Origin of the sequence: Defluviitalea raffinosedens (assembly GCF_016908775.1) — a bacterium.
In the GTDB taxonomy this organism is placed as follows: Bacteria; Bacillota; Clostridia; order Lachnospirales; family Defluviitaleaceae; genus Defluviitalea; species Defluviitalea raffinosedens.
Map to the genome: position 1 here is coordinate 1 of NZ_JAFBEP010000009.1, position 57,671 is coordinate 57,671.

General features: G+C 33.4%; 51 protein-coding genes, 1 pseudogene and 2 CRISPR repeat arrays (1 of these 54 running past the window's edge). Of the genes and pseudogenes, 9 read left to right on the top strand and 43 right to left on the bottom strand.

Features of this window, described 5'->3' with window-relative positions; translation table 11 throughout:
* The 22 genes and pseudogenes from JOD07_RS08150 to JOD07_RS08255 form a co-directional block, all read right to left on the bottom strand.
* Window positions 1-193 (bottom strand): annotated as a pseudogene (locus tag JOD07_RS08150) (hypothetical protein); the annotation flags it as partial.
* An 18-nt stretch (window positions 194-211) separates the two neighbouring features.
* Window positions 212-1,714 carry a TIGR02710 family CRISPR-associated CARF protein gene (locus tag JOD07_RS08155; RefSeq protein ID WP_204613357.1) on the bottom strand — a complete coding sequence of 501 codons (1,503 nt, stop codon included), beginning with the start codon at window positions 1,712-1,714 and terminating at the stop codon, window positions 212-214.
* 22 nt (window positions 1,715-1,736) lie between these two features.
* Entirely contained in the window at window positions 1,737-2,885 is a 1,149-nt protein-coding gene (csx2, locus tag JOD07_RS08160) for a TIGR02221 family CRISPR-associated protein (RefSeq protein WP_204613359.1), read from the bottom strand.
* A 21-nt stretch (window positions 2,886-2,906) separates the two neighbouring features.
* The gene (locus JOD07_RS08165; protein WP_204613361.1) at window positions 2,907-3,404 is read right to left on the bottom strand and encodes a hypothetical protein; all 498 of its coding nucleotides are present in this window, start codon (window positions 3,402-3,404) and stop codon (window positions 2,907-2,909) included.
* Window positions 3,405-3,416: 12 nt separating this feature from the next.
* A complete protein-coding gene (locus JOD07_RS08170; protein ID WP_204613363.1) occupies window positions 3,417-4,274 on the bottom strand; it encodes an RAMP superfamily CRISPR-associated protein in 858 nt (285 codons plus the stop codon).
* A complete protein-coding gene (gene csx7 / locus JOD07_RS08175) occupies window positions 4,258-5,055 on the bottom strand; it encodes a type III CRISPR-associated RAMP protein Csx7 (RefSeq protein ID WP_204613365.1) in 798 nt (265 codons plus the stop codon). Before csx7 (JOD07_RS08175) ends, JOD07_RS08170 begins: the two co-directional genes overlap by 17 nt.
* Window position 5,056: 1 nt before the next feature.
* Window positions 5,057-5,806, bottom strand: coding sequence for a type III CRISPR-associated RAMP protein Csx7 (csx7, locus tag JOD07_RS08180; protein WP_204613367.1), 750 nt, complete (start codon window positions 5,804-5,806; stop codon window positions 5,057-5,059).
* Window positions 5,806-6,168, bottom strand: a complete 363-nt coding sequence (locus JOD07_RS08185) for a hypothetical protein (RefSeq protein ID WP_207756880.1) — start codon at window positions 6,166-6,168, stop codon at window positions 5,806-5,808. The genes csx7 (JOD07_RS08180) and JOD07_RS08185 overlap by 1 nt, the downstream gene beginning before the upstream one ends.
* Entirely contained in the window at window positions 6,168-7,316 is a 1,149-nt protein-coding gene (locus tag JOD07_RS08190; protein WP_204613369.1) for a hypothetical protein, read from the bottom strand. Before JOD07_RS08190 ends, JOD07_RS08185 begins: the two co-directional genes overlap by 1 nt.
* Window positions 7,313-7,849 carry an RAMP superfamily CRISPR-associated protein gene (locus tag JOD07_RS08195; protein ID WP_204613371.1) on the bottom strand — a complete coding sequence of 179 codons (537 nt, stop codon included), beginning with the start codon at window positions 7,847-7,849 and terminating at the stop codon, window positions 7,313-7,315. The genes JOD07_RS08190 and JOD07_RS08195 overlap by 4 nt, the downstream gene beginning before the upstream one ends.
* On the bottom strand, window positions 7,846-9,642 hold the full coding sequence (locus JOD07_RS08200) for a Cas10/Cmr2 second palm domain-containing protein (protein ID WP_204613373.1): 1,797 nt from the start codon (window positions 9,640-9,642) through the stop codon (window positions 7,846-7,848). The genes JOD07_RS08195 and JOD07_RS08200 overlap by 4 nt, the downstream gene beginning before the upstream one ends.
* A 711-nt stretch (window positions 9,643-10,353) precedes the next feature.
* Complete coding sequence (cas2, locus tag JOD07_RS08205; protein ID WP_204613381.1) at window positions 10,354-10,617, bottom strand: CRISPR-associated endonuclease Cas2; 264 nt, start codon at window positions 10,615-10,617, stop codon at window positions 10,354-10,356.
* Window positions 10,618-10,626: 9 nt separating this feature from the next.
* A complete protein-coding gene (gene cas1b, locus JOD07_RS08210) occupies window positions 10,627-11,619 on the bottom strand; it encodes a type I-B CRISPR-associated endonuclease Cas1b (RefSeq protein ID WP_204613390.1) in 993 nt (330 codons plus the stop codon).
* Window positions 11,620-11,630: 11 nt separating this feature from the next.
* The gene (cas4, locus tag JOD07_RS08215) at window positions 11,631-12,134 is read right to left on the bottom strand and encodes a CRISPR-associated protein Cas4 (protein ID WP_204613400.1); all 504 of its coding nucleotides are present in this window, start codon (window positions 12,132-12,134) and stop codon (window positions 11,631-11,633) included.
* A 15-nt stretch (window positions 12,135-12,149) separates the two neighbouring features.
* Window positions 12,150-14,534 (bottom strand): CRISPR-associated helicase Cas3', encoded by a 2,385-nt coding sequence (cas3, locus tag JOD07_RS08220; RefSeq protein ID WP_204613407.1) that lies wholly within the window; start codon window positions 14,532-14,534, stop codon window positions 12,150-12,152.
* Window positions 14,509-15,225 (bottom strand): type I-B CRISPR-associated protein Cas5b, encoded by a 717-nt coding sequence (gene cas5b / locus JOD07_RS08225; RefSeq protein WP_204613409.1) that lies wholly within the window; start codon window positions 15,223-15,225, stop codon window positions 14,509-14,511. Before cas5b ends, cas3 begins: the two co-directional genes overlap by 26 nt.
* A gap of 12 nt (window positions 15,226-15,237) precedes the next feature.
* Window positions 15,238-16,146 carry a type I-B CRISPR-associated protein Cas7/Csh2 gene (cas7b, locus tag JOD07_RS08230; protein WP_204613411.1) on the bottom strand — a complete coding sequence of 303 codons (909 nt, stop codon included), beginning with the start codon at window positions 16,144-16,146 and terminating at the stop codon, window positions 15,238-15,240.
* A gap of 2 nt (window positions 16,147-16,148) precedes the next feature.
* Window positions 16,149-17,930, bottom strand: coding sequence for a TIGR02556 family CRISPR-associated protein (locus tag JOD07_RS08235; protein ID WP_204613413.1), 1,782 nt, complete (start codon window positions 17,928-17,930; stop codon window positions 16,149-16,151).
* Window positions 17,931-18,170: 240 nt separating this feature from the next.
* A CRISPR array of direct repeats spans window positions 18,171-19,137; the repeat unit is 30 nt; unit sequence GTTTCAATTCCTTATAGGTACTATAAAAAC.
* Between the two features lie 140 nt (window positions 19,138-19,277).
* Entirely contained in the window at window positions 19,278-20,042 is a 765-nt protein-coding gene (gene cas6, locus JOD07_RS08240) for a CRISPR-associated endoribonuclease Cas6 (protein WP_204613415.1), read from the bottom strand.
* 635 nt (window positions 20,043-20,677) lie between these two features.
* Window positions 20,678-21,313: a CRISPR direct-repeat array (repeat unit 30 nt; unit sequence GTTTCAATTCCTTATAGGTACTATAAAAAC).
* A 178-nt stretch (window positions 21,314-21,491) separates the two neighbouring features.
* A complete protein-coding gene (locus JOD07_RS15980; protein ID WP_204613535.1) occupies window positions 21,492-21,614 on the bottom strand; it encodes a CRISPR-associated endoribonuclease Cas6 in 123 nt (40 codons plus the stop codon).
* Window positions 21,615-21,856: 242 nt separating this feature from the next.
* The gene (locus JOD07_RS08250) at window positions 21,857-23,290 is read right to left on the bottom strand and encodes a phosphodiester glycosidase family protein (protein WP_204613423.1); all 1,434 of its coding nucleotides are present in this window, start codon (window positions 23,288-23,290) and stop codon (window positions 21,857-21,859) included.
* A gap of 329 nt (window positions 23,291-23,619) precedes the next feature.
* Entirely contained in the window at window positions 23,620-24,516 is an 897-nt protein-coding gene (locus tag JOD07_RS08255; protein ID WP_204613425.1) for a LysR family transcriptional regulator, read from the bottom strand.
* Between the two features lie 110 nt (window positions 24,517-24,626).
* Here JOD07_RS08255 and JOD07_RS08260 point away from each other — a divergent pair, with 110 nt between their 5' ends.
* From JOD07_RS08260 to JOD07_RS15820, 3 genes are all read left to right on the top strand, one after another.
* The gene (locus tag JOD07_RS08260; protein WP_204613427.1) at window positions 24,627-25,670 is read left to right on the top strand and encodes a YeiH family protein; all 1,044 of its coding nucleotides are present in this window, start codon (window positions 24,627-24,629) and stop codon (window positions 25,668-25,670) included.
* A 188-nt stretch (window positions 25,671-25,858) separates the two neighbouring features.
* Window positions 25,859-26,437, top strand: a complete 579-nt coding sequence (locus JOD07_RS08265) for an RNA polymerase sigma factor (RefSeq protein ID WP_158740729.1) — start codon at window positions 25,859-25,861, stop codon at window positions 26,435-26,437.
* Window positions 26,415-27,164, top strand: coding sequence for a DUF4367 domain-containing protein (locus tag JOD07_RS15820; protein WP_158740730.1), 750 nt, complete (start codon window positions 26,415-26,417; stop codon window positions 27,162-27,164). Before JOD07_RS08265 ends, JOD07_RS15820 begins: the two co-directional genes overlap by 23 nt.
* Here the strand turns inward: JOD07_RS15820 and JOD07_RS15665 are convergent.
* From JOD07_RS15665 to JOD07_RS08325, 12 genes are all read right to left on the bottom strand, one after another.
* Window positions 27,158-27,289 (bottom strand): hypothetical protein, encoded by a 132-nt coding sequence (locus tag JOD07_RS15665; protein ID WP_279380850.1) that lies wholly within the window; start codon window positions 27,287-27,289, stop codon window positions 27,158-27,160. The genes JOD07_RS15820 and JOD07_RS15665 overlap by 7 nt on opposite strands.
* A gap of 244 nt (window positions 27,290-27,533) precedes the next feature.
* Window positions 27,534-28,184, bottom strand: a complete 651-nt coding sequence (locus JOD07_RS08275; protein ID WP_204613429.1) for a hypothetical protein — start codon at window positions 28,182-28,184, stop codon at window positions 27,534-27,536.
* 32 nt (window positions 28,185-28,216) lie between these two features.
* Window positions 28,217-28,783, bottom strand: coding sequence for a hypothetical protein (locus tag JOD07_RS08280; protein WP_158740732.1), 567 nt, complete (start codon window positions 28,781-28,783; stop codon window positions 28,217-28,219).
* Between the two features lie 140 nt (window positions 28,784-28,923).
* Entirely contained in the window at window positions 28,924-29,412 is a 489-nt protein-coding gene (locus JOD07_RS08285; RefSeq protein WP_204613431.1) for a DUF6147 family protein, read from the bottom strand.
* A gap of 181 nt (window positions 29,413-29,593) precedes the next feature.
* Window positions 29,594-30,028: a peptide-methionine (R)-S-oxide reductase MsrB gene (msrB, locus tag JOD07_RS08290; protein WP_330576572.1), complete on the bottom strand. Its 435-nt coding sequence runs from the start codon at window positions 30,026-30,028 to the stop codon at window positions 29,594-29,596.
* Window positions 30,029-30,119: 91 nt separating this feature from the next.
* Entirely contained in the window at window positions 30,120-31,223 is a 1,104-nt protein-coding gene (locus tag JOD07_RS08295) for a tetratricopeptide repeat protein (protein WP_158740736.1), read from the bottom strand.
* Between the two features lie 74 nt (window positions 31,224-31,297).
* Window positions 31,298-33,376 carry an Hsp70 family protein gene (locus JOD07_RS08300; protein ID WP_204613433.1) on the bottom strand — a complete coding sequence of 693 codons (2,079 nt, stop codon included), beginning with the start codon at window positions 33,374-33,376 and terminating at the stop codon, window positions 31,298-31,300.
* Between the two features lie 3 nt (window positions 33,377-33,379).
* Complete coding sequence (locus JOD07_RS08305; protein ID WP_158740740.1) at window positions 33,380-35,014, bottom strand: DUF5716 family protein; 1,635 nt, start codon at window positions 35,012-35,014, stop codon at window positions 33,380-33,382.
* 70 nt (window positions 35,015-35,084) lie between these two features.
* A complete protein-coding gene (locus tag JOD07_RS08310; protein ID WP_158740742.1) occupies window positions 35,085-36,656 on the bottom strand; it encodes a DUF5716 family protein in 1,572 nt (523 codons plus the stop codon).
* A gap of 16 nt (window positions 36,657-36,672) precedes the next feature.
* On the bottom strand, window positions 36,673-38,607 hold the full coding sequence (gene grpE / locus JOD07_RS08315; protein WP_204613440.1) for a nucleotide exchange factor GrpE: 1,935 nt from the start codon (window positions 38,605-38,607) through the stop codon (window positions 36,673-36,675).
* A 43-nt stretch (window positions 38,608-38,650) separates the two neighbouring features.
* On the bottom strand, window positions 38,651-40,330 hold the full coding sequence (locus tag JOD07_RS08320) for an Hsp70 family protein (RefSeq protein WP_158740746.1): 1,680 nt from the start codon (window positions 40,328-40,330) through the stop codon (window positions 38,651-38,653).
* Window positions 40,331-40,358: 28 nt separating this feature from the next.
* Window positions 40,359-44,267 carry a DUF5717 family protein gene (locus JOD07_RS08325; RefSeq protein ID WP_204613442.1) on the bottom strand — a complete coding sequence of 1,303 codons (3,909 nt, stop codon included), beginning with the start codon at window positions 44,265-44,267 and terminating at the stop codon, window positions 40,359-40,361.
* Between the two features lie 293 nt (window positions 44,268-44,560).
* Here JOD07_RS08325 and JOD07_RS08330 point away from each other — a divergent pair, with 293 nt between their 5' ends.
* Window positions 44,561-45,661, top strand: coding sequence for a pyridoxal phosphate-dependent aminotransferase (locus JOD07_RS08330; protein WP_204613450.1), 1,101 nt, complete (start codon window positions 44,561-44,563; stop codon window positions 45,659-45,661).
* 35 nt (window positions 45,662-45,696) lie between these two features.
* Here JOD07_RS08330 and thrC read toward each other — a convergent pair whose 3' ends face one another.
* Entirely contained in the window at window positions 45,697-47,184 is a 1,488-nt protein-coding gene (gene thrC / locus JOD07_RS08335) for a threonine synthase (protein WP_204613452.1), read from the bottom strand.
* Between the two features lie 163 nt (window positions 47,185-47,347).
* Complete coding sequence (locus JOD07_RS08340; protein WP_158740753.1) at window positions 47,348-47,548, bottom strand: cold-shock protein; 201 nt, start codon at window positions 47,546-47,548, stop codon at window positions 47,348-47,350.
* 291 nt (window positions 47,549-47,839) lie between these two features.
* Between JOD07_RS08340 and JOD07_RS08345 the strand changes: the two genes are divergently transcribed.
* On the top strand, window positions 47,840-48,589 hold the full coding sequence (locus tag JOD07_RS08345) for a zinc dependent phospholipase C family protein (protein WP_158740755.1): 750 nt from the start codon (window positions 47,840-47,842) through the stop codon (window positions 48,587-48,589).
* A gap of 15 nt (window positions 48,590-48,604) precedes the next feature.
* Here the strand turns inward: JOD07_RS08345 and JOD07_RS08350 are convergent, their stop codons facing one another.
* Window positions 48,605-49,096, bottom strand: coding sequence for a GNAT family N-acetyltransferase (locus tag JOD07_RS08350; protein WP_158740756.1), 492 nt, complete (start codon window positions 49,094-49,096; stop codon window positions 48,605-48,607).
* Between the two features lie 92 nt (window positions 49,097-49,188).
* Between JOD07_RS08350 and JOD07_RS08355 the strand changes: the two genes are divergently transcribed.
* Window positions 49,189-49,392, top strand: coding sequence for a hypothetical protein (locus tag JOD07_RS08355; protein ID WP_158740757.1), 204 nt, complete (start codon window positions 49,189-49,191; stop codon window positions 49,390-49,392).
* Here the strand turns inward: JOD07_RS08355 and JOD07_RS08360 are convergent.
* Window positions 49,389-49,772 (bottom strand): helix-turn-helix domain-containing protein, encoded by a 384-nt coding sequence (locus tag JOD07_RS08360; RefSeq protein WP_158740758.1) that lies wholly within the window; start codon window positions 49,770-49,772, stop codon window positions 49,389-49,391. The genes JOD07_RS08355 and JOD07_RS08360 overlap by 4 nt on opposite strands.
* Window positions 49,773-49,922: 150 nt before the next feature.
* Here JOD07_RS08360 and JOD07_RS08365 point away from each other — a divergent pair, with 150 nt between their 5' ends.
* The gene (locus tag JOD07_RS08365) at window positions 49,923-50,585 is read left to right on the top strand and encodes a phosphatase PAP2 family protein (protein WP_158740759.1); all 663 of its coding nucleotides are present in this window, start codon (window positions 49,923-49,925) and stop codon (window positions 50,583-50,585) included.
* 35 nt (window positions 50,586-50,620) lie between these two features.
* On the opposite strand, the gene JOD07_RS08370 is transcribed toward JOD07_RS08365, so the two are convergent.
* Window positions 50,621-51,148, bottom strand: coding sequence for a peptidylprolyl isomerase (locus JOD07_RS08370; protein WP_158740760.1), 528 nt, complete (start codon window positions 51,146-51,148; stop codon window positions 50,621-50,623).
* A 61-nt stretch (window positions 51,149-51,209) separates the two neighbouring features.
* The gene (locus tag JOD07_RS08375; protein WP_158740762.1) at window positions 51,210-51,470 is read right to left on the bottom strand and encodes a (2Fe-2S) ferredoxin domain-containing protein; all 261 of its coding nucleotides are present in this window, start codon (window positions 51,468-51,470) and stop codon (window positions 51,210-51,212) included.
* Window positions 51,471-51,698: 228 nt separating this feature from the next.
* On the opposite strand from JOD07_RS08375, the gene speD reads away from it, so the two are divergent.
* Window positions 51,699-52,517, top strand: a complete 819-nt coding sequence (gene speD, locus JOD07_RS08380) for an adenosylmethionine decarboxylase (protein ID WP_158740764.1) — start codon at window positions 51,699-51,701, stop codon at window positions 52,515-52,517.
* Window positions 52,518-52,554: 37 nt separating this feature from the next.
* Here speD and hpt read toward each other — a convergent pair whose 3' ends face one another.
* The 3 genes from hpt to JOD07_RS08395 form a co-directional block, all read right to left on the bottom strand.
* Complete coding sequence (gene hpt / locus JOD07_RS08385) at window positions 52,555-53,091, bottom strand: hypoxanthine phosphoribosyltransferase (RefSeq protein WP_158740765.1); 537 nt, start codon at window positions 53,089-53,091, stop codon at window positions 52,555-52,557.
* A 16-nt stretch (window positions 53,092-53,107) separates the two neighbouring features.
* Window positions 53,108-55,273, bottom strand: coding sequence for a DNA gyrase subunit A (locus JOD07_RS08390; RefSeq protein ID WP_158740767.1), 2,166 nt, complete (start codon window positions 55,271-55,273; stop codon window positions 53,108-53,110).
* A 65-nt stretch (window positions 55,274-55,338) separates the two neighbouring features.
* Window positions 55,339-57,318 carry a DNA gyrase/topoisomerase IV subunit B gene (locus tag JOD07_RS08395; RefSeq protein ID WP_204613454.1) on the bottom strand — a complete coding sequence of 660 codons (1,980 nt, stop codon included), beginning with the start codon at window positions 57,316-57,318 and terminating at the stop codon, window positions 55,339-55,341.
* Window positions 57,319-57,453: 135 nt separating this feature from the next.
* Between JOD07_RS08395 and JOD07_RS08400 the strand changes: the two genes are divergently transcribed.
* Window positions 57,454-57,671, top strand: partial view of a hypothetical protein gene (locus JOD07_RS08400; RefSeq protein WP_158740770.1) — the start only. 589 nt of this gene lie beyond the right edge of the window; only the first 218 of its 807 coding nucleotides appear in the window; its start codon is at window positions 57,454-57,456; its stop codon lies beyond the right edge, outside the window.

Below are 57,671 nucleotides of genomic sequence, written 5' to 3' on the forward strand. Positions count from 1 at the left end.
CAGGAAATAATGCACTAAAGGTAAAGAGTTTGAACTTTTTGCTGCCAAATTCATAACCCTTTTGGTGTAATTCCTTAGCATATTCCTGATCTGCTTTTTGCAGCAAATAATAAATGGCTGAAGATAAATGATACTGGTAATTTATTGGTATGGAAATGGGTACATCTATCTCTAAAATTACTTTAATTCTCACAATTTTTCTCCCTATTTATTACTGATAATATTTTGATTCCTCTGGATGAATAAATTTGATACATTCCTTATATTCTTTGATATTAACCGATTCAATTTCACAGAAACGCTCGAAAACACCTATTACAAACTTTTCGAACTCAATATAATCTTCTTTTCTCAAAGAGCAAAATCCATGAGCAAAAATATTATAATTGCGTATTTTTACTTTTTCAAAAACCTCTTTTAAAAACTGAAGTACATCTTTTTCATCGATCAATGCATCTTTTAAAACTGCAAGTTCAATATATCCTTCCATCAAAGTTACATAAGTAGGAAGAAATTTGTTAACATTTTTTCCGAATAACTTTCTTCTATAATTAATAACTTTATTAGTAAAATCATTAAGTTTTTCTTGGTTTAAGAAAACTTTGCTAAATTGAGGTTTGGATGTATCTATCCCATACAGCGCTAATCTTCTTTGCATAATCATTTCCAAAAGACGATACAATAATAATGATGCCATATCGTATTTCGCTTGTTCACTTCTGCGCTTTGCATTATGATATATAGTAAACATCAACGAAAGGATCTCTTCCAGCTTCACTAAAAGTTCCATAGGAGTATTTTTCTGTATTTGTGTTGCATTTTTGGCCATAATATTTAATATATCTCTTTGCTTCCTTAATAGAGCGATTTTGTCTGCTAAGATCCAATTGGAATTAAGTTGTGAGTATTTTTCTATTTCATTAACAAGTTTGTTCATGCTTTCTGAAGCTTTGTCAAACTCTAAAGCATCCCAATGTTCATATGCTAAAGCCAGAAAATATAAAGTATGGAAATATTCTTTCTTGTTAGGATCAGGAACTTTATTAATTAAGGCTTCAAATATTTTTCTTGCACCTGCATAATCATGCTGATGCAATAAGTCGTTAGCTCGGTCTTCTTCAATATCACCAAATACCGAATAAGGATTAGGTATTTTCTCTAAAAATTCAGTTCCGGGATAGGGCTTTCTAAAAAGTCCAAGATACTCTTTATTTCCTATATATATTAATTGTGCCCCCAATATTGCACCAGCCATGGCAGTGGCTGCTGACATGGCCTTCGTTCCTCCCGTAAAATCAATAAAAACATTTTGAGGTTTTCCCCAATCATAATAAGCTTGCTTAATTTTTTGATAGATTAATAAAGTATTGGACTTTTCAACCTTCTCTTTTCTATACTCACTGGATTTTAGCGGTACAAACTGAAGGATTTTATCGATTTTTTCTTCTGTATCTTCGGTATATAGAAATAATACTTTTTTAGGCTTTACTAATTTAAGTGAAAGTACCAATGGTTCATAAGAAGTTCCAACGGATAAAATCATATATTCAGGAGAAACAATATTATTTTCTTCTCTACCTATAAATGACTCAATAATTAAAGGCATTAATTCTTTTTCATAATATTCTTCTGCTTTTATCCTTTGTTCTTCTGTGGCTCTGCCCATACTCATCCAAAAGTCTGTTTTTTCTTTTAAAGATTCAATACCCATCATTTATAGTCCTCCGATAGTTGAGCTAATATGATCCTTTTAAAAAAAATTCTATGGTCTTAACTTTATTTTGAATTGTTTCTTCTGCATCTGTAAGTTTCAATAGACCATCTTCTCTCATTCCACAGTGGCCAGAGGCGTTTCTTAAATCAATAATATTTCCATAGTTTTCTTTTATGCCTTTCTTATAATCTTCATATGCAGCTTCATAAATTTTTCTTGAAATCTGCTCTCTATATTCTCGATCATACACATACTCTGGTTTTCGTTCTACTATTTCTATTAAATATGTAATGATTAATTCTCTAAGCGTAGTAAGACAATTTGTATAACGTTTATAACGATAATATAACTTTGCTAAAAACAATTGAATTTCCCAAACATATTGATGATGTACTATGTTTTTTAAATCCTCTACAAGCATTGGTACAATCATAGAGAAAGGTTTGGCAAAACCCTCTATTTCTTCTTGGATATCCTTTTTATTAAAGTCTTCTAATAATGAAGTTGCAATTTCTATGATTTCCTTTGTATAATTCAGTCCTATAGCATTAGAAAGATGATTTAAGGCACTAGCCAAGTTCTTTAATTTTGTTGGTTTTTTTCTGTCATTATCTCCATTTCTATAAATTTCGTTTTGCTTTTCTGCTAAAAGCTTTGCAATTTCTGTAGCGTTTCCACTGGAACTAAAAACATGATATGCTCCAATCCAACTTTGTAATTCCATCAACGACTGCATATCAACAATAGGTGCGTCTTGTTGCCCTGGTTGTAACATTCCATAGTAACAACCCTTTATTTTTGCATTTTGTGTAAGGCTAAAATAATTAAGGGCTGTAAATATGTAAAAAGGAATACTACGAAATCCATGCGTTACATCTATGTATAATTCTTTATCTTTTACATCCATTGCGTTAGCTATTGTTTTAAATATTTGGATGTAGTCTTCATTTTGTACTCCATAAGGTATAATAATTCTTTCATAGGAAATATTTAGCTGATCAATATACTCCCAACTAGAAGTTTCTGTTCCCAAGATATAGACTTTCTTCGGTTGAATTTCATCATACAAAATAGACATAGCAACATTAGTTACTTTACTCTTGCCATTATAAATATATTTTACTTCACGGTATTCATTTCTTCCAATAACTGATATTAACACCCGTTCCACTCTAATTCTCCTTATCCTATTCTAAAAATCCAGATTCAATCCCTTAAAAGCATTCTTTATGGGAGAACCTATAGCTTCTTCCTTATTTTTTAGTTTTCCTTTTTGAGGATATGATTTAATATTTTTTGAATAAGTGTTTTGGGGACTAACTCTGTCGTCTTTAATAAGTCTTCTGGTCCATCCAAGAATATATTCTATTTCTTCCATGCTACAATCCTTAAAATCTTCATTTTCTACTATGTATTCTTTTTCCTTCTTTAGTTTTAAGTATTGATCTAAAAACTGTCTGAAACCATTCTTGATCTCTTTTCCTCCGGACATTATTTCCATCTGAAATGAGTTCTTTAGAGAATAAAGTAATTTATAAAATTTTTGCTTCTGTTCATATTCATTTTTACATGAATGCTTTGCAACAGATAATATAGCCTGAATAGTTGAGATAAAATTAGAATATCCATTTTTATTAATAAATTCAGCTGCCCGTTCTGCAGCTTCTAACAGCATCTCTTTATTATTCATAACTTCTCTCCCTCAATAAGTTCCTTCGTTCCATTCACTTACTGTCTTTTTCCCTTTTTCATAATTTAAAATTTCTATAAGCTGATTTATATTTCTTTTAATTTTCGCGTCTTTGTGATTTTGATACTTTTTGGCTGCTTCTATCCATCTGGTTTCATCTGTAGTTATTTTTATACTTCCGTAATAAGCAGGTTTTGCATAGCCAAGCTTAGGCTGAATACTTCCATCTAGTCCTAAGGAAAAGCATAATAAGTTAACTTGATTTTCAGTTAAATTCTCAAACCATACAGAACCCTCAAACACTGCTCCTTTATCAATAAATTCATAAGCTACTTCTCCCTTTTGTAATATTTTGCTGTCTCCATGATGATAAAACTTATACCCTTTATATTTTCCGTTTTGATAGTATAACGATTCGTCCGGATGCGGTTTATAGAATTTAGGAATTTTTAAAATGGTAATTTTACTTTTTGCATCTACTTCTTTACAATATAAATCTCCAAATCGGATTTTACTTCTTTTCCCCATAGCCCCAAACATATTGCATATAATACAGTTCTGATTTTTGTCTGATTTAAATTGCGAAAATTTATTAAAATCTACTTCTTTAGAGTTCAAATAGCAGCTATAAGAAATGGTTTCCGCTATAGTACGTATACAGCCTTTCAGACTGGTACCTGGTATAATAGGTATACCGTTGAATCTAATAAATTGCTTATAGATCAAGTCATTTTCTTCTTCTAGATAACCTGATGAAATATGTAAAGGTGTTAGTGTTTCTATTTTTATATTAATCTTGCCTGTTATTTTCCCTTCGTCCGTATATTCTTGAACTGGCAAAAAAGGAATAAAGCTATAAGGCTTGCTCATTGTATTCGCACCTGCCAATCTCATCTGCTGTAAGTGATATATTCTTTATGGTATTTTGAAGTTCTTCAAAAGAATTGATTGTTTTTTCCATATAAAAACCTTTGTCCACGTAATCCTTGCCGCATTTAGACTTATCATAATATTTCAGCTTAATCTGGAAATCATCTAGTTTCATTCGTCCAAAACCTTTAGAAGTAAGTCCTCCGAATACGACAAATCCATCATTTACTTCTTCAAATAATTGCGTTAACACTTTAATATGCCATCGAAAAAAATTCTGTATCTCTATTTCTCCTTTAAACAAAGCATCTTCCACATATTCCAAATCAAATAAAGCACTTTTTTTAGATGCACCAGTAATTCTGTCAATAGCTACAGTTTGTCTTGAACCAACTTTATACTCTCCTTCTGGATATGCATCCCCAAAAAGAACCCTGCTTTTTAAAACAGTGGAACCAAATAATTTACATGCAGGACAGCTTTTATCATATCTGGCAGTTCCATCATCTTTTTTCTTATTCACCTTACTAGCACAATTTTTTTTTGAATTAAAAAGATCACAAGAACCCTTTAATATTTTTTCAGCTCGAGAGCGAAAAACGCCTTTAATACTGGTTCCAGGCAAAACAGGAACCAGGTCTCCATCTTTATATACTCTTAAAAATGAATCATCTACCCCTGTTGGATTTAAACTATCATTTTTACCCGATTTTATATAGAGTGGGCTTAAGGTTTTTAATATATATGTAATTTTTGCCTCATTATAAAGTTTTTTGAACATCCTACCACCCCTTTTCTTCTTCTATTGCTTTCAATCCTTTTTCTAAATAAGTCCTTATATTATCTGATGTAATTTTATATGCCTTGCAATCCTGCAATTCAATACTTCCTAATCCCCCTGATGTTTTACCTCCTACCCGAATTTCTCCGTTTTTTAACATACTAACAATCAGTTTTAAAACACCTTCATATTTTTCTTCAATATTATCTGCTGACATATAGAAATCAAATCTTGTTCCTGCACTCACACATTCAAAATCGTAATTTTTCCCATAGGCTGCTGTTCCTGTATCCCTATCTATTGCAACGCCATTTCTCATATCTATGTATGCACTCTCTTCTGGTTTTAAATTGGCATCTCTGATTTGCAGCTTAGATGCAAAATGATTGCAACCAAATATTTTACACACATCGCAAAGTTGACTATAGATCTTCTCAGCTTCATCTTCTGGCTTTAATTTTTCTTGTTTTATTTTTTTGATATTTTCCTCTAAAATACACGGTTCGTTGACGATCAAACAGGATTTAAAATCAGGATATACTTTACTCTTAAGAATTCTCTCAATATAAGAACGAATAACTCCTTTTAATGAACTTCCGGGTATAAAAGGCTCTCCATTATGATTACGAATCACACTGTTATCTGCTAATACAGGGTCAAAATTTTCTCTTCCTGAACCAATATGAATAGGTGTCTTGGCATATAATGTTCCTGTGATTATGTACCTATTTGAAAATTTATGTAATAGCATCATTTTCCTCCTTTTTCAATACTTTTTCTAAACCAATATAAATATCCAAAAAATTTGCTAATATTGAATAATGCTTCTTCTTCTGTATGGGATATTTCCTTAATCTTATCCATATATTCCAAAATCACTTCACCAAATTTTTTCCCATCTTTATATATCAAATCCCATCCGTTTCCTCTGGCTATTTTATACTCCATAAATAACTTCAGTTCTTTATAACAATCTGCATTAAGAGCTATTGTCGCCATATTCCTAATGTTGGTACTTCCTAATTCCTTACTTTCTTTATCCTTCCAAAAAGATTTATTCTGCTTGATTTCATCTACAAATCCCAACAACTTGCATTTAATTGTTTTATCCATTATTCAATACCCCCATTATAGATTTCTGCTCTTCCATAACCATTTTCCGTTTCCAGTCCAAATGCTTTCTGTAAAAAATCATTATATATTTCTTCAAAGGAAAGCATAGTAGAAAGGACAATAACGCTACCTTTTTGAAGATGCAAAACTGCTTCTTCCCGGCTATCTTTCAGATCCCGTGAAGTATCATACCCACGATATATATTGGTTTCTCCATAAATTTTGTAGATTAAGTAATTTCCGTCAATTTTCAATAAATCCTGCCATATTTTTTTATATTCATTCGTTGTTTTATAGCCTTCTAACTCTATATAAGGTAACTTCACATCTGAAGTAAAAACAATCGCAAAATAATTTATCTTATCATTTGATTGATTAACAGAATCAGAATTTTGCTTTTTAAATTCACGATTAAAAAGCTTCATTTGATCAATAATCGACTGATTTATCTCTTCATCAGCGTCGTCTAAAGTATGTAATTTAACTTGTCCAAATCCACTCGATAAACGGGTTCCAATCCGTAAATCGTCAAATAGGTTTAATTCCTCTTTTGTCATTCCTTCAATGTTACCCACAAAATAACTTTTAATGGAGTCGTTTTCTCTGACTGTTCCTTCTATAGCAACTAAGGTATATAAAGAACCGTCTTTCGAAGTACCTGTATAAGGATTAATAGCAGTTCTGGTAAAGTAATTCCAAATCACTGAATAGGGTTTATCATCTTTTCTTAAACCAGACGTAAATTCCACTCTCTGTCCACATTTTTTACATTTTCTCTCTTCAGCCACTAGGGAATCTATATATCCATGGCTGTCATCTTCTTTACATTTCATTGCAGTTAAAGGAACTACTTCTGAACCTTCCGGATAAAAAAATGAAAATTTTATATCACTAAATTTTTTACATATACTGCTAAATCTACATTTTTTACAGGCCTCTAAATCTCTAAAATATACCCAGTTATGACGTTTTACTCCATCTATCTCTACACTACTACCATCATTGGCTGCACATTCATTCAATATATATCTGGCAAATCCCGCTCTGACAATATTTCCAGGAATATAATCAATGCTTTCAATATAGTTTGAAGTGAGTTTTTTCCCTCCAACCAATAGAGGCAATTTAAATTCCATCTTGATTCTCATGATACTGCCTCCTCGATAGAAGTTTTACAATGTCCCAGGCCTCTGCTTCTGCCTTTACCAATGGCATTAACCATCAAAAATGCCATCTTTAAATCTTCCTCATATTGAATTGATATATCATCAAAGTAAATAAGCACTTTGCCACTATATTCACCTGTTTCCGCCACTTCATAATTATATAATGCCTGATCTTTAAATACTCTTTTATATCTGTCAATGGCAACACCATATCGGATAGATACATCTGTCTGCTTCTCTGGCATTAAATCTTCAAAGTAAATCTTTGCAGGCTGATATCCCTCTCCGCCAAATATTAATGAAACTATTCTTTCTACTTCCTGTTCTTCCATTTTTGTCCCTAATAACATTTTGAAATTATTTCTTACTTTCCCTTTGATCGTTGAAGCAGGAATATATGCGGTATGATTTTTTTTGACTATGTAATTTTTAATAAAACCACTTTCCATTACGCCCGATGATATATGGAACTGGGTTTTCATATTTACTCGAACTTGATATACTTTTTTGATCAATGTGCATCCTCCCTTGTATAATCCCATAAAACTGCTATATCATCCCAGGGTGAATATTCTGTACGGTCTTCCTGAATTAACCCCATAAAATGTTCAATATTATACATTTTTTCTATATATGTGGAGTACTTCCTACCTATACGGGATTGCTGATATAAATAAAACAGTTTAAATTCTTCTGGTTCCATCTTTTCCGCAGCATATCTGAATTTATAGATTTGAGCTGAGTTAATATCTTTATTGCGTTTCATTTCATTTAGCACTTCTATAAATTTTGATAGTTTCTCACTGGTGGAAGGAAAAAATCCTTTTCGTTTTTTGTTCCAGTCGATTAAACCTACTCCCTGAAGAACTTCTAAATCAATAGATCCTTGATTTAAGTTTCTTTCCTTAACGTACTGTTTTGCCGTTTTTAATCTCTTTTGCGCAACGGCAAACATATTCTTAATTGGAGTTGAAAACTTTGCAATGCAAATTCCTACAGACATTGTAATCTCATGCTTGAAAGCTGCATCAAAAGACTTAACAATATCTTTAGCGATGTCCAAACAGTAATTTGCTGGGACAATGATAAAAATATCATCTCCCCCCAAAGCAATTATTTCAAACCTTGCATCATTTCCCATATTTTTTTCTATGGCATGGTATACACGAGATTTAGTGATTTCATCTGTTCTTCTGCTAAAGTAAGACATCTCAAAAGGTGTTTTGATATTCTTCACTACATTGCCCATATTGTTTCCGTCTCCGTATATGACGGCAACACTCTTATTGTCATCCCCCAGATCTTCTATGGACTTAATATCTTTTAATATTCTTTTTCCTGTTACTTTTTGATACTCTGTATAAAATCTTGATTTATCCCTTCCTGTCTGATGTTTTCTCATGCAAGAAGGACAAGCTAATATTTGATGATCAACACCTTGCAAAATATATTTACTGTCTCTTACCTGGCATAGTTCACAGACTCCGCCAGATTGAGACGAAATATGCTTTGGAAAACGAATGATTTCATCATCTATTTTTATTTCTGTAACTGAACTATCAGGATTAATTGGATATATTTTTGCTTTTTTTCTTTCTTCCAATTTTATAGTCAGCTTCTGCGATACCTGGTTAAAATGAATCAAAAAATCATTTATATTGGTAGAATAAGTTTCAAAAGCATTTTGTACAGTTAAAGCAATATCCGAATATCTCTGCTCTAAAATTCTGCAAATCTCTTCACCTATTCCTTTGGGTGCAATCAAAAATACATTGCCTCCGCCACTATAAATCTTACATTCATCAATCAAATAATCTTGTACAATTTCATTAGTCACGTGAATATTCAAATAATCAATAATCACACTACCGCCGCGAATATCTTTGATTTTATCGTTTTCAAGAAAATATTTTTTAATTTTATAGATCGATCCTTTCACGAGATCTATTTCAATATCCCAAAAATCATCAGGCTTTTCTCCCTTTAGGTATCTATTCAGAAAAGAAGATAATTCTGATGACTGATTTGAATCAAAAAAAGTCTGATAGGCTGTAAGTCTTTCAAACTTTTCGTTCTTATTCTTTGAAATTATATATTCCAGGGCAACATACAATCTTGCTGCATCATATACAGAAGCTTTCGTCTGAACATATTCTCCATTCTTATCAATAAGAACATACGGAACATTTTTATATTGATCTAAAATGCTAATATTGCCCTTACTAATATGATCTCGTATATCCCCATAATATTGATTTAACCTGTTACTATCCAGCTTTTTAGGATATAGGCAATGCATATCCTCCATCCTTCCCCCTCCTTACAATTCCACTATTAAAACATGTAAATATTCAATCAAAATCTTCAATATCTAAATTTATTATATATTTATATTATAACAATAAGTTATATTATTCAATCTTTTTTTACAATATATCACAAATTTCAATAATTATGACATAAAAAATCACATGGACACCATGATCCACATGACTATAGAAATAATACTATTCTGTATCAACATATTAAAAGTATATTGAAATCATTTTAATCAAAAATAATAATCCAACATAATATTATGAAACATTTTTGATATAGTAAATTTTTTTGAAACATATTACAATTCAATTCCTTATAGGTATTATAAAAACACAAAAATGGATATAGAAAGAGGATACTACATTCAGTTTCAATTCCTTATAGGTATTATAAAAACAGGCTGAAACCATGAAAGGACAAATCAAGGAATTGGTTTCAATTCCTTATAGGTATTATAAAAACCATCTTCTTTTTCTACGCATATTCCCATTGACCCATGTTTCAATTCCTTATAGGTATTATAAAAACCCATAAAAATATGCTAAAGATAAAGCTTTCTTTATTTGATAGAAAACTTTACTTATTAATTTTATGTTAACTTTCACTTTTACAAATCCTTTAACTTTCTTATATCTATTACTTCTTGAATTGTCGTCGATCCCCTGGTAATTTTGCTATATTGGAGGTCGACGACAAATTATCAAAGGAATAGTGTTTCTCCACCTTTCTCTATTCCAATCACTTCTCGTTTATAATATTTCTGTGTACGGAAAGTATAAAATAGCAAAGAATCTTCCTCTTCATTTATAACCTTTTTTAGTCTTGTTTGCAACTGTAACAATTTTGATTCGGTAAGTTCTCCTTCTAACACAGAATTCTGAACCCAGGTAAAGTATTCTCTGCAAAGCTTTAAAACCTTTGCAACTCTCTTTTCTTTGATATCATAAACAACAATTACAAACATACTCCTCACCTACCATTGTGCTTCAAAAGCTTCATATTCATTTTCTCCGATAAGATGTTTTTCAAGTTTATACAGTTCCATTCTGATAAGTCTGCGATAAGATACCGGTCTGTTAAGATCTCTATAATTAATGGTAGCTTTTAACTTATCTTCCAGAGTGATAATAAATTTTTGCTTTCCTTCATCTTTTAATAGAATTCCACCCATATCTTTTTCAAAATCTTTTTTTGTCAGAATCCCTTTTCCAATCAAAGACAAAATCACTCTATCAACTATGATCGGTTTAAAAATTTCTGCTACGTCCAGATTTAATGAAAACCTTCTAAAGTTTGTGGAATGTAGATACCCTATTCGTGGATCCAAATGTGTTTTGTATATTTCACTCAATACTATGGTATACATGATGGAGTTTCCAAAACTAATCAGTGCATTCAAACGATTTTTAGGCGGTCGCTTGCTTCTTTTTTCAAATAAAAAATCCTTATTTTCTAATATGCTATCAAAAGCTGAATAATAAGATTCTCTGATATTCCCTTCCAATGCCATCAATTGCTCTATGCTTTGATCAGGACTTAACTTCTCCATTAATGTTTCTATATGATTCAGTATATCAGCAACTTCTTTTCCCCTGCTTTTATAGTACAAAAGCACTTTACGAATGTTTTTAGCCGCTCCCTTGACAAATAAATATGCTAAGTGATTTCTCTTTTTTTCATCTAAGTAATACTCTGCCTGTTTTAAAATCATATATCCAGAATTTAAATGCTCTCTTGGATAAAATGAACCTACATAGTATCCAAAGTAGTTAAAGAAATGTACAGTGATTTCTTTCTGGGCGAATAATTCTAATAATTTCTTTGTAATTTTGACTTCTGAAAAGATGAAAATCTCGTTTAAATTTTCAATTGGAAGGTATTTTCCCCCTTTACCCGTATCAAAATATACTGTATTATCGCTTCTTTGAAAATCTCCATCGTGAAAAATATACACATTTCGTTTCACAAAATCTCCCCCTACGCCCAACAAAATTGCTGATATCCACAGTTTTTGCAATATGGACACTTTTGTACTTTTGGTGGATACTCTGACTCAATGATCCTTCTTATTTCTTCGCTGACATCAAATAATTCTTTTTTTAGCTTTGGCGTCAGTTCTATTAATTCTTTTTTCTTTTCTTTTGGATATCTGATTTCTCCAACTGCGTTAATGTTTGCTTTTTCTAATTCCATGAGATAATAAGCAAGCTGCATGACTGCACTCTTTTTGTATTTAGAACTTTTTTTGATTTCTCCGATTACAAGTTGTCCATCTTTTTCTTCCAAAATATCAAATTTAACAGAGCCAAATACTATTTCTTTTTTGCTCCTTTTGTAAGTGTTTTCGTGAATAAAACGTCCAAGCTCTATGTTTTCATTTTCCTGATCAGGAATAATATTATGTCCCATAAGCCATACTTCTCTTTTGCAAATATAGTAATACCATATTAGTGTTCCATTAACATAAATTTGCTCCTGCATATCGCCATCTCCTAATTACCAAATTAATGTCTCTGCCTCACATTTAAATCCTGTAGTATGGTCATAGTAATCTTTTAAACTGTATCTGTTTACATAACCTATTCCATTGATGTTCTGTGGTTTGTTATCTATATATGCAGGTATAGAAATTACATATTTATAAAACTCTCCTTTAATTTTATCAAACTCATTTTTCCTTTCTATTTTATCTTGTATTTTTTGGATGTCGCAAAACCTGCTCCAAAGGCTTTCTGCATAATCATCTATTTCGATAAAAACATCTATTTTAGAATAGTCATTTTCAATCAGTTTAAAATCTGAAATTCCTGTCTTATCATCTGTACTTTCATAACGCATCTTATAAATTGCTTCTAATAATTCTCTTGCTCGATCCTCTGATAGTTTCCTATTTACCTCGCTATAGTATTCTTCAATAATATTTAAGAGTTCTTTCTCCTCTATGACATTTTTACCACCTAGAATCTTCTTTGTAATATCTAACAGCATATAGTCATAGACCATAGAGGCAAAAGTTCTGTTTTGATTTTCTTTTCTTAAGGAAACGATTATAACTTCTCCAGTTGTATTGGCATTTCTGTTGCAACGTCCTGCCGATTGGTTAATGCAATCCATAGGTGCCAGGTCCCTGTATACCACATCAAAATCTATATCTACTCCTGCTTCAACTAATTGTGTCGTTACAGCAAATCTTACTTTTCCTTCTTTCATTTTCTTAATTCGCTGTAATCTTTCGCAAGGTGTTACATGAGTAGATAAAAATACTATTTCTTCCTTTACATCTTCTCTTTGGCTTAAGAGTTCAAAAAAATTTTTAGCACATGGGATCGTATTGAATATAAATAAATAGCTTTTATTTTTCTCAGGGGTAAATTGTGATATGAGCTCTTGAAGTGTGATTTCTTTTTCAATCATAGGTTTTATAACTATTCGATTCATCAGCTCAAAATACTTTTCCCTATTCACTAAAGAAGCAACTTCATGAGGTGGGAAAATCATAGGCTGAGTAGCGGTAATAAAAACAATATAGGAATTTAACTGATGTGCCAATACATTAAGCAACTCTTTTATAAGTAGCCAATATTTAAAAGGAACAGATTGAATTTCATCTAATAAAATAATACTATTGGATAATCTATGAAATTTCCTGATCATCTTATTTGAATTAGAAATAAGCGTATGAAAAAACTGGACAAATGTAGTAACGATAATTTCTGAGTTCCAGCCTTCAATAAGTATTCTGGCTTCATTGGACTCAAACTCACTTTCTCCAGAGCGAAAATAACATTCGGACAGATGATGATGCTTTAAAAGAATATCCTGACTGGCATCTACTCCATTCTTCTTTAATATGTCTTCTATAATGCTGGCATTTTGGTCAATAACGCTTAAAAATGGCAAGCAGTATATGATTCTTGGAGTAATATTACACTCGTTTTGAATCTTTTCTCTTAATTTTAGTGCAAAAGCAACAGAACAAAATGTCTTCCCAAGGCCTGTTGGTAAATTGATAGAATATATTCTTTGAGATAAATGAATAGATTTTTCCATGATTTCATCATAGGCTTCTTGCCTTGTATCATTTAACTTACTTGGTTTGATAGGCAATAAAGATTTATAGTAATCTACCAATTTCTCATTCCACTGTAATGCCGGTCTGTTAATATATTTCCCAACAGCAGCTTCGGTCTTATCTGCATCAATTAAAAGAGAAAACAGATAATTTACTGCAATATAGTTTTCTACTCTTTTTTGATCTCCAAGTTTTCTAAGCTGTTTTTTAATTTTTCTAAGACTGCCGGTAATATTTTTGACTTCATTAATTATTTTTTCTTTAGTGATTTGAATTCTCGGATTAACTTTTTGAAGATTTGCTTGCAATTTTTCTAACTTATGGCTATCTATGAATGCTGCTTGCTCAACTAATACTTTTATCTCGTCTTCTCCTATAACTGCTTCTTGAACGATATTGCCTAAATCCCCATGATGCCTTCTAACAATCAAAAACGCAATAAAACTTAAGAAATTTTTATCCTCATCGCTGAGAGTAGTATCTTGTTCAATTTCTGCTTTAATAAAAAGAAAATTAACTGCTGCAGACAATAAACTATGATGGGTTTGGGGTTTTGATTTTAATTGCTTCTGTTTAGATTCTGCGGCAGTTAAATATTCCTGAAAAAATTCAGTTGACTTTCCAAAATCATGGAGTAAAGAACTTGTGATGCTTAATTTTCTTAACACTTCATAATCCCATTTGCCAATATTTTTGATTTTCACATCTTCCATCTGTTCTAAGATTATTTCTGTTGTTCTGATAAGATGCTCCTCTAAAGCTTTTCCGGGATGTGAATATAAATTAGAAGAAGACAACTCTTTCTCCATTTTGACCCTCCCAAAAATATTTCATATCCGCATGGATTGATTTACCTTCAGATTCAAAAAGTATATCCTGATACTTGCTTACGATCCGTCCTTTTATCATATCTACTGGGATTTTTTCTTTGAAGTATTTTCTTGCATCAGCAAAAATTAATCCTTGATCTTTAATACATTCTATAGGAACTATACTATGTATTTCACTTTCTTCGTTTTCTATCTTAGTAAAGTCCCGTTGACCCACATATTTAAAATCGGCTAAAAGCTCACTAAGTCCCAAAGATAAAGTAAACACCGTCTTATGTTCTTTAATCATTTCTGTGAGTTTCTCAAATAATTCATCATCTTGATGGGAAAAATAAATGCGATAAACAGGATCTTTTAAAAATTCAGTACAAATTTGAGTATGCGCCTGATGATTTTTCTTATTAACAGGAATCCAGAATCCGTCTTTGGTATTAATATGATTTAATCCCATTCTTACTTTCTTAATCGGCTTTAAAATCCGAATTCCAACTTTGCATTGTTCAGAAGAAAAAACTTCTAAATACTCATCTTTTCCTTTTCCACAAATTGCACCGAGCATACCTTTGATGGTTGGCGGAGGTGGAAAAGAAAGGGTAAGCGGAGACGAGGTAGTATAATATTTTTTAAAATGGCCATAGTCTCCATAGATATCAAAAATCAGTACCTTCATAATTATCCCCTCTTAGAATGCAAGTTCTTCTAAAGGCAAGTCCTCTAGCGCACTTTCAATGGAGCAAGTATCTTCACCAACCACTAATTTTACTCGATCATCCACTTTATATCGAATGCACTGTATCTTATCCTGATGTTTTTTTAAACTATTTACTAAATCGGTAATATTTATTTCCCCATCAGCAATATCCCGAACAGCTTGATCCTGTTTCTCGCTTACCCAACGAATTCTCTTATCCAGTTCCCCTATTTGATAATTCTTCTCTTTATAAATAACTTGAAGCAATAATCTTGGTACATGTCCCATTTTGGAATTAGACATAATATTTTTAGTTCCATTCCACATGCCTTCTAGAAGAAGTTCGATATCTTCTTCAGTTAAATCTATTCCCTGGCTTGCTGCTATATTTTCATTTATAATTCCGTAAAATCCAATTAAAGAATATGGAAGGACATATTTTTCTGTAAATGTCCCCTGCGTTTTATCTTGCTTAGAAGGCATAACCGTTGTTCCTTTAATATACATCATATCAACTTTATGTAAGGATCTTCCGAATTTAAACTGTACCGGCCCTGTAAGTGTCATAGTTTTTCCTTTTACAGCCGTAGTTGCACCAAAAAGTCTTACATCAATACACCGACTAATTAATTCTTGATTATCTTTATAGACAGATAATCTATTTTCCTTTGTTTCACGGTTTCCTTTTTCATCTCTTATACCAACTATAAAAATTTCTTCGTTTTTATAATCATGAAGATAATCTCTTATATTTCGTTTAAATCTTACATCGGTTACAATATTAATACCTGTTTCTTCATCTATTCTAGGTTTATTCTCGTCTAAAGGATCCCCATTTGGATTTGCATCCGTTACATCATATAAAAAAAGTAATTCTGATCTATTTTTTATAACGGCCATTTTTATTCCCCCGTTCCATTTGGTTTTTCTTCTTTATCATATACAATACTGCAAATTTCATCTGCTAAATTCATCCCTGCACAAAAATAAAAATTCATCTCCTCCAGTGATAAATTCCATATATCCTCTGATTGCAACAAGTAATCTGCCGCTGCTTTTGCAATCCTCCTTTTTCCTGTATCATAACTGTCGTATTCTTCCAGCTTATTTTGAACTTTTGGTAATAATCCTTTAAAATCTTTCTCCGTCATTTTTAAATTCTTTAACTGTTTCATAAACGGTTTTGCAGAACGCTCACTATACTGTTTCCTAAGAAGAAGTTCTGTCAGAGTACCCAATAAAAGCAGTCCTCTTTTCAAGGGAGTACGAAATTGATTCCCATATCTTTCAAAAATAACATCAAATTTGTTGAGTTCCATTTCTTTCACCTCCATGTCAATAAGATCAAGATGTTCCATAAACAAAAGTACTTTCATGGCATCTTGTACCGATGAATGAAAATATAAATCCTTAATCCAGGCAATTCTAATGCCTTTCATTAAAAATTTTTCTAAAAATTCAATTTCAATCCTTTTGAATTTGAAGATTTTATTAATGATTTCTAAAAAATACTTATCTAAATCATCATTTTTACTTTTGGGATCTGACCTTTTAAAAAATTTTCGTATTGTACTAAAATGAAAAGGAGTTTCAAACTTCTCATCTACCCACCTTTTTGCATTAAATATAGTTCTTAGATGTGATGGAAAAACATCTTCTATAAGTAACTGGATTTTTTCAGCCGCACTAAGTTTATTTCTATTATCAATAAATAGAAAATATAAAGCTACATTATCATTAACCTCTTTTAAAACATCTAGAATTTCTTCTTCATCATCTATACTGCTATTTACAATCTTTTCTTTTAAAGAAATCCTTTTAGTAGTATTTACAAGAATATCTAGCACTTCATTAAGGGTATCTTCTTTTCCCCATAAAAACTTCGGAATTAAAAAATAACTTAATCCACAAAAACTAAATAAAAGATTGCTTTGAACATATTTTCTTCCTTCTTCTATCTCTAATTTGCATTCCAAACATACAGGGAAGTTTTTCCAAGCATTTTTCTCATTGAATCCTCCAGTAATAAAACCTGGCTTATCTAAAGTATAAAATTTATATGTACCTAAATTGCCAATAACTGTGTCTTTGATTTCTCCACATAAAGAACACATTTTATCTGTAGAAAATACTTTTGCATCTTTTTTATCAACAAGATATTTTAGAAGAAATCTAAACAAACTAATTTCTCCAATATAACAATCTTTTTCTTCAGTTCTGATTTTTAACGTTATGATGAATCCTTCTTTTCCCATTTGAGATTTTATATTGGAAATTCGTGATATAATAGTACTTTCTTCATTTTCTAATGTCTTTTGAATCTGTTTTAAATATATAATTTCTTCATCTTTTAAAGGAAGGTTCTTTATTTTCCATAAAGCTGAAAACCAGCCTAAAAACTTTGTTCTCATAGTTTTGGACGGCTCTGTTAATATTGCAGTTAATGAATAATTTGATTCTCTTGAATTTCCTCTTCTAAATAAATATGAAAAAATCTTATCTGAATTATAATCTTCTAATTCAACATCTACAAAGTTGAAAATGCCTTGGGATTCTTCCAATATAATTGCAGCAACTTTATTATAACTACCGTTTGCATTTGGATCTTGTAATAATATTTCTAAAATATCTTTGTCTCCCTGTTTAATTTTTAAACTTCCAATATCCTTTATCGCTTCTAGCATCAAGCAACCTCCTTTCTTTGTGATTATTTAGAAATTTATCCCATAATATGATTATATTACAATGACCGAGCAAATTCAACATATTATTTGAATTTTTCATATTATTTTACATATTAGATTATTGATACAAAAAAAGATCTTGCAAAATAGCAAGATCTTTTTCAAGATGCGTTATCATATCTCAATCATTCAAAATTTGATTTCTTTTTACACAAAGTATCTATACATCTCTCATTTCATGCTCAAATTCCTTATAGGTACTATAAAAACGAATATATTTTTTCACCATCCTTCCTCTGTGAAAAAGGTTTCAATTCCTTATAGGTACTATAAAAACTTTTGCTAACGACAAATTTATAATTAAGTATGGCGAGTTTCAATTCCTTATAGGTACTATAAAAACTATTCCAGGCTAAAAGGTAAAAAACAGCCTAATGTGTTTCAATTCCTTATAGGTACTATAAAAACTGATAATCATGCTGTTACAGATTATTGGATTGCAAAACTGTTTCAATTCCTTATAGGTACTATAAAAACGATTCCCACAAGCAAGGCAATCCTTTTTTTGATAAGTGGTTTCAATTCCTTATAGGTACTATAAAAACTCCAACTTGAAAATCTTTTATTGACATAGATATATTCGTTTCAATTCCTTATAGGTACTATAAAAACTTCCCCATCTTTCATGACTAATTCAGGATCTTCTAAGGTTTCAATTCCTTATAGGTACTATAAAAACGACCCTGGCGGCGACGCCCCGAAAGACTGATAACGTAGTTTCAATTCCTTATAGGTACTATAAAAACAAAGGAGGATTCATTATGAGTAAAGTATATGTAATCATGTTTCAATTCCTTATAGGTACTATAAAAACTCTTGTAAACAGAAAACCCAAACAGCTAATTCTTGAGTTTCAATTCCTTATAGGTACTATAAAAACAAAAATAGAGGTTTCTATAATTTACGATTTCTTTCTTGTTTCAATTCCTTATAGGTACTATAAAAACGTTGCATATATTGATAGTCTAGTAACTGAAGAGAAAGTTTCAATTCCTTATAGGTACTATAAAAACTTTAAATTAGTATTGACAATATAAAAATATATGATAGTTTCAATTCCTTATAGGTACTATAAAAACTTAGATTCGCCGAACAAAAAGGAGGAGAATTTGATGTAGTTTCAATTCCTTATAGGTACTATAAAAACCTACAAAAACAGCATAAAATCAATACTTCTTTATTTTTCTAAAAAAATTTTATTTGCCTTATGTTAACCTAATTTTTAATAGATTATTGCATTTTCAAATTTTTCCTGCTTTTTCTTTTGTCGTCGATGTACTGGGATTTTTACACTATTAAAGGTCGACGACAAATGAAATGCTCTTCTTCTTCAATCATTCCGAATCCTTGAGAATTTTTACTACCCAAACCGTAATTATATGCAATATTCACTAATTTCTTGTCTCCCTCAATCTCAAACTTTCCGTTCCATCCTTTAATAATGGTATTCTTATACGTAGTAATGACAGGTCTATTTTTCTCATATTCCAAAGGTTTAATTTCAAACTCCAGATCGTGAGATCCCGAGTGAAAGGTATTATACTTTCTTAGCAAATTGTCTCGTATCAGCTTGGGAAATTCCTTTTCTCCCGGATGATAATAATATGTATATTTTTTATATTCATTTTGTAAAGTGCTATACAATACAATAGGCGAAATGGTTCGAACAATCATTTGCTCTTTCACTTTAGGTTCTTCCATGGAAATGGATAAAATAGCAATTTCATTTTTACCTAAAATGATTTTATCTTTTTTCATCAATGTTGAGGCCAAGTCTTCTATAAATGGTGAAAATAATGATGTGATCTTAAGCGTAACATCAGATATAAAAGTAATTCTTTTTCTTTGCTTATTTAATATATAATCCCCCTCAAGTCTGGAGAAAGAAAAAAATTTAAACACTCTTTTATTATTATAAAATCCTTTATTATGCATAAAATCTTTAAGCGCTTCATCACTGATACTATTGTATATAAATCCCTGGACTGTTTGACTATATGCTAATGGTAAGTCTATTGGCTGTTTTCCTCTAAAGGTAACTATAATCCGCATATGTATATCTTCTTTCCTATTATTTTATTATATTTTTCTATCTTATTCGATTGTCTTTTTCAGAATTATTTTACCAATTATATTTCCCCTGTGCAATAAAAAGTTATCACCCTCATAGTTTCCATACATGAGGAGACAACTTGTCATATTCTTTTAATATCACCTCTAGATTAATTTGGTCGTAATCACTACCATTCTGCTTCTACTGCCCCATTTTACATCTGCTCCAGTACTTTGGGCGATGAATTTTACGGTGATCATTTGTATTGCCATTAATTACTTGGGCTGGTGTTATGAGGTTCACTGTTTATCCATTCACTGTAGCATCTTTTAGCCTAGCTTCTTAGCCTTTTCTGCTAATTTACTGATTTTCTGCTAACTGCAATCTACATAACATTCTCCTTTTAATTTTGATACTATTTGCTAATAGAATTTCCGTGGATATATATCCTTTGCACTTTCAGTTTTTTATTTTCTTAATAGTAAGTTCATCAATGTCTTGCTTAAATTCTGCAGTAAATCCTCTTTTGTGTATCATAGACATCTCTTTATTGAGTTTTTTTGGTTACCTTTTTATATATACATCAAACTTGATCTAGAAACCTGAAATCCCTTAACCACTTCTTAATCATAAAACTTCGATTCCTTATAGGTACTATAAAAACAGAGAACATTTTTATGACAGTAACTGCTGAACAATATTGTTTCAATTCCTTATAGGTACTATAAAAACTGTATAAAGAAATCATGGAAAAAATCAACCCGGATAATGTGTTTCAATTCCTTATAGGTACTATAAAAACTCCATATCCAAATAGGATGGACTATGGGGTATGCATGTTTCAATTCCTTATAGGTACTATAAAAACCAGATAGGAGATGACAGTATGGCTCATGAAGAATGCGGTTTCAATTCCTTATAGGTACTATAAAAACTTTGAACTTTTCAAAATTCCAGGTTACTTCATTATTAGTTTCAATTCCTTATAGGTACTATAAAAACACGCAACCATACTACAGACATGATGCCCTTGGATATAGTTTCAATTCCTTATAGGTACTATAAAAACTTTTTTTGCTTATATATAGAACAATTGACGTAGATAGTTTCAATTCCTTATAGGTACTATAAAAACAAATTAGATATAGATCATACAAAGATTCCAGAAAAATGTTTCAATTCCTTATAGGTACTATAAAAACCCTCTTCCCATACTAACAATTACCGGTTTTCCTTGTGAGTTTCAATTCCTTATAGGTACTATAAAAACTCATAAAAATAGCATAAAATCAATATTTCTTTATTTTTCTTCATAAGTTTTTATTTGTTTTATGTTAACCTAAATTCTAATAGATTATTGCTTTTTCACGCTTTTCTTTCTTTTTCTTTTGTCGTCGATGTTCTGGGATTTTTACACTATTAGAGGTCGACGACAGATGAAATGCTCTCTATTCTTCTTCAGGCATTCCGAATTCTTGAGAATTTTTATTACCCAAACCGTAATTATATGCAATGTTCATTAATTTCTTATCTCCCGTTATTTTAAACTTTCCATTCCATCCTTTAATAATAGTGTTTTTTAATCTCTCACTTTAAATTCTTCCATGGAAATGGATAATATAGAAGAAATCTCATTTTGACCTAAGATGATTTTATCTCTTTTCATCAATATTGAGACCAGGTCCTCTAAAATAACAAAAGTAATGATGGAATTATTTTATCAATTATATTTTCCCTGTGCAACAAAAAGTTGTCACTCTCATAGTTTCCACCCATGAGGAGACAACTTGTCAGCATTATTTTAATATAGCTTTTAAATTCGATTGATTATAATCACTACCGTCTTGCTTGCCCCATCCCATTTCACATCTGCGCCTGTGCTTTGGGCGATGAATTTTACAGGAACCATTGTATTGCCGTTGATTGTTTGGGCTGGAGTGGCGAGTTTTACTACTTGTCCATTCACTGTAGCATCTTTCCCCAGGGGAAGTATGATTTTTGTACCTTCTTTTTCTCCGTAAATGGTCTTGGTTGAAGCATCATATTTTAAATCGATATTCAGCGCTTCAAAGATGGCTCTTAAGGGTACCAATACTGTTCCGTCTTTCATGACAGGGGATACATTCATATTTAATGGATTTTCGTTAATAGTTACTTTAATTGCATCCTGTTTCATTTTTGATACGACCAGTGCATTGCTTATTTGTCTACCTGTTTTTGTAATGTACTCTCCATTGTAATACAATCCTGAAGATGCTCCGCCGTCTAAGTTCATGGCATCTTTTAAACCGAGTTTCTTTGCAATTTCTGCTAGTTCGTTGATATTGGCACTGGATACAGTGCCCATAATCATAACATTATTTTCATTTACGCCTATAAAGCTTCTTTGTCCTTTGTTGGTAAGTATCTTTTCACTGGTAAAGCCTTCATTCTTTGGATTGGCTACAATTTTTCCATCCTTCACAAGCATAGGACCGGCCCCTACAGCAGAATCAACATTTCCCCAGCCTGTTAATGGATTGCCGGAATTCAAATGGTTAAATTCTATGTGATATTCTACGGAATCTCCCACATGGAAACGATCCAAAAGTCCTTTGGTTCCCACAACAATGGTATAGCCATTGACAGGGATTCGTGCCTTTCCGTTTTTGATTTCTGCTACGACACCATTCTCAACGACCACAGAAAGTTTATTATGTTCAGGGGTATATTTGCCGTATTCTGGCGTAAATATGACTGTTGCTTCGGCTCTTGTATCATTGTGGTTGATATTCCATGCGTACCATGTTTTGTCCCAATTAGAACTTCCGTTAATGGTTCCTGTGACTTTTATTTTAACAGGGTCCATTAAAACCTTGTTATCTTTCGTAAAACCTATAGTGGTTCCATTGCTGCCTACATGAAGCAGCTTACCATTCTCTATGATGTTTCCGTTTGGTTGCAAATCATCATAGGAATTAAAAAATGTACCGTTGATGGCAGCTACTGCTTCTTTTTCAGATGTGTTCGCCTGATTGGCAATATTCTTAAGATCATCAACTTGTCCCACTTTACCTTTAGCCGGAAGCACATCGATTTGGATTTTAGGATCGTTTAAATTCACATATACCAGGTGAGCTGTTTTATTCCCGGTTGAAATGGAAACTTGTTTCGTCTCTTTCCAGACAGAATTTGCTGCCCCGTATGAATATGAAAATTGAAATATAAAACTTATAATCAATAAAAATATCCTATAGTGTTTTTTCACTTTATCCCTCCTGTTATAAGCTACTTTAGAATATATCATATAACAGTTTTATTAAAAATGACAGATCTAAAATATCTGTAAAAGCTTATCTCTAATTACATAATTGTAATAAATAATGTAATATATGGATATTCAAAAAAGGATAGCGTGAAAATAACAACTTTGATTTTTCCTCAAGAAAAATAGATGCATTTCAAGTAAAAAAATTCACTTTCTTAAGCAAAAAATGATCCAAGAGATTGATTTAAAATTTAAACTTACTGCTTTGATAGAGCATAATCGTTTTGGAAGATCACCCTATCTTGAATAATCTAATTGGTGCAAATCTGTTATGCGCCGAATTCTTTTTTACTAAAATAGTCCCAGAATTTTTTCACTTCATCTTTTATGATTTCATTCTTCATACAGACAAAATTAAACTCTCTTCTTAGTACAAAATCTTTTAGCTTTACTTCCATCAGTTCTCCTTTTTTAATTTCTTCTTTTACCGCATCTTCATACATAAATCCAAGGCCTACTCTACTTTTTATTAATGCTTTTGCCACGTTTACATTGCCTATTTCAATAATCTTTTTAAAACTGTCTAATGTATAATTCCTGTCAAATAATCCTCTTTCCAGTACTTCTCTTGACCCAGAACCTTTTTCCCGGATTATAATCGTTTGGTCTTTAAGATCATCTAAGTAAATTCCTTCTTTTGATGCAATGGGGTCCTCTGCTGAAGCAACCAATATGAAATTTGACATTTTATACAATTGGGTTTCATATTCGGCTTTATTAAATAATCCCTCTACTATTGCAAATAAGATTTTCCCTTCCATAAGCATCTTTAAAACAGTTTTAGTATTATCTACGTACATGGTTATATCATAGTCACTAAATGTTTTTACAAAATCACTGAGCACCGGTGCTAATGTAAATTCACCTATGGTCATAGTTGCTGCAAAGGACAATGTCTTTTTTTCCTGTCCTATTTCTTCTAGTTTCCGAATGATGAATTGATCGCTTCCTTTTGCCTGAAGAATATGCTTATAAAATAACTCACCTTCCTCGGTAAGTTTCAACCCTCTGTTAACGTATTCAAAAAACTTACACCCATAATGTCTTTCTAAAAATTGAATATGCTGAGTCACTGCTGGCTGTGTTATATTTAACGCCTCTGCTGCCTTAGTATAGCTCTTATTCTTACAAACAGATAAAAATGTATCGACTCTTATATCAAGCAAATGTTCCACCTTCTATAAAAATATTTTATAAATCTATAACAAATCATAATTAGATTTTATGATAAAGCCATGTTAAAATCAACTCGACCAATAATAAAGGAGTTGATGATATGACATTTATCAAAAGCTATGCTGGAGGAATTTTGCTTACAATCGTATTAACTGTATTGTCCACCTTTATAAGTGGCTTAATTCCCTATCAACTCATAAGTGCAGGGGTTTTTGCACTTTTAATGGGAATGCTGCTTAATCCTCTCCTTTCAAAGCATGCAATTTTTGAAAAAGGTTTAAGTTTTACAGCCAAAAAAGTGCTTCGCCTGGCTATCATACTGATGGGAACCTCTCTTAGCTTTTCACAGGTTGTAGAAGTAGGAAAGTTTTCTTTATTCGTTATGGTCTTTACCCTTTTGACTGCCTTTGGGGGAGGATATTGGATTGGAAAATACTTCGGGATGAGTTGGAAACTGTCAGGACTTATTTCTGCCGGTACCGGCATATGCGGAGGATCTGCCATTGCCGCTATTGCTCCGGTTATTGATGCAGATGACAGTGATATTGCCTATGCTATATCTGCAACATTCATCTTCGATATATTAATGGTTATACTTTTTCCCATTATGGGACGTCATTTTAACATGAGCGACCTGGGCTATGGATTATGGACAGGAACTGCGGTGAATGATACCTCTTCGGTAGTTGCAGCAGGCTATGCTTTTTCTGATGCCGCTGGGCAATTTGCTACCATTGTCAAACTGACCAGAACTTTGTCCATCATTCCTACCGTTTTGATCTTTTCCTATATCAATGAAAGACTAACAATAAAAAGCAATATAAAAAGTCTCCTTGATGATGTAAATACGACAAATTATTCTGATAAAAAAATAAACCTCAAGAAAATTTTCCCCTGGTTCATTCTTATGTTTCTTGTCGTTGTCGGAATTAAGAGTTTAGGATTGATCCCTCAGGATGTTAGTCGTTCCATTTCTTCATTAAGTAAATTTATGATGGTTATGTCTTTGGGGGCAATAGGTCTTAGGACAAACTTTAGTAAATTGGCGAAATCCGGATTTAAACCAATGGTACACGGATTCATTATTTCTCTGTTGGTTGTTGTGGTTTCATTTGCAGTACAGTTGTTTATCGGACAAATATAAATCCCACCAGTTAAACTGGCGGGATTTTTTTAGCAAAATCTTGTTGTGGATAGCTTCCATAAATGCAAATGGATATCTGAATTTCCATATCGTGTTCAAAATATTTGAAAATATTATTTATATTGATATAATTATAGATATATAACTTATTTGGTTTTTTATTCCTTAAATAAAGGTGTGATAATCATATGAAATTATTTTCCTGCAAAAAATCAAATGATAAAGAATTTTATCACATATTATTCAATACTTATTATAAAGATGTTTATAGGGCTGCTTATTATATTTCAAGAGATCCATTCGATGCAGAGGAAATAGTTCAGGAGGCATTTATCATAGCCTTTAAGAATATTGAGACATTAAAGGATAAAGATAAATTTAAGCAATGGATATGTACTATTGCAATTAATCTCGCTAAAAGAAAATTTCAAAATAAGAAGCGTGAACTATTAATGGATGAAACCGAAAAAGTAATTCCTTTTGCTTTAGAGGTATTAGACCATATACCATTAGAGGATCACTTAGCACAAGATGAACTAAAAGAGTATATTCGGGAACAAATACATCATTTAAATCCTCAATATAAAGAAGTCCTATATCTTTTTTATTTTGAGCAATTAAGTTATCAAGAAATTGCGGATCTCCTTGATATTAGTATTGGTACTGTTAAATCAAGAATCTCCAGAGCAAAGTTAAAATTAAAAGAAAACATAATCGAAGATCTAGGAAAAGTGGGTGATTATAGTGTCAAAGGATCCATTGGATAAACTTATTGAGGAGGTCATTTCTGAAGAAATAAATGAGATCGAAATACCTGACGGACAACAGATTTGGGACCGTATTGAGAAAGGCCTGAATAGTCCAAATAAAAATAAAATTAAGAAATATAACTATAAAAAAGTCAGCAGTTTAATAATCGCCTTAATAACACTATCACTCTTTTCACATTGGAAGTCAAAGGAAATAAATGCTTCATACATAAGTCTTTTAAAGATCATTTCAAAAATGACTGGTGGAAAAATTGAGATCAATATAGATTCAATAAGAAATAGCAGAGAAAAATCCCGAATTTCTATACATGATGAAGTGCCTTCAACAGTAAGTTTAGATATGAATACAGCAGAAGAGCAATGCTCCTTTCAATTGGCATTCCCTACTTACTTACCCTCAGGCTTTGAGTTTAAAGAAGTAGAATTAGAGCAGCTAGGTAATGAAACCTTGTCTGCTAAGATCATCTATAGTAATATCGACCATTCCGCTTTTGAGTTAGTGGAAACACCTATTAAAGAAGAATATTCAAAAAATATAGGTGTAAATCAGGAATCCGCAAAAGTTGAAACAGTGAATCATAATGGATTTGAGTACACCGTAATTGAATATAAAAATAATCAAATATTAATCCTGTGGAACATATATGATATCGAGTATACTTTACGAGGAAATAACAAAGAAGAAGCACTAAAAATTGCATTTTCAATCAAATCAACTCAGTAATAAACTTTATGTTTTGACAAAGCAATCTCTTCCCTGGCAAGAAACATAATAGCAACTAAAGAATAATGGTATCGCTGCATCATCCCCTTAAAATGATCGTTTAAAAGCCCAGCACATAAAAACATATGCCAGGCTTCATAGTAACTCTTTGGGTGCTCATACATTTGAAATAATATTCAATGCTTATCAAATGTAACCTTGGATCAAAATTATACATATTTATAAAATACAGATCTTTGGCTGTGTAATGTAGTTCTATTATTTTCACTGCCTACTCTGAAGGTTATTCATTTTTGTAAAATCATTTATCCTGACTAAAAGCTTTGTTTTTAATCGACATTTTTTAATAAGCTGAAAGAAGGATCATGTTTATTTAACCTTAGTTACATCAAAATGTATTTCATCTGTTGGAAATGTTACTGTCCCCAAATAGTAGGTAGTGAATTTTCCATCGTCTGCACCAGTTGATCTTATTTTTGCTCCACAAAATGCATCGTATTTATGTCCTCTCATATACCATGTTAAATCATATAATCCCGTTTCAGTAAATCCACAGTTCCATGTTTCACCTTTTGTTATTTCAGCAGTTTCACTGCTTGCATATCCTCCGGCCACTTGGATCTTAGATTTAACAGCTTTAATGTCAAAAGATCCTTCTAAATTACCTGATATATTCCATGTGGTAGATTTAGTTGTCTTTTTAGTAACAGTCAATGTGTAGGTTGGCGAAGCACCTTTAGTAAATTGGACACTTGTGCCATAAATATATCCATAAGTATAATTAATTGATTTATTCGCTATTTTCTCATATCCTGGAACATACTCATAACCTAATAAAATTTGGGGACGTATAATGGAAGAATGGGGGTCAGCTTTATAAATACTAGCTCCATCAGGAAGTATACCATTTATAGAATGACTTTCTGGTATTCTTAAACTTTCTGGAGTTGCAGCAAAAATATTTGTGCTGCATAAAAGCATAGTAACTATAAGCAGACATGCTAATAAACTTTTCCTCATTCTTGATCATTCCTTCCTTAATAGTTTATAAATTACTTAGTTATAAACTTTATAAGCTCATTCGAAAAAGCCATAAGTTCGGAAGCGGCCAGGTCTTTTTCACTGTCATCTGACAAGCATAAAAGATTGAAAGAGCACCCTTTATAGTTAAAAGAGTTACTTGCGAGTTGGACTTCCGGAATCTTTTCATTGTAAAAATTACCATATACACTATCTGAAGCATTAAATAGATCTGGAGAATAACTAAAACTGGAGCTCCATACATCCACATCTGATCCGGTATAAGTTATTTGCAGCATGATTACTGTACCTGATGTTCTGCTTTTAAACACAAATAGTTTTTGGCGACCTATGAAACCATTTTCTGGGCTGATGTCTTCACAATATAGTGGCAATGCCAGCATGTGAGATCGATTATTCATAAGTTCTTCGTAATTAGAGAAAGTAAAATTATTGTCAATATTTTGAATAAGATTTGTATACTCATCAATAGCATAGGTTGATAAACTATTCATTTTGACATTAAAATAATAAATCCCGCCTAAAAGAATACATAAAATAATCGTTGAAGTAATCACTATTTTCGATTTGATTTTCAAAATGGACTTCCTCCTCTATTCCAAGCTAAGCAAAAAGAAAGATTTTTTGATTTTTTATAAAATGTAGTTCATCGTGGATTCTGCCATATTTTATATAAAACAATTCTTAATGAATGAAATCCTCATATTTTCAGGGCTGGTTATTTTACTACTATATATTCTGTAGTTCTCTGATCAGTTTCTTTTTTGCCATTATCATATACAGTGTAGTAACCTATTACCCTATATTTATCACCCTTATTAGCACCATAATATACAATGCTTAAATCTGCCGAATCATCATCGTATTGAGTGGTTTTCCATGTTTTTATGGTATCCCAAGAAGACCCTGTCCATCTTTGAAGCCTTAATTCTATCCTGATTTCATCCACAATATCAAAAGTATAGGCCTCCCCATAAACTCTTAACCTTTGATCCCCCAGATCCATTAAAGAAGCAGAAGTTAATTGCAGCAAATCAGATGTAACACGATTAATAATTATATTGGTACTGTTCCGACTTATGGTATAACCTTCTGTCAGAGATCTTTCTCCAAGAAGATTAGCCTTATTTTCCTGAGCATAAAGGTGCTGAGGTGTTAATATTGCTGCTAAAAATATTAAAAGTAGTGCTGAAAATATTTTTTTCATTGATACATTCCCCCTATTTTTTGTCTTCAGTATATAGAGACTTAAATAAGTGATTTTGTTCCCAAAAAATCAATTTAATGGTTAATTTTGATGTTGTAACAAAAATAACCGTTGTGATATTAGATTTTTAATTCATATCACAACGGTTATTTTTAAATCTTCTTATTTCATTTTTGATAAATTATACTCTGTCCAGATACTCTCCATACCCCTCTTCTTCCATCTTATCCTTTGGAATAAATCTCAGAGCAGCAGAATTGATGCAGTATCTTAGTCCTCCGCGGTCTAATGGGCCATCGTTAAATACATGTCCCAGATGGGCCTCGGAATCCTTGCTTCTTACTTCTGTTCTGATCATGTTGTGGCTGAAATCTTGTCTTTGCTTTATTTTGGTACTGTCTATGGGCTGTGTAAAGGATGGCCAGCCACATCCTGCATCAAATTTATCTTTGGAGGAGAAAAGAGGAGTTCCAGTGATGACATCCACATAAATACCTTCTTCAAACTTATCATAATATTCATTTTGAAAAGGAGGTTCTGTGCCGTTTTCCTGTGTTACCTTATACTGAATATCGTTTAGTTTTTTTCTTAAATCTTCTTTATTCATTTGACTCATATGATCACCTCATTTTTAGCATACCCCGATTTTATAAATTTAGAATGAAAACTAAAAACAAGGTTTTACAATCGATAGAAGAAAATTTTTCTTAAACAGAATTTTGGCGATATCTGTGCACCCATTTTTTAATAAGTTCTTTAATAGAGAACTGATATTCTTCTTTTTTTCCTTTTTCCTTTAGGATTCTTGCTCTTTCAAGTTTTGCTTCTTCGTCTTCTTCATTGATTTTAATTGCTTCATCTATTGCAGAAATCGCTTCATCCAGTTTGCGTTTCTTTCGATAGAGCCTTGCCAAAGCAACCCAAGATGGGATATATTTATTATTCTTTTCAATGCTCTTTTGGACACAGTCTATGGCTAAATCATCCTTATTCCATGCTTCATAGAGCTTGGCATACTGAAACCAATAGACTTCATTTCTAAAGTTGCTTTTGATTTGTTCCAGATAGTCCTCGGCAGTTTCAAATTCTCGTCTTTTGATATAAATGCTCGCTAAACGAAGGAAACTGTCAAACGAATCTCCTTTTTCTATGGCTCTTTTATAAAATTCTATCGCTTCTTTCTCATTTCCTTGATTTCTATACAATTCTCCATAATAATACCAGATCTTTTGGGAATTTTCTAATTTTGCTGCTTGACTTAAGTATTTTGCACTTTGCTCATAATTATCTTTAAGCATATATACTTCTGTAAGGTTTAAGAGAATGGAAACATTGTCAGGTTCCATTGCATTGGCTTTACTAAGGAAATAGGTGGCATCTTCATACCATCCCATATGCATACAGGCAACTCCCATGTTATTATAGAGCTTCCCGTTCTCTTCAAACACAATGGCTTTCTTATACCACTTAATAGCCTCTTCCGGCTTATTCTGCCCCATGAAATAATCTGCTTTTTCTTTGCATTTTTCCCATTCTGCTTTGTTTTCCCACTTAAAAATTTCTTTTCTTAAAAGATCTAATTCCGATTCATAAAAATAATCTATGAGTCCAAGAAACTTAATATATTGGTCTGTAATAGCAGGATATTCATCTTTAATTTTGGCAATTTGTCCGCTTACAGAATCAAGACCTAATTCATTTTTGATCCAATCTTCAAGCTTTCCCATAAGAAAATCATCAATGGATTGCTTCCAATAATGATAGCAGTGGTAATACAGCTCTTCCAAGGAGTATACTTTGATTTTGGTCATATAAAAATAGTAGGGTCTCTCCACTTTTTCAGGAGAGACACTTAAGATCAATGAGGACATAGATGTTCACCTTCTTATAGTCGAACCAATTCGGCAATACTCATTGCAATATTGTCCAATATATCCGTAAACTTTTCTTGTAAGTCATAATATTTTCCATCTGGTCGTGTTAATGGGTCATAACTTTCAATGCTGGCTTTATCTTTTCTTGCTACCACATAAGTTGTAATATTGTTTTCCCTAAGCATCGCCGCAATTTCAGGAACATATTTTCCTCCTTCTGTAGGCACATGGGGCGGTGCATCCGTAATAAGGATAAAGATGTTTTTGCCTCCTGCTTTATCCACTCTGGAGGTTTTTAGAAGTTCAATTCCTGTTTCGATTGCTTCCAGAGATGATTCAGGGATATCTCCACCATAGGTTCTGGGAATATTCTTAACTTGCTTTTGGAATTTTTCCACATCGTTTGTAAAATTATAGACACTGGGTTTTTCTTTTTCTCTTAAATCTCCAAAACCGATAAGTCCCAGCTGGAAGCCTATTCCCTTACTTCTTAATATATTTGAGAATTCTATGGCTCTGTCTTTTACACCATTAATATAGGTATCCATACTTCCTGTGGTGTCGATGATAAATACAATATTCATATTTTCTGCGGATTTCTTTTCTTCTTTCTTTGGCGGCGGCATGACTTTGTCTCTGTCAAATTCTGCTCTTTCTGTCTTTCCTGTGGACAAATCCTTTACAAAAACTTCAAATAAGTTATTCTCATCTATGGCATAAGTGATTTCAAGCTGTGTCGTTCCGCTAAGACCTGACAACATAACACTGCCTATATACTTCTTTTCTTCTTCATGGCCTTGTTCCCACTGATAAACATCTACCTGTACGGAAGATGCGCCGGACATGCTGGCAAAATTGTTATCTGAAATCTTTACTGGGATCGGACTTCCCATAGGTATAATAGGGATCAGTCTTTTCTCCATCGTACTTAAGTTAACCACTGCTTCCGTACCAAAAATCTGTCTTGTAATTTGTCCTACTTTTACATTGCTGTTGGGAAGATGAATCAAATAGTTATAAATCGCCGCTCCCATTGCCACACTTTTCGCAGGGTCTGTGGCACGATAAGGTTCTTTAATATATCCTGCCACCATGCGTTTTACCATAGGGATCAGGGTTGAACCCCCTACTAAAATCACCTTTGAAATTTCATCTGGCTCTTTTCCTGCGCGTTTTAAGGCTTCTTCTATAATCTCACGGCTTCTGTCTATATATTTTCTAATCAATGCTTCAAACTGTTCTCTGGTCAATTCCATCACTAAATTCTTAGGAACACCCTCATGAATAAGCAGCGGATGGATTCTTATGGCTACTTTATTGGTACCTGAAAGCTTTTTCTTGGCCTGTTCGGCTTCCTGTTTTAATTTTTGAAGGACTCTTTTTCTTTCTGCAGTTTCCAGACTATCTAAATCAATCCCCGTTTCTTTGAAAAAATGTTCCTTCATTAATCTAATCAATTCGCTGTCAAAGTCGTCTCCCCCAAGATTCATATCCCCTACATCGGATAGTTCCTGGAAGATTTCCTGTCCGTCTTCATCCTGGGATACCTTTAACACGCAGGCATCAAAGGTTCCGCCTCCTAAGTCGTATACCAGAAGTGTTTGGGCATAGCCTTGTCTGTAACCGTATTCAATAGCCGCAGCCAATGGTTCTGATAAAAGATGCACATTTTTAAATCCAGCTAGTTCTCCGGCTTTCTTCGTTGCGAAAATTTGTCTGTCGTTAAAATATGCCGGATGGGTGATCACCACTTCATCGAAAGTTTCTCCACTTTGGCTTTCTGCAGCTCTTTTTAATTTTTTCAGGATCTCACTGCTGATTTCTTCCGGAGATTTTTCCATATCCCCTACTTTGATTTTTTCCGTCTGTCCCATGAATCTCTTAACAGAAATCACAGTGGTTTCAGGGTATATGATCGCCCCTGACTTTGCTTCGCTGCCAACGATCACCCCATCTTCTCCATAGTGAACTACGGAAGGCAGGATTTCGTCTACGCCGTCAATCTTTACAACTTCCATTTCATCGGTTTTATCTTTGTAAATCACTGCCACTGAGTTAGTCGTTCCCAAGTCTATTCCTAAATAACTCATTTGTTATCCCTCCAATACTGTCTTTTTAAACCGGCTTGGGTCAAAGCTCTGTTTAAAGCCACTGGGAGCATAAAGATCGCCAAAGCCTAAATCTTCTACTACGCCTTTTACAAGGCCTCCTTCTTCTTCAACAGACAGCGTCACCTGAAGCTTGGTTTTGCCGGAAGGACGCTCGGGCAATCCTTGTATTTGTACTTCGCCGATTAATTTACAGTTTTCTATGGTATCTTCTTTATCAATTCTCTCTAATATTTTAAGCTCCAGGGTTGTCATATCTTCCGGCGTTTTCCCGGTCAAGGTAAAGATATGACTTTTTTTCGCCAGGGAATATGGCGTCCCTCTTTTGATCATTGTAAAGAAAGATTTCCTGCTGCCATGGTCTACTTCCAAGCCAATATCATGGGGAACTGTCACTTCAAATTCCACATCAACTTTTTCAGCCTGTAAATCAGGATGCGTAAGTAAGCCCATTTTCATAGCAGCGTAATAGGTTGCGCCAAGGGAGATGTCCAGTGCCGGACGTTCAGAAGTATAAATCTTATTTTCATCATTAAAGATTCCAATGAGCATATCTTTAACCCAAGGCATACTGGATGAACCACCTTCAAGAAGCACTCTGTCGATATCGTCTGGAAGAAGGGCTCCGATATAAGCTTCCCGTAATGCCTTCAGGACTAATTTTCTTGTCTTTTCTATAAAATCATGAATAAGGTTTTCAAACTCATCCCTCGTAATCTGCTCAACAAAAGGAGGTATACAGAAAGTAAAAGGAATTCTGAAACTCTTTACTCCTGAGAGTCTTTCTTTCGTTTCTCTGGCACGCATAACCAGTTCCGCCTGATTTTCTACTGTCATTTCCTCTCTCTTTTGTCCGGTTTTTTCCTCAATATATTTATAACATTGTTCTAAAATGATTTCGTCAATATTGTCTCCACCATGATAAGCTTCTCCGCCTTCGCTGATCACTTGGAGCTTGATATGGTAATCATCTTTTTCCACCACATGGAATAAAGTAATATCTAAAGTTCCTCCACCAAAATCAAATACCATGATTTTTTCATCTTTAGAAAGCTGATGGCGGAAATTATATGCCAAAGCCGCTGCTTTTGGTTCTTCAATCAGACAAATTAATTTATCCTTCAAGCCTGCCAGTTCACAGGCTTTCATAGTAGCTTTTTTCGCTGCATCGTCAAAATCATAAGGAACAGAAACCACACAGCCGGCAATCTCTGCATTTGGATTCATGCTTTGGCAGTGATTAACCAATGCCTTCAAAATCATTGCTGAGATTTCTTCCGGCAGATATTCCTTGTCTGCTATTTTAATCTTTTCATTGGTTCCCATTTTTCTTTTAATGGAGCGGATGGTTGTTTCCGGATATATTTTCATGGATCTGTAGGCTTCTTCTCCTATAACCCATTCTTCTTCTCCACCTTCATCTCCCCTGTACTGAACGACAGAAGGCAGAGGAATCTTTCCAAATCCATTGCTGATGTCTATTGGTTCCGGCTTTTTATTGGTATTGTCCCAATAACTGATAACAGAATTTGTAGTGCCTAAGTCGATCCCGAGAATATACCACTCTTCAGGGACATCTCCTTTTTCTTCTATCTGCTTTTTATATTCTTCCCAATTCATAGTTTCACTCCTTATGTGCAGACAAAACTTTCGCTCTGCTTATTCATTGGTCTTAGAAATGAAAATGTTATTATAACCCGATAATAAATTTTTGAGCAAAGTCTGAGGCTGGGAACAATTCTCCAAAGCCACAGTCTCTGATCTCTGTCTCAATCTGATCGTATTGTCTGAACTCCATTGAAAATTTCAAGCGTATTGTCCGGGAGGGCCTTTCGGGCAGATTTTTAAGCTGTATCGTATGAATAGGGATAATCTCTCCCTGTTCATTTCGTTTATATATGGGAATATCTAAAGTATTGCGTCCTTCTAAATCTAGTATAAAAATCCTGGGCTTAGATTTCTGCCACCAAAATGTATTTCTTTCAATCAAAGGTATAAACCTAAGTTCTTTTTCATAGATGCCTTTGATCCCTATGTCTGAAGTTAATTGATGGCGATCCGATAAGTCAATCATTTGTTCAGGTAAAATCCCTAAGTAAGAAGCAGCACCGATACATGCTCCCAAAGCAACAGTTCCTTCAGATTCCTTGGGACATATAATGGGTATCCCTGTGAATTCATTTTCTAATAGCTCTTTCATCCAGTTCATTTCAAAACCGCCGCCAACAGCAATCACTTTTTGAACTTTCTCTTTTCCAATCGAGCCATAAATGGTTTTATTCAAAAGGGACGAAATAAAATCTTTAATATTCTCTGCAAACGGTTCGATCCATTGGTCCAAATCTTCAACGGAAACTGTCTTCTGAAAAGCCGGATAGGCGAAATTAAAGTATAGTTTTGTCGGCTTCCTTTTATAATAATTTTGGAATAAGAGACTCTTGTTTTGATAAGCAAATACTTCGATCTGATGCAGAATATCTTCTGTTAACTGAGTCTTTGAAATCCCCACTTCATTACAGTAGAATTTGATAAATATTTCTTTAAGTATTTGATCAATCCTCTTCCCGCCCAGGGAAGAATCAAACATAAATGATAAACTTTCAGCTTCAACATTCACTTCATCTTTAGGATTAATTTGAATTAATCCCCCTCTAATCTGCTGGCCTCCATAATCAATAAATAATATATTCTCTTCTTGGTTTAATGGCTCTTCAAAATTCAGATATCTTAATATACATTCTCTGTAACTCATAAGGGTTATTAAAGCTTTATCCAACCCTGCCATGGAAAAAGCTCTTGTCAGTTCTTCTTTAGCCCCTTCAGAGAAGTAATCCGGCACCGCAGCAACTACCCCAACGACTTCTCCATTGGGGTTAATATTTTTGCACATTTCTATAACTTCTTTAATATATCTGCTTAACAAACTGGGAATATTCATAGGTTTTCCGCTAATATCGATAAGTTCCTTAGTTCCCAGCCTGGAAAGTATGTTGTGTATGGTAATGTCTTCAAAATATCCCTTATTCAAAAGAGCATACTCTCCAAAAACCCATTCTCTGTTTTCTGGTATATACTGCATGACCGTCGGGATGGAAGGATTTCCGTAGCCTCCACTCATATCGATTAATTCTGCTTGTTTTCTATTAACATTCCAAATAGCAACCTTGGTAGATTTCGTACCTATATCGATGCCCAAGATAAATTTGGTTTCATCATTAAATTCCACAGACGCTATTTGCTTTTTAAATATTTTCCAGCTCATTTATACGCCATCCTCGCTATTTGCCTGCTATCACATTCGCCTTTAATATGATTTGGCCGTCTAACATATATCCTTTATTCATGGTTTTGATAATTTCACCTTTTTGGAACCCTTCTCTTACCTCTGCCATGAGTACTTCATGTTCTTTTCCATTAAACTTTTCATGAGGATTTGGATGAATAAATTCAATTTTATATGCTTTTAAAATTTCTTCAATGGAATGAGTAAGCGCATCAATCTCTTTTACATAGGTAATGATAAAATCTTCCTGGCTTTCTCTGAGCTTCGAAACAGAATAGTTGATGATCTCTTCATAAGTGCTCATTTCAAACAGCAAATGCTCTCTTAAAAATTTAATAATTTTTTTATCTGCTTCCTGCTCGATCTTTTCTTGCCTGCGAAGCAATCTATCCGATAAAAACGCCATACCCTCTTCTTCTTTACCATCCAGAAAAGCCAGTTGCTTTTTAGTAAAATCAGATTCTTCCAGAGGAAACTCATTCATGGACTCAATCATGAACTTTTCAAACAGATCTTCCGTAATTTTCTCAAAGTCTTTTTCTGAGATAAACTCTTTAAATTCCTCACTGGCCCGTTGAAGCATTTCATTTTTTATCTCAGAGAAAAGCTCTAAACTTTCTTTAAGACTTTCTATTTTGATATGGATCGTTTCTCCAATACCTTCTATAATGGGAGTATACTCTGTTTCTACGATTTCTCCTGCTCCTTTTTTGGTTTTTTCGTAGAAATCTGAAAAAGACTGTATAATCTTTTGGCTTAATTCCATGTTGTTTTGAAGCTTAAGATCAATTCTTCTCAGTAAATTATCTTGATTTATTTTGTCATTATAATGATTGAAAAGCTCTTTCTTAAATTCATTCCATATTTGATTAAAAGCATTATAGTTTTCATTAAACTCGACGATTTCTCTGTCTTTATAGTTTAGTTTACTTTTTACATTCAGGTCATTGACGTAAGCATCCATTCCCTGAACCTTAAGATAGGTTTCAAATTCTTCCGGACTGGATATATGGATCTTATTGGGCTGCTTTTCTGCTTCTTTAAAAAACTGCTCCAATTCTTCTATTTCTTTCCCCAAATGCTGATAAGCTTCTCTTATGGTATGCAGTATTTCCTGTATGATTTGCTGTTCTCTGTCTTCATAAGCTTCATTCTTCATTTCTTCTTCCAGAGCATTGACTTGAATTTTTATAATAGCTTCGACATTTTCTTTTTCTTGTTTTATGGACTCATAATAGAAGTTAGCAGCTTTTCTTAAATGGAAATCATTTAATTTCTCGATCCCTTTTTTGGACTTTTTAGCATAACATTTATACAAAGGCCCTTTTAAGTTTTGAATTAATCCTTCGTATATTTCTTTAACGCATTGAACTTGCTGGGTATCATCCTTTGCTAAATCTATCAGATGTTTTCTGAGACTAAGCAGGGTTTTCTCCATTTCTTCCTTTGTCCATTGGTCCTCAAGATCATCCAGTTGATTTAAAATATTGATCTTTTCATCCATTAGAAATTTTTCTTTTTCTGCTTTAATTGGGTTTACACTGGCCTTAGGATCACTGATTCCCTGTTCTACCATCTGATTCTCTCTAAATTGCTTCAACTGAGAAGAAAGGACAGTACAGATGCCGCTTAAAATCTCCTTTGCCTTTCCTGTTTTAATCTCCTGTTCGTTATCCTGGAATAACTGAATGGTTTTTTGATAATGATTCATTAAATGGTCGAAATACTCGAAGATTTTCTCATCGTATATCGACAGTTTATTTTCTTCACTCAGGTGATGAAGAATTTTTAACATCACCTTCATTTTCATATGAAAAAAACAACCTTTTACACTTTGCTTACTAAATTGATCAAAAGCCTGAAGGGTTTTTCTCCAGGCTTCGACTAATTCGCTGCTTTTTTGTAAAAGAGGGGGGTAATCCTTTATCATATTGATCCTCCTTTATTTCGCCCATATCCATTGTGCCGAATGACTAGTACAAATCATCCACAGAAAGTTCTGTTTCTACCCCACTTGTACTCATACTTTTAGCCATCACCTTAAGCATGTTATCCTGTCCAACATGAAAGATTACCTTGACTTTCTCTTCTCCCCTTGGTCTAGGAGGAATACCTCTTAAGCTGGTGCCTGCCAGGCGTTTCATTCCCTCTTCTGTTACATAACAGGTCTTCTTTTCGTCTCCGGAGGGTTTTGTGTTTTCATATACAACAATTGCCATGCTGGTTACATTGTCAAAATTCGTCATAAGAAGCTCCTCTGCTTCCACCGTAAGGCCTTCTTTTGGTATATCCATACCGCTTTTTACAATTTCCATAAATCTTCTTCCTGCTATTTCAAGACCTAAGGGGTGAATGGTCTTTTCATGAACAACCGGCCCTTTTACCGTAGGCATCATAATCATATTGCAATAATAAGCTGCTCCCTGAGAAATACTTAATGCAGGACTTATGCGGGATTTGAAAGGTTCTTTATTAAACTTCTCTTTGATTTTTTCCCTGATTCTCGGAATAGAAGATGAACCTCCCACTAAAAAAATCTCATCAATATCTTCAGATTTCAGTGAAGCAGATTTCAGACATTCATCGATGCATTCAATGGTTCTGTTAATCAAATCTTCTACGGATTTCCCCTCCATTTTTTCAAACAGTTCATCGGGATCACCCAGACGATTGACTCTTTTATGATTTAAAAAGGCTTCTCTCGTGATTTCCATATTAATATTGATGATTTTTGGTTCCTGAATGAATGGAGCCAATACCACCTTAGTTGATTTGGCAGAAGAAAGTCTCTCCTTGGCCTGATTTGCTACCTGAGCCAGACGCACTAATGCCGTAGTCTTTTGCCTTTTTGAAACACCATCATCAGCATTTAAATCAAACAAATCAATTTCTTCATTGGTCATTTTCTTAAATTCTTCATAAATCATATCCATGATGATTTTGTCTATATCGTTACCACCCAGATAATTATCTCCATAGGTGCTTAAGATAGAAATCGTAGGCTCATCTGCCTCTGTCATCTTTATATCCAGTACGCAGGCGTCAAAGGTACCTCCGCCAAAGTCATATACCAATACCTTTTTATCTTTTCTTTCGTTTACAGCATAGGAAATGGCTGCAGCGGCAGGTTCCAGTCTGAGATAGATATTGTCTTCATCAAAGCCAGCCAGTTTTGCCGCTTCTTTGGTCATCTTCTTTTGTTTGTCCGTAGAATTGGCAGGTACGGTAATCACACAGCCTGAAAATTCTCCGGCTATATTGAGTTCTTCCTGAGCGTACTCATCTGCTTTCTGCTTTAAGTAGCCCAAGATCTCTCCGGCTATCTGTTCCGGAGTAAATTCATATTCTTTATCATCCACTGTAATTTTAATTTTTTCATCACTGCCCAACAAACGTTTCACAGACAACACAGTACTTTGAGGATATATGATTGCAGCTTCCTTCGCCTGAATTCCAAAAATCCTGGACAATTTGTCAGGATCGTCCGGATCGGTTTCAAATTGAATGGCGGTCGGGAAAATATTGCTTCCATCAATCGGAATGGTTTGAGCCTGACCTTCTTTAAAATCATATACACTGACAACTGAGTTGGTTGTTCCAAAATCAATCCCTAAAAACAGGCCTCTTTCCACATCTAATCCTAATGTTCCCATAAAAAGCTCCTCCTTTATATTCACTGAGCTATAATAAATAGCCCGTATGATTTCTTTGATTTTCATAAATCAGGTTTTCCAAAATCATTTCTGCTTTTTCCATTTCCATGTTTTCACTGTAAATGATGGCATTATTCAACTGACAATATACTTCTTTGACATCATCATTTAAAGCTTTCACATCATAATGATAGGAATATACTTCCGACAAAACACAATTCCCTTCTTCATCCAGCTCTTCAATATAATATTCCATATCTTCATGATAGAATAAAGATACACAAACGGCATATAAATTAAAAGCCACGGGGTACATCTTTTTACGGTTTAAGGGGAATCCCTGAATCTTATAGCAGAAAGTCACTTCTCTTCCCCCTTTTGTGCGGTGAATAAAGGGAATATTCTGTTCTATATACGAAAAATACGGAAATTTGTCTTTATTTTCTTTAACAATCGGGAAAATAAATTGTTTTTCCTTCATCCATTCAAAAATAGGGCGTATGATTTTATCATTCGTATACATCTGAAACTTCGGATAAACATGCAGCATGGCTGAACCCAGAACCATATCCTTTGTATCTGAAAATACCTCCTCAAATATTTTCAAAGTATCCTTAGAAACTGCTTTATTGTTAACCAAAATCTCATAACTGCAATAATCTATAAATTCATGAATCATTGGCGATGTCTTTTCTTTTTCAAATAATGATAAAAACACTCTTTCTAAATCTTCGCTTAATCCCCTGATCCAGATACCCTTTTCCAGTATTTTTTTATCTAAATCAACCGTCGGTTGATCTGATAAAATCAATGCCTCTCTTAATGCAATCCAATCCTTTAGTTTTCCCTCGTAATGATTCAGAAGATATACTTCTATAGTTTTGTCGTATTGTCCTTCTATGAGTAATTCATAACTTGCATTGAGGATAATAGCATGCTGGATTCCCTGTTCAATAGATTTCTTAACCAGTTTAATCTTCGTGCTTTCATTGATTTCATTATATTTTTTTGCCCACTGAACTGCTAAATGCGTTTCATCTTTCTCAAGTAAGGCATTTACTCCTTCTTCTATTTGAGCAGGAGGTAAATGGGCCGGATTTAGCAGCTTGAAATACGGTGCCGCTTTTTCCGAATGATTGCTTCGGGCAAGCAAACTGCCTAAAGCTGCCGAAGTTTTTCTTCTGAAATCATCCGATAAAGCACTGTTTTCCAAACACTCCGTAATAATTTGCTCTGCCTTATGAAATGAAGATATTTCTTTGTTTTCTTCTATCTGGGCTATAAAATAGTCAGTAAGTGCAATCAATAAATCTATCGATTTATGACCTTCTTCGTAATATTCCAATAATAATTCAAAAGGTACGTCGTGAATGAGTTTTTTGATCTCAATACAGTCTTTTGAGTAAAAACTCTTTTGTCTTTGGCCGACACAAAGAATCGTTAAGCTATTAACATCAGAAGAAGCTGCTTCTACATATAAAATATCTCTGTTGACTATATAGGTAGCCATATTGGCTTTTTCTTTTTCCATGATCCAAAGATATTTCACCTGTGGACATTTCACGTGGATTTCATACAAAAACAGATGCTCTAAAACAACTTTTTTAAGCAAATGATTCGTAGGATTTCTCTCGAGCATTTTTAAATAAATATCTATATAGTATCTTCCCTTTCTGTTGTTCCTAAGGGAATTTTCTCCAAATAGAAGGATTTTATTATAATGCATCTGCAAAAGCATCTTATATTGACTATTGGTACAAAGAAGAGAATAAATATAAGCTGTTAATGGTTCATCAAAGGTTTCTTTAAGCAATGCGTTTTGAAGAATGGATAAAGGAATATCCCGGATATCAAGGGCGTATGCCGTTTTTAAATAAGCCTGGTAGATTCCTTTAACATAAATTCTTCTTTCTATTGCCTTTTCATAAATCTCAAGAACATGTGGATCTTTTTGATCTTCATTCATATATGTATTACACAGTAAACTTAAAGTCTCATCAGTATCCAGCTTGTAATGAATCTGCTCAATAGAAGACTTAGGTATTCTAAAATCAGCCTGATTCTGGAGCATCCAGCCGGCAAATACCCTTATGCTGCTATCGTCAATCAATTGATATCTTATTGCCCAGATAAAAGTATTCCTGACCATATCCTTCATATTATAAAAGCTGCTGTAATTGGAACAAAACAACCGAAATACATCCAAATACAATAACGGACTTCTAAATCCATGGGTATAGGCCTCATAATAATATTTGATTTCATTATAATCTTCGTTAAATAATTCTTTTTCCAACTTGGCTTTTAAATAGTATAATACGCCGGTCTTTTGCTCTTTTAAGCACTCATCAAAAATTTTGATAGACTTTTGTATAGACATATGCTTTCCGCGATAATAATCCAATAATGCCTTAAAATAATAAATAATTCCTAAAATCGTTTGATCTGCAGACTTAAAGTATTTCTTTAACTTTAAGTAATTCTTTAATAAGCCATATGCTTCATCATAATTTTCTAGACGAAGATTCAATTCAATAATTAACAGACCTATTTTTAAATCAGCAGGATTCTCGATATATATTGCATTTAATAAATTAAGCGCTTTAAGATAATAATCAGTGCTCGCCCCATCTTTGATCTGACCTTCAATCCAATAAGTCATGGCAGTGGCAAGGTTGTTGCCGGAAAATGTTTCGTCCTTTTTTTCGGTTTCTGACTTTTCTTCTTGATCGATCAAAACTTCCAGGTTAAAGGCATTGATTTTTACCAAAACATCTTCTTCATATTTGTATGATTTAGCCTGAGCCCCGATATGGACCATGGTTTCATAATAAGGTCTTTTCCCCATCGCCAGTTTATCCCAGCCTGTTAGCCGAACCCTGAAAGGAATTTCTGCTCTTTTAGCAATCAGGTATTTTTTTGATTCGAATTGTATCCAGGGTTCATGGGGAGTAATTTGGATCATGGCATCATGGCCAGTTTTATTCTCAATGATCAACAATCCTTTATCTTCTTTATTAAAAGTATCCCTGGGCAGGATAATGTTGAAAACATCTTTTTTAACTACCCGAACCTCATACTCTATTTTTGCATCTTCATAAATAATATAAATATATCCAAAATCTTTCTTATGTATTATTTTATCCGGAATAATTTCATAATTGATGATCAATTTGTCTTTTCTGAAATCTTCATGGGTATAATGAGATTTAGAAAAACGAATCCATTTTACATTGGTTTCTAATTGAATGTCCATTAAGCCCCATCCACTTTTATGGATGACTATACCTTTTTCAATAAATTTTTCTCCCGTAGGATAAATCTCTACTTTTCTTATTTGGTCCTGAACCGATAAGTTAGGCTTTTGCTTATATCCTGACAGTCTCAGAAAATATTCCAGAGCCCAGTCTGTATGAGGCGTCATTGAAAGCTGTTGATAAATCCGTTGAGATTCTAAATCATTATTCTGGGATAACCAATTAGAAAATAAAGGAGAAAAAAAGACATCCTTTGCAATATTCCAATGTTCCATGGCATACTTTGAAAACTCTTTCATGTCGGAGATGACATTCTGTTCGTCAATAGTCAATAGAGGTTTTGTGATATGAATATGTACAAAGATTTCATGTTCTCCTCCATTGGATTCTATCAACCAAACATCCTCGTATTGCTTTCCCCACATCATTTCCTGTGTATCGATGCGGTATAGGATCACCTGCTCATTATTTTGCCATTCCTTTGGAGTAAACTGAGCATAATCCATTTTGGAGAGAATTCTTCCTTTAAGCTGTCCTTCCCCAATATTATTGATTTTTATTGCTCCGGTATATATACTAAAAGCCGAAACCTCTATCTCTATCTCTTGTATAGAAACAGAAAGTATTGGAGATGCCTCAATGTAATCTTCCTTCATAACTTTATACCTACTGTTCTCCAATATAATCCCTCCGACTCTCCAAGATTGGCTCAAACTAATCTTCCATTTATTATTATATCCGAATCCATTATAGTTTTCCATGATTAAAACAATTGTTCTTTACTATAATACATTTTAATGTATAATATTAGAAAGAGTTTGGCTTAGTAAACTCTTTTCACAAGCGTAACCGACAAAATCGATAAAATTTCATTTACGCAAAGGTACATCCTGCCCTGAGGGCTTTTTATTGCATAAGAAATCCAAAGAATTTCCTATGTAATAAAAAATATATTCATGAAGAGGGGACAATCATGGAAAAATCTAAACATTACCAACATGGTGGAGACCTTGAATCCATAGAAGAACACTACGGGATTTCCAGAAATCAGCTCATGGACTTTAGTTCCAATGTAAATCCTTTGGGTATTTCGCCTAAGGCAAAAAAAGAACTGGCACAAAACCTGGATTTGATCTCTACTTATCCAGACCGTAAATACACTCAGCTCCGCCAAAAAATTGCCAAATACACCGGAGCAGATTTTGAATCCATATTGGTAGGAAACGGTTCAACAGAACTTATTTCTCTTTTTATTACACTCATTCATCCTAAAAAGTCTCTAATCATTGGGCCAACCTATTCTGAATATGAAAGAGAAATATTTCTAAACGGAGGACAGGCAGAATACTATCCTTTAAAAGAAACATTAAACTTCCAACTGGATATCGAGAATCTTAAAACCCATTTGTCCGATGAAATCAATTTGCTGGTTATATGTAATCCTAATAATCCCACAGGTTCTTACATATCGCAAAAAGATCTCGGTATTATTCTTGATTATTGTGCATCAAAAAACATATATGTTATGATTGATGAAACCTATATCGAGTTTGTTGAAAACATGGATGAAATCACCGCAGTACCTTTATCAAAATCCTATGATAATATGATGATTCTAAGAGGAATATCCAAATTCTTCTCAGCACCCGGATTACGTTTCGGATATGGCATATGCGGCAATCCTGAACTGATTAGGCGAATGAATGAAATTAAAAACCCCTGGACCATTAATATATTGGCTTCCTTTGGGGCCGGGATTATGCTGGAAGACTCAGAATATATTTCCGCAACAAAAAAACTGATTCATTCTGAAAGAACCAAGATCTACAATACTCTTAAAGATTGGAAAAATATTAAGGTCTATAAACCCTGTGCAAATTTTGTTCTTTTTAAACTGTTAAGGAACGATATTACTTCTTCTATGATTTTCGAAAAACTGATTGAAAAGCATATGATCATCAGAGATGCCAGCAGTTTTCCTTTCCTGAATTCAAGTTATATGAGATTCTGCTTCTTACTTCCAGAGCAAAATCAAAAACTTCTGGATGCCTTAGAAGAAATCATTGAAAAATAAAAAATGAACATGGTGCCCGGCACCATGTTCATTTTTTATTTTAAAATTTCTGCCACAACTTTTTTCATTTCGTCTTTACTGCATACTGTTGTATGAAGGATCGGACGTTTGTCTAAGTCTTTGATACTTTCCGGAATGCTGTTTTTGGTTAATTCACTCATCTTTTTTAATAATTCAAAATCCGAAAAAGCTTCATATTTTTTATCCAATGCCCCCATAACACTGGTTGTAAATTTATAAGGACTCGCAGTAGATGCTATAATCGTTTTAGTCGTATCTTTTGTCTGATCCACATAATCTTTATATACGGAATAAGCTACTGCTGTATGAGTGTCTATGAGATACCCTGTACCTTCAAAGAGCTCTTTAATTCGAATGGTAGTTTCTTCCTGAGTTGCAAAACCTCCGTAGAAGTCAGCCAATTTTTCCTTCATTGCATCATCTATCTCATAATGTCCCTTTGCTTTAAGGCTTTCCATTAATTCTTTTGTTTTATTCGCATCTTCACCGGTAATCTGATAAATCAGTCTTTCTAAATTGCTGGAAATCAGAATGTCCATAGAAGGTGAAATCGTAAGAATAAATTCTCTGTCTTTATCATATTTCCCTGTATTAAAGAAGTCATACAATACCTTGTTGTCATTGGAAGCACAAATCAGTTTGCCTATAGGCAATCCCATTTGCTTTGCGTAGTAAGCAGCCAGGATATTACCGAAGTTTCCTGTGGGCACTACCACATTGACCTGTTCTCCCAAAGTTATATCATTACTTTCTGCCATTTGAAAATATGCATAGAAATAATAAACCACCTGGGGAATCAAACGGCCTATATTGATCGAATTAGCTGATGAAAGCATATAATTGCTTTCATCTAAGTATTTATTAAATTCAGCATCGCCAAAAATTTCTTTTACGCCATTTTGGGCATCATCAAAATTTCCTTTAATGCCTATGACATATGTATTATCCCCAGTCTGAGTCGTCATTTGGCGTTTTTGAACTTCACTGACACCATCCTGAGGGAAGAATACGATTATCTTTGTCCCCTCTACATCTGCAAATCCTTCCAGAGCTGCTTTTCCTGTATCTCCTGAAGTAGCGGTTAAAATGACAATTTCCTTTTCAATATTCAGCTTCTTGGCTGCCGTTGTCAATAAATGAGGCAGGATAGACAGCGCCATATCTTTAAACGCCAAAGTCGGTCCGTGGAATAATTCCAAAAAGAATACACCATCTTTTTTCACTAATGGAGCTATTTTAGAAGTATCGAACTTCTGATCGTATGCCTTGTCAATACATCCTCTTAATTCTTCTTCAGTAAAATCTGTCAGAAAATGCTTCATAATGCAATAAGCCAATTCCTGATAAGACATTCCTTTTAATTCTTCTAAGCTATATTCCAATTTAGGCAGAGCTTCCGGAACAAATAATCCTCCATCCTTTGCAATTCCCTGTACAATTGCATAAGCTGAAGAGATATCACTTTGTCCTCCTCTTGTACTTTTATATTTTAATAAATTCATCAGAAATCCTCCTAAAATGTTTTATAAAAAATTTGCTTAGATTATATCATAAAAATTGATAAATTATAACTTTTTTTTGAATTTTTTGCATCAAAAAACCACCCTTACGGGTGGTATTTTATGTGTAGCGATATATATTTAAATATATAATAATGCTTTATTATTATAATTTAACTACATTCGCTGCCTGAGGTCCTCTAGCGCCTTCAACTACTTCGAATTCTACCGCTTGACCTTCTTCCAAAGTTTTAAAACCGTCTCCTTGGATAGCAGAGAAATGTACGAATACGTCATCTTCTCCTTCTACAGAAATAAAGCCAAAACCTTTCTCTGCATTAAACCATTTAACTGTACCTTTTTTCATTTAAAATCCTCCAAAACAATTATTTATTATTTGGCATATCGCCTATTTTAAGGTATCACACATTTGAATGAATGTCAATGTAATTTCGAAAAATAATTTTAAATTTTTTATAATTGTGATACCTTTACTTATATTATATCCTAATGATAATTTATTATTCACTTCTATAAAAATTTTTATCAGACATGCTCATTTTAGTTTAATATTTAAATCTATGTAATAAGGGATCCAACTTATAAATTCTTATTTTTTGAGAAAACTAAGAGTAATTTTAATGATAAGGGTGATTCTATGAGTCTGTTGGAATCTGCATATGGTAATTTTCTTCGCATTTCCTTTGCTGTAATTAATCCCTTAAAAAAATCTGTGATTAAAACGCAATGTCAGGTTCATAAATTTATTAATGCTGCTGCACTGAATATATTAAAAAATGACGGCTATATTAAAGAATATAGCCTATTTAGCGAATATCTGGACTCAATCAACGAAGGAGCCGTTTGGGCAGATCAGGATTTCAAAAGTATCGGCCATTTTTATAATCCTTATACCAAAAAAGGACTCTACGGAAGAAGAAATGCATTTGATTTATCCGTTAAATATTATAATGACGCCATTCATCTCTGGAAAATTAACGAAAAGAATAAAGCTATGTTCTATTTTGGTGCGGCCCTTCACATCCTGCAGGACTTGGTCATTCCCCAACATGCCAATGTGCGGCTTTTGGATCATCATAAGCAATATGAAACTTTTGTAAAAAGAACCTATAAATATATACAAGAATTCAAAGTGGAAAAAGGCGCTTATGTTCTGGATTCATTAGAAGAATATATAAAATTAAATGCCAGAACAGCAATAAAACTTTACAAAAAGTTCAGAATTATAGAAGATGACGAACAAAGATTTTATCGTACAACAAGATGTATTCTTCCTCTGGCTGAACGCACCACTGCAGGCTGTATGGTAACTTTCTACAGAAATATTATTCCTGATGAAAAAATTAATCGCTATATGCTTCATCAGAATACAAAAACTAAGAATTAAACCGCATACTTTATATTACAGAAGTAATTGATAAAAAAGTATGCTCTGCCACTGATTGAATTTATATCCTACTTCTTTTAAACATCCTGCATACTCAAAATTAAATTTCTTATGAAGACGTATACTGTCCTCATTACCTTCTGTGATCACAGCTATCATAACATGGTATTTTAAATCCGATGCCAGTTTAATAAGCTCTGACAATATTAGAGTCCCAATGCCTTTGCCTCTGAAATCTTTATGGATATAAACAGAATGTTCTACGGTACTGTCATAAGCCCGCTTAGGCCGAAAGCTGGAAAGACACCCATACCCTACAACACTTCCTTCGTATTCTGCTACAATAACGGGGTAATTGTGATCATGCTCTTTAAACCACTGTTTTCTGTCTTCTAAAGTTTTTTCTTCCAGATCAAATGTGGCAGTACTGTTAGAAATGGCATCATTATAAATTTCTGCAATCGCCTTAATATCTTCTTTTACTGCTTTTCGTATGGAAATATTCATTCCGATTCCTCCCATAACTTGTTATAAATTATTATTATAAACGATCATCCATTCATCGTAAATATCATCAAGATACAGAAAGGAATTCTGAAATGGATTTGTTTGATTCGTATAAAACTATAACCACCAGTAAAGAAACCTATGCCATTGTATATTTAAAGCCTTGTCTGTTAGAACTTCCAGACAAGGCTTTACTGGAACAACTGGTTATTCAATATGTAAGGGAAAAAACACCCCATATTCACCGAGTAGAAGTCATTTTAAAACCTCTTCATATCCTTTCTGTCAAACTTTAAGCTTCAACGTCAAATACTTCTGCATTCAGGCAAGCGTTGACCTTTTCCCGATTTTCCAGCTTAGGAATGGAACCTTCAAAAACCCATCGGTCCACACTTCGGGAAGATACTCCCACCATTTGTGCCAACTGGGGAATGGTCATCTTTCTTTCAAGCAATAATCGATACAACTTTTTGTTTTTTACTTCCCATGTTTTAAGACTGCGAATAATGACTTTTTCTTTTGGATGCAGCAATGCATACATTTTACAATATTCTCTGCATGCATTGCACTGAACATGTTCCCCTTCCACAGGTTTTCCACATCGTGTACATAATTTTTTCATTTTTCTTCTTTTTCGCAGTTCTCTCATGGCTTTTGCATTATCATATTTACTCACTTTATTTCACCTCTCGAATCCTTTTTTTATCATTATTTCCATTTTGAGAGGTTTTTAACGTTTTATAGTGATATTGATTTTTTATAATAAATAGTTTATACTGTGTGGAGCAAATATTTTACATTTATTAAGGAGGTCCCTTAAAAAGCCATGAATAAAGTAAAAGTCTTTTTAAGCAATAACCGTCATTTTCTGATCCTGCTTTATTATTTAGTTATTTTACTTGGTTACCAATTATTAAATAAAATCACTGTACCCAAATATTACATGTACCATCCTATTGACCGCTATATTCCTTTTGTCCCCATCATGGTGGTACCTTATGTATTTTGGTATATATTAATTACTGCTTCCCTTGTTTATTTAGGCTTTACCAATAAAAACGATTTTTACAGGCTTGCCCTTTTTATGTTTGGGGGAATGACCATTTGCTACATTATATTTATTATTTTCCCCAATGGACAAAATCTAAGACCTGTGATCACAAAGACCAATATCTTCACACAGCTGATTACTTTGATTTATAGTATAGACAATCCGACCAATTCTGCTCCCAGTATACATGTTATAGATACTATGGGGGTATTTATCGCTCTCAGAAAAAATGAGAAATTGGGCAAGATTAAAAAATTTCAAATTGCCTCTGCTATTGTCACAATCTTAATCATTATGTCTACAATGATGATTAAGCAACATTCTATTCTTGATGTAATGTATGGATTATTAATGAGTTTGGTACTGTATATTGTAATCTACCGTATACCTCTTCATAAATTTAGCTTTATTCGTAAAGAAGCACATCAACGGGTATAAAAAAATCCATCTGCCTTATTAGCAGATGGATTTTTTTATAGTGTTTCAGGCTCCGGATATTCTTCTCCAAAAGTATCTATCGTGATGGTTTTAATTCTTTGCTCTACAATTGGTCGGTCAAAATAATCTGTTTTTACACTGACAATCTCATCAATAGTATCAAAACCTTCTATTGTTTTTCCAAATGCAGCATACTGTCCGTCTAAATGGGGAGCGTCTTCATGCATAATAAAAAATTGAGAACCGGCTGAATTGGGATTTTGAGCTCTGGCCATGGAAATAACGCCTCTTGTATGTTTTAACGTATTATTGAACCCATTAGTTTTAAATTCCCCTTTGATGCTGTATCCGGGCCCGCCCATTCCACTTCCTTGCGGGTCGCCACCTTGAATCATAAATCCTTTAATGACTCTATGAAAAATTAATCCGTCGTAAAATCCCTTTCGAGCTAAAGAAATAAAATTATTCACTGTATTCGGTGCCACATCAGGATAGAGTTCCAATTTGATTTGGCTACCGCTTTCCATTGTAATTAAAGCGATGGGATTATTTTTCACTATCATTTTCCTTTCTTATATGTAGTTGTAATTAGTATGTACATATCCAAAAAAAATAAAACCTATATTATATTCTGCATAATTCTAAATTTCCCTTAATACATTCATTAAAAAACTCCTCTGCCTTTTCTGGCTCAACGGAGTAAATTCTATCATGATCGACTTTGACGGATACAGCTTTGGTACAATGACCTACACAAAAGGTACCTTTAATCACAACTTGATCATTGAGATTATTCTTTTTAACCAATGATTTTAATGCTCTGACAAGTTCATAAGCTCCTTTTGAATGGCAATCGGTTCCTATACACACTTCAACTATAACCATAGTCACTCCTCTTTCTGCAGTATTCTACATACTAAGTATATGATATGGTTATTTCTTTGTCAAACAATTAATGTATTTTGTTGTTTGATGTAATTTATTGTCATTTTGAACAAAGTATTAAAATTTATAAAAAAATTATTGAGTAACTGTTATTTTATGTTTATAATTATGCAGATGAGATAAAATAAGAATAAAACTGTAGTATATGGTAAAGGGAAAGGAGAAAAAATGGAAATTAGACCTATCAAAAAGTTAAAGCTCTATGGATTCAACAATTTGACAAAAACCCTAAGCTTCAACATGTACGATATCTGTTATGCAAAAACAGAAGAAGACCGCAAAAATTATATCAAATATATTGACGAACAATATAATGCGGAACGTCTAACCAAAATTCTTACGGATGTTGCACACATTATAGGGGCTAATATTTTAAATATTGCTCAGCAAGATTATGAACCCCAGGGAGCCAGCGTAACAATGCTGATTTCTGAAGGACAAGTTGTTCCTCCGGATGCATCAGCAAAACACGAATCTCCGGGACCTCTTCCAGAAGCGGTAGTGGCACATCTGGACAAAAGTCATATTACAGTGCACACTTATCCCGAAAGCCATCCAGATGATGGAATCAGTACATTTCGTGCTGATATTGACGTATCAACTTGCGGTCAAATCTCTCCTCTTAAAGCATTGAATTATCTTATTCACAGTTTTGATTCTGACATTATGACAATTGATTATCGTGTAAGAGGCTTTACCAGAGATATTCATGGTAAAAAGCTCTTCATTGACCATAAAATCAATTCAATACAAAACTATATCTCTCCGGATACAAGAAATCGATACCAAATGATCGATGTTAACGTGTACCAGGAAAACACTTTTCATACAAAAATGCTTCTGAGAGAATTTGATTTGAACAATTATCTTTTTGGTGTAGACAAGAAAGATTTGCTTCCCAGAGAAAAACAAAAGATCATTCAAAAGCTCAAAAAAGAAATGGCAGAAATCTTTTATGGAAGAAATATGCCTTCTATGAAAAAATAATAGAGACAGCAAAACAGCTCCCAAAATGGAGCTGTTTTTATTCATAAACCTCTTCTTTTAAAACTGCTATGTATGGTAGATTTCTGTATTTTTCAGCATAATCTATTCCATAGCCAACGATAAATGCATCAGGAATTTCAAATCCAACGTAATCCACTTTTAAATCGACCTTTCTTCGAGCAGGCTTATCCAAAAGTGTACATATTTTCAAAGACTTCGGCTTTCTTCTAAACAAATTTTCCTTTAAATAATCTAAAGTCAAACCTGTATCTATGATGTCTTCAACGATTAGAATATTTTTTCCTTCAATACTGTATTCCAAGTCTTTGAGTACTTTGACTACTCCACTGCTTTCTGTGGATTGTCCATAGCTGGATACAACCATGAAATCAATAGAAAGAGGAATATCAATTTTTCGGATCAAATCCCCCATAAAGATATTAGAACCCTTTAAAATACCTACTACCGTAAGGTCTTCTCCCCTATAATCCTCAGAGATCTGCTGTCCTAATTCTTTTACTTTAACTGCAATTTCCTCTTCAGTAAATAAAATTTCTTTAACATCGTCTTTCATCCTTATCCATACCTTTCTATAGATTTAATTTAAGCTGTGTATTAACCTCTTTACCTTGTGCCGGCAATTCTTTGGCTCTTAATGCCCCCATATCCGTCTCATCATATTCGTCAGGAGCAAGAACTGTTTTAAGAAAAGTCTTTTTGCCCATTTTTAAACTTTGGACACCTGCCGCTTGTCTTTGCCTGCCAACAGGAATCAGACTTGTGTTAATAAGAGCAGCTTTTTCATCATTTCGTACAAGTAAAATATCTATATCCTCCATAACAGGAAGAATTCTTACACATTTGGAACGGCCATAAAAACCACCAACAAGTTTTCTTCTATACTGCTTGGTTTCATAGTATTTAAGCGGTATCTTGATGAGCTTACCGTTTTCAAAAGCAATAAGAATATAGCCTGCATAAGTATTTCCCTCGGAAATAAAAATAATATGCTCATCCTCTTCCATTTCCAATACATTGGGAAGATAATCCCCTAAATTGCTGGCTTTGCAATCTTCCAGTTCATAGGCTTTAATTCTGTAGACATTTTGCTTGTCAGAAAATAATAAGATATCTCCCTTGTTATTCACTTCAATTTCTTGTAAAACTCTGTCTCCATCTTTTAATGCATGAGTTGAATTGGCTCTGTAAGATGCATGAGAAATTTTCTTGATATACTGATGTTCTGTCAAAAAGATTTTAACCCCATAGTCATCAATCAAATCTTCTTTAGAAATTGAAGTAATCTTCTCTTCTTCGATGATTTCACTTTTTCTTGGTTCCCCATATTCTTTCTCTATTCTTTGAAGTTCTTTTTCGATCACTTTTTTGATCTTTTTATCATCCTGAATCAATTTCTTCAGACTTTCAATCTCTTTTCTTAAAGTATCGGCTTCTGCTATACGCTTTAAGATATATTCTTTGTTTAAATTTCTAAGTTTTATTTCTGCAATAAATTCTGCTTGTTTTTCATCAATCTGAAATCCTGCCATTAAATTCGGTACAACATCTTTTTCTTTTTCTGTATCTCTAATGATTTTAATGGCTTTGTCGATGTCCAGGAGAATCTGTTCAAGCCCCAAAAGCAAGTGCAATTTCTCTGACTTTCTGTCCAGTTCGAACTGGGATTTTCTGCGAATACATTTGATTCTAAATTTAATCCATTCGGATAAAATTTCTTTAATCCCCATAACCCTGGGATGCCCGTCAATCAGTATGTTAAAATTACAATTAAAACTGTCTTCCAAAGGCGTCAGGGTATAAAGCTTCTTCATCAGTTCATCAGGGTCGGTATTTCTTTTTAAATCCAGGGTTAATTTGAGTCCTCCTAAATCGGTTTCGTCCCGGATATCGTTTACTTCTTTTATTTTTCCTATTTTAATTAAATCTACTAATTTGTCAATAATGGCTTCAACCGTAGTAGTATAAGGAATCTGAGTAATCTCAATATAATTATTTTTTGCGTCATAATTGTAAACAGCGCGGATTTTGAAGCTCCCCCGTCCGGTTTCATAGATCGTTCTCATTTCCTCTCCATTATATATGATTTTCCCTCCGCCAGGAAAATCTGGAGCTTTCAAATACTGGCAGACATCGGTTTTTTCGTTCTTTAGATATGCTATAGTGGCCTGACATACTTCCCTTAAATTAAATGAACATATATTGCTTGCCATCCCTACGGCAATTCCCTGGTTGGGATTCACTAATATATTGGGAAATGTTGTGGGTAAAAGCGTTGGTTCCTTCATGGTTCCATCATAATTATCAACAAATTCCACAGTATTTTTGTCGATATCCGCAAAGAGTTCTTTACAGATCGGAGCCAGTTTGGCTTCTGTATATCTGGGTGCCGCATATGCCATGTCTCTTGAATACTGTTTCCCAAAATTCCCCTTAGAATCTATGAAGGGAACTAAAAGGGTCTCTGCCCCAACAGTTAAACGGACCATGGTTTCATAGATTGCCTGGTCCCCGTGGGGATTAAGCCTCATGGTTTGTCCAACGATATTGGCTGACTTGGTTTTTCCACCCTGCAGCAATCCCATCTTATACATGGTGTATAAAAGTTTTCTGTGGGCGGGCTTAAAGCCATCTATTTCCGGAATTGCCCTGGATACGATAACACTCATGGCATAGGGCATATAGTTTTGTTTTAAGGTATCGGTAATCTTTTGTGTAGAAATTAATGTTTCCCCCATGATTTTGCTCCTTTTGCATCTTAAAAGTCAAAAATTATAAATACTCGTTTAGATTTAAATAACACTTATATGATGTCCGTATGATCCAGATAAAGATGACCATATTCAGAAATATAGGTCTTTCTTTCCGTTAAATTGTCTCCTAACAGCATCTCAAAAATCTGCTTTGTTAATTCTATATCATCCGGAAGTACTTGAATCAGCCTTCTGGTCTCAGGGTTCATCGTAGTCTCCCACATCATATCGGGATCATTTTCACCAAGACCTTTTGAACGCTGAATGGTATAATTCCCTTTAATTTGAGACAAAATGCGGTTTTTTTCTGCCTCATTATAAGCAAAATAGGTCTTATGCTTCATTCTGATTTCATACAGGGGCGTCTCAGCAATATAGACTTTCCCTTTATCAATTAAAGTAGGTACCATTCGATACAGCATGGTTAAAATCAATGTACGAATTTGATACCCGTCCACATCGGCATCGGTACATATGATGATTTTATTCCACCTGAGCTTGTTTAAATCAAAGGTATGAAGATCTTTGGTATGTTTGTTGTGAAGCTCTACTCCGCAGCCCAGGACTTTTAAGAGGTCTGTTATGATTTCACTTTTAAAGATTTTGTGGTCGTCTGCTTTAAGGCAGTTTAAGATCTTGCCTCTGACTGGCATTATTGCCTGAAACTCTGCATTTCTTCCCATTTTACAAGAACCGAGGGCTGAATCTCCTTCAACAATATAGAGTTCTCTTTTTGAAACATCCTTAGTCCGACAATCAACGAATTTTTTAACCCGATTGACAACATCTATCTTGCCTCCTAATTGCTTTTTGATGTCAATTCGAGTTTTTTCTGCTTTTTCACGACTTCTTTTATTGATCAGTACCTGATTGGCAATTCTTTCTGCTTCGTCTTTGTTTTCTATAAAGTAAACTTCCAATTGCTTTTTAAGGAAAGAAGTCATCGCTTCCTGAATGAAAACATTGGTAATTGCTTTCTTAGTTTGATTTTCATAACTTGTAATCGTGGAAAAAGAATTGCTGACTAAAATCAAGCTGTCCTGAACATCCGTAAAAGTAATCTTCTTTTCATTTTTATTATATTTATTTTCTGATTTCAGATATTGGTCAATAGCATATACAAAGGCACTCTTTACCGCCTTGTCCGGTGCCCCGCCATACTCTAAGAAACTGGAATTGTGAAAATACTCCAGTAAATTAATTTCATTACTGAAGCAAAAACCAATCTGCATTTTAACCTTATACTCTGGCTTATCCTCCCGGTCTCTTCCTTTTGTTTCCGTTTCGAAAAATTGAATGGAGGAAAAGTTTTTATTGTCGCTGATCTCCCTGATATAATCTATTATTCCGTTTTCATAGCAGTATTCGTAGGTTTTATTTTCAAATTCATCCTTTAATACAAAGGTTAATCCTGCATTAACAACGGCTTGTTTTTTTAATGTATCCTGGAAATAAGAAATCGGTATGCGAATATCCGTAAACACTTCTATATCCGGTTTCCACTTTATAATGGTTCCTGTGTATCCCGGAGCGCATTTTTCCTTTTTCATACCTCCGACATTATTGCCCTTTTCAAAGTGCAGGTCATATTTGTAGCCATCTCTGTATACGGTAACATCCATATATTCTGAACTGTATTGAGTAGCACAGCTTCCAAGGCCGTTTAAACCTAAACTAAACTCATAATTTTCTCCGGAATTATTATCGTATTTCCCTCCGGCATAAAGCTCACAAAAAACCAATTCCCAATTGTATCTTTTTTCTTTTTCATTATAGTCCAGAGGAATTCCTCGCCCGTAATCACGAACCATTATAGAATAGTCTTTAAATAATGTGACTTCTATTCTGCTTCCAAAACCTTCTCTTGCTTCATCAATAGCGTTGGCAAGGATCTCAAAAAATGCATGCTGACACCCACTTAGTCCGTCAGAACCAAATATGACACTGGGTCTTAACCTTACGCGGTCAGCTCCTTTTAATAATGATATACTATCATTTCCATATCCGTTTTCTTTTTTATTTTTTGCCATAAGTAAAGCTCCTCTTTCTTCTTTTCTCTCATTAGAGTAACGGCAACAAACGTTCGTGTCAAGTCTAATGTCGGATTTATAAATCTTTTGTCCTATGGTATAGTAAAGATACAGTTTAATTTTTAGGGGGATCTTATGGAAAAATTAAAAGGTGTATTTAAAGCATATAAAAAAAATGGAGAAGCATACTATCGCTCATCCATTACTTATAAAAACAAACATATTAGCTTAGGAAGCTTCAAAAACCCTGAGCTGGCACATAAAGCTTATCTGGAAGCATATGAGATCTTTTTTAATAAAAACACAACCCTTTTAGGTTATTGTGAGGATCATATACTTTCTTTTGAAAAATG

Bases quoted from the DNA above. Each gene is read 5' to 3' on its own strand.
- cas4 (WP_204613400.1), bottom strand. From the start codon at position 12,134: ATGCAGGAGCAAATTTATGTTAATGGAACACTAATATGGTATTACTAT.
- JOD07_RS08390 (WP_158740767.1), bottom strand. From the start codon at position 55,273: ATGGGGGAAACATTAATTTCTACACAAAAGATTACCGATACCTTAAAA.
- JOD07_RS08285 (WP_204613431.1), bottom strand. From the start codon at position 29,412: ATGAAAAAAATATTTTCAGCACTACTTTTAATATTTTTAGCAGCAATA.
- JOD07_RS08300 (WP_204613433.1), bottom strand. From the start codon at position 33,376: ATGAGTTATTTAGGAATAGACTTGGGAACGACTAACTCAGTGGCAGTG.
- JOD07_RS08340 (WP_158740753.1), bottom strand. From the start codon at position 47,548: ATGAAAAAAGGTACAGTTAAATGGTTTAATGCAGAGAAAGGTTTTGGC.
- JOD07_RS08350 (WP_158740756.1), bottom strand. From the start codon at position 49,096: ATGAATATTTCCATACGAAAAGCAGTAAAAGAAGATATTAAGGCGATT.
- JOD07_RS08370 (WP_158740760.1), bottom strand. From the start codon at position 51,148: ATGATAGTGAAAAATAATCCCATCGCTTTAATTACAATGGAAAGCGGT.
- JOD07_RS08190 (WP_204613369.1), bottom strand. From the start codon at position 7,316: ATGAGAATCAAGATGGAATTTAAATTGCCTCTATTGGTTGGAGGGAAA.
- JOD07_RS08295 (WP_158740736.1), bottom strand. From the start codon at position 31,223: ATGACCAAAATCAAAGTATACTCCTTGGAAGAGCTGTATTACCACTGC.
- JOD07_RS08260 (WP_204613427.1), top strand. From the start codon at position 24,627: ATGACATTTATCAAAAGCTATGCTGGAGGAATTTTGCTTACAATCGTA.
- JOD07_RS08305 (WP_158740740.1), bottom strand. From the start codon at position 35,014: ATGAATTGGGAAGAATATAAAAAGCAGATAGAAGAAAAAGGAGATGTC.
- csx7 (WP_204613365.1), bottom strand. From the start codon at position 5,055: ATGTTCAAAAAACTTTATAATGAGGCAAAAATTACATATATATTAAAA.
- JOD07_RS08275 (WP_204613429.1), bottom strand. From the start codon at position 28,184: ATGAGGAAAAGTTTATTAGCATGTCTGCTTATAGTTACTATGCTTTTA.
- JOD07_RS08375 (WP_158740762.1), bottom strand. From the start codon at position 51,470: ATGGTTATAGTTGAAGTGTGTATAGGAACCGATTGCCATTCAAAAGGA.
- JOD07_RS08330 (WP_204613450.1), top strand. From the start codon at position 44,561: ATGGAAAAATCTAAACATTACCAACATGGTGGAGACCTTGAATCCATA.
- hpt (WP_158740765.1), bottom strand. From the start codon at position 53,091: ATGAAAGACGATGTTAAAGAAATTTTATTTACTGAAGAGGAAATTGCA.
- thrC (WP_204613452.1), bottom strand. From the start codon at position 47,184: ATGAATTTATTAAAATATAAAAGTACAAGAGGAGGACAAAGTGATATC.
- JOD07_RS08395 (WP_204613454.1), bottom strand. From the start codon at position 57,318: ATGGCAAAAAATAAAAAAGAAAACGGATATGGAAATGATAGTATATCA.
- JOD07_RS08265 (WP_158740729.1), top strand. From the start codon at position 25,859: ATGAAATTATTTTCCTGCAAAAAATCAAATGATAAAGAATTTTATCAC.
- JOD07_RS08165 (WP_204613361.1), bottom strand. From the start codon at position 3,404: ATGAATAATAAAGAGATGCTGTTAGAAGCTGCAGAACGGGCAGCTGAA.
- JOD07_RS08235 (WP_204613413.1), bottom strand. From the start codon at position 17,930: ATGCTAGAAGCGATAAAGGATATTGGAAGTTTAAAAATTAAACAGGGA.
- JOD07_RS08345 (WP_158740755.1), top strand. From the start codon at position 47,840: ATGAGTCTGTTGGAATCTGCATATGGTAATTTTCTTCGCATTTCCTTT.
- msrB (WP_330576572.1), bottom strand. From the start codon at position 30,028: ATGAGTCAAATGAATAAAGAAGATTTAAGAAAAAAACTAAACGATATT.
- JOD07_RS08170 (WP_204613363.1), bottom strand. From the start codon at position 4,274: ATGAGCAAGCCTTATAGCTTTATTCCTTTTTTGCCAGTTCAAGAATAT.
- JOD07_RS08185 (WP_207756880.1), bottom strand. From the start codon at position 6,168: ATGGATAAAACAATTAAATGCAAGTTGTTGGGATTTGTAGATGAAATC.
- cas6 (WP_204613415.1), bottom strand. From the start codon at position 20,042: ATGCGGATTATAGTTACCTTTAGAGGAAAACAGCCAATAGACTTACCA.
- speD (WP_158740764.1), top strand. From the start codon at position 51,699: ATGGAAATTAGACCTATCAAAAAGTTAAAGCTCTATGGATTCAACAAT.
- cas7b (WP_204613411.1), bottom strand. From the start codon at position 16,146: ATGGCCGTTATAAAAAATAGATCAGAATTACTTTTTTTATATGATGTA.
- cas2 (WP_204613381.1), bottom strand. From the start codon at position 10,617: ATGTTTGTAATTGTTGTTTATGATATCAAAGAAAAGAGAGTTGCAAAG.
- JOD07_RS08365 (WP_158740759.1), top strand. From the start codon at position 49,923: ATGAATAAAGTAAAAGTCTTTTTAAGCAATAACCGTCATTTTCTGATC.
- cas3 (WP_204613407.1), bottom strand. From the start codon at position 14,534: ATGGAGAAAGAGTTGTCTTCTTCTAATTTATATTCACATCCCGGAAAA.
- JOD07_RS15665 (WP_279380850.1), bottom strand. From the start codon at position 27,289: ATGTTTTTATGTGCTGGGCTTTTAAACGATCATTTTAAGGGGATGATG.
- JOD07_RS08155 (WP_204613357.1), bottom strand. From the start codon at position 1,714: ATGATGGGTATTGAATCTTTAAAAGAAAAAACAGACTTTTGGATGAGT.
- JOD07_RS08355 (WP_158740757.1), top strand. From the start codon at position 49,189: ATGGATTTGTTTGATTCGTATAAAACTATAACCACCAGTAAAGAAACC.
- JOD07_RS08200 (WP_204613373.1), bottom strand. From the start codon at position 9,642: ATGGAGGATATGCATTGCCTATATCCTAAAAAGCTGGATAGTAACAGG.
- JOD07_RS08310 (WP_158740742.1), bottom strand. From the start codon at position 36,656: ATGAGCTGGAAAATATTTAAAAAGCAAATAGCGTCTGTGGAATTTAAT.
- JOD07_RS08320 (WP_158740746.1), bottom strand. From the start codon at position 40,330: ATGGGAACATTAGGATTAGATGTGGAAAGAGGCCTGTTTTTAGGGATT.
- csx7 (WP_204613367.1), bottom strand. From the start codon at position 5,806: ATGCTATTACATAAATTTTCAAATAGGTACATAATCACAGGAACATTA.
- grpE (WP_204613440.1), bottom strand. From the start codon at position 38,607: ATGATAAAGGATTACCCCCCTCTTTTACAAAAAAGCAGCGAATTAGTC.
- cas5b (WP_204613409.1), bottom strand. From the start codon at position 15,225: ATGAAGGTACTGATTTTTGATATCTATGGAGACTATGGCCATTTTAAA.